This is a genomic window from Streptomyces sp. AHU1 (genome assembly GCF_045343905.1).
Classification (GTDB): domain Bacteria; phylum Actinomycetota; class Actinomycetes; order Streptomycetales; family Streptomycetaceae; genus Streptomyces; species Streptomyces triticiradicis.
Window position 1 is genome coordinate 790730 of sequence record NZ_CP174283.1, and the last position, 56609, is coordinate 847338.

A 56609-nucleotide genomic window follows, 5' to 3' on the forward strand; every position below is an offset into this window, starting at 1 on the left:
ATATCCGTACGGCGCGACGCGAGGGAATCACCTGCTCACGAGGCGTGACGAGGCGGGGCCGCTGTCCGTCGCCGTGGAGTCGGCCGCGTTCTCACGGGCTGCGGCGATACTGGAAGGTCCCGGCGGTGGTTGTCCCCTTTTCAGGCCGTGGGAAGAGGACGCATCGGGGGTAGGAGGTCCCTCGTCACCGTCCGGCGGTCGTCCTGCCGTCTGCGAGAGGGTTTCGGGAGCGAACTTGTGGCAAGGGTGGGAGAGCCGTCCGAGGTCGTGCCCGGGGGACGGCTGGCGGCTTTGCGCGAGACGGGACTGTCGGCCGCGGCGGATCCGGGGATGGACCGGTTCGCCCGGCTCGTGGCCGACGTGCTCGGCGTGCCCATGTCGCTGGTGTGCCTGGTGGAGTCCTCGCGTCAGGTGTTCCCCGGCATGGTGGGACTCGCCGAACCGTGGGCGGACGCCCGCCGGACACCGTTGACGCACTCGTTGTGCCGGCATGTCGTGTCCACCGGCCGGCCGCTCGTCCTGCCCGACGCCCGCCGGAACCCGCTGACCTCCGCGAGTCCGGCCATCCCCGACCTCGGCATCATCGGCTACGCGGGGATGCCGCTGGACGACGGAGCCGGACACGTACTGGGGTCGCTGTGCGCGATCGACACCCGTCCGCGGGAGTGGACCGCCCGCGAGCTGGACCTGCTCCAGGACCTGGCGGCGGCGTGCAGCGCGGAACTGCGGCTGCGGATCGTCTCGCGCCACCGCGAGCAGGCCCGTGCCGACGAGGCGCGGGCGCGGGCCGAGGCGGACGACGCGACGAGGCGGCACCGCGCCGCGCTGGATCGTTCCCAGCTGCTGTTGCGGGCGGCGGACGCGCTGGCCGACACCACCGGCCTGGCGGACGTCCGGGAGCAGGTGCGGGACCTGGTCGGCAGCGACCTCAAGCCCGCGTACGTGGGGCTGGTGCTGGTGGAGGGGGGCACCGCGCGGCGGCTGCGGCGCATGGTCGACATGATGGGCGACACGCCCATGGGGCGCACCCACGAGACCTACTCGCTCGACGCCGCCTGGCCGACCGCGCGGGCGGTCAGGGAGAACCGGACGATCACCGTCACGGACACGGCGCGACTCGAGCGCGACTACGCGCCCGAGGTGGCCGAGACGTTCACGGCCCTGGGGCTGCGGACCGCGGTGTGCGTGCCGCTGCCGGGAACGGTCCTCCCGCTCGGCGCGCTGGTGCTGGGCTGGGACCATCCGCACGAGATCGACATCGTGGAGCAGGCGGTGCTCGCCTCGCTGGCCGGGTACACCGCGCGGGCGGTGGAACGGGCGCTGTTCGTGGACAACCGCGTGGACGCGGCCCGCGAGATGCAGGAGTCCCTGCTCACCGACGTGCCCTCGGTGCCGCGTCTGGACCTGGCCGCGCTGTACCGGGCGGCCGCGCGCACGGATCTGGTCGGCGGTGACTGGTACGACGCCTACCCTCTGCCCACCGCGGCCCAGGGCGGGGAGGACTCCGCCGCCCCGGCCGTGCTGGCCCTGTCCGTCGGCGACATCACGGGCCACGACATGCGGGCGGCCACCTTGATGGGACAGGTCCGCAGCATGCTCCGCCAGGCCGACCTCGACCACGCGGGCGCCGGACCCGCGCCGGCGGTCAGCGCGCTGGAACACGCCAACGCCGCCCTGGGCCTCGACGCCAGCGGCACCCTCGTCCACGCCCATCTGCGCCCCTGCCGCCGGCCCGGGGAGGGAAGCTGGGAGCTGACCTGGACCAACGCCGGGCACCCGCCCCCGCTCCTCGTACGGCCCGACGGTGCCGTCGACCGGCTGGACCGGCACGACATCATGCTCTTCCCGGGTCTGAACACACTGCCCCGGAACGAGCACCGGCTGCTCCTGCCGCCCGGCAGCCTGCTCCTGCTCTACACCGACGGGCTGGTCGAACGCCCCGGCGGGGACATGGACCTGGCCATCGACGCGGCCGGCCGCATGCTGGCCACTCACACCGGCCGCCCCCTGGACGCCCTGCTGGACGAGATCACGGACCGGATCGCCGGTCCCGACCCCAGGGACGACATCGCCCTGCTCGCGTTGCGCGTCCCCGCCGGGCCGGGGACCTCCCGGGCGTCCGGGGGAGGCGTTTGACACCGGTTGTTCCGGATACGCGTGTGCCGACGCTCCGGGCGGGTCGGTACGTGACGGTGTCGACGCGAGAGGCGGCGGCCCGCGTCGCGGAGGCCGTGGGACGCACGCCGACCCGCGCGGAGCCCTCCATTCCTAACGAGAGGAGAGCGACCGTCATGCGCATCGCATTCCTGGTGGCGCCCGAAGGCGTCGAGCAGATCGAACTGACCGCTCCGTGGAAGGCCGTGACGGAGACCGGGGACATCCCGGTCCTGGTCTCCACCGAGCCGGGCCGGATCCAGGCCTTCGACCACCTGGACAAGGCGGACACCTTCCCCGTCGACGCGGTCGTCGGTGACGTGACGGCACGGGACTTCGGCGCCCTGGTGCTGCCCGGCGGAGTCGCCAACCCCGACAACCTGCGGATGAACGACACCGCCGTGGCCTTCGTGAAGGAGTTCTTCGAGCAGGGACTTCCGGTCGCGGCGATCTGCCACGCGCCCTGGACCCTGGTCGAGGCGGACGTGCTGCGCGGACGCACCCTGACGTCCTGGCCGAGCCTGCGCACCGACATCCGGAACGCCGGCGGCACCCACGTCGACGAGCCGGTGCGGGTCTGCGACGCGGGCCCCAACGTGCTGATCACCAGCCGCAAGCCGGACGACCTCCCCGAGTTCTGCGACGCCTTCGTCACCGAGTTCGCGAAGACCGGGGCCGTGGCCTCGTAGGGCCCGAGAAGACTGGGGCCGTGGCCTCGTAGGGCCCGAGGGGACTCGTGGGGCCCGGGGAGAGCCGGGCGGCCCCGACCGCGTAACACCAACGCACCTCCGCGGTTGACGGCCGCCGCGCCCGCGGCGACGGTGGAAAGGTGGAGCCCCGCCGCGGCGGGGCTGAACCGCCTACTGCCGCGGGGTGAGTTCCCTGGACGGGGTGGCGACGCGGCGGTACGCGGACCATGCCCCGCCGCGCGCTCCCCGCTGCCGCACGACGCGGTCTCGCGCCCCGAGTTCAAGGGAGCACCGCACATGAGTGAGGCCCGGCACGACCGCCCCGGACCGGACCGGCATTCCGCTTCCCGCCCGGAGGCCTCGGTGCCGCGCCACTCGGACAGCCGTCCGGCGGCCCGGCCCGGTCCGGTCACCGACCTCCGCCGGGTCGGCATCTCCCCCGACCACTGGTATCCGGTGGCGACCTCCCGGAAGGTGCGGCGCAACCGGACGTTCGCGGCCGTCTTCGCCGGTGAGCGGATCGTGCTGTACCGGGGACGCGGCGGTGTCGTCCACGCGCTGGAGGACCGCTGCGCGCACCGTCAGGTACCGCTGAGCATGGGCGTGGTCGAGGGTGACGTCCTGCGCTGCTGCTACCACGCGTGGGCCTACCGGGGCGACGGACGCGTCTCGCAGATCCCGTACCTGCCCAAGGGCTGCGAGCGGCCGCCGCGCGGGGTGCGCTCGTATCCGGTCCGGGAGGCCTACGGCCTGGTCTTCGTGTTCCCCGGTGACCCGGCGCTGGCCGAGGAGGCGCCGTTCCCCTTCCTGCCCGAGTACCACTCCGCCGGCCACCGCACCATGACGTTCTCCCGCACCGTGCGCTGCCACTACTCGTTCATGCACGAGAACCTGCTCGACATGAACCACCAGTTCCTGCACCGGAGCGTGCTCGGCCGGATCCGGCCGGAACTGCTCGGGTACGACACCGGGCCCCGGCACGTCGAGGCCCGGTACCTCTTCGTCCCCGCCGGGGGCCGCAAGGACCGGGGCGCGGGCCTGCTGTCCGCGGAGGGGTTCGGGGGCCAGGACCGGCCCGACGTCATCACGATCCGCACCGAGTACCCGTACCAGACCCTCAGGGACGTCCCCGAGGGCAGCGAGCTCCCGGTGTTCTCGCTCTGGGCCGCCTACGTGCCGGAGGACGCCGAGCAGCGGGTCAACCACGCCTACGGTCTGCTCACGATCGCGAAACCGTCGGTCCCCGGGGCGCTCCACCTCGCCTGGCCGCTCATCCGCCGGTTCACCGAGCGGGTCTTCGCCCAGGACCGGATGGCGGTCGAGGCCGAACAGCGCGCCTGGGACGAGCAGGGCGAGGACCACAACCACGAGGTGTTCCCGCTCATCCTCGACCTGCGCGACGTACTGCGCGACAACGGCGTACCGCTGCGTCCGGAGCAGGCGTCCGGATGCGCGCCGTGCGGGATGGCCGCCCCGGCCCACCGCGCCGCCGCCGTCACGGGCGACGCCGGCGCGGCGGACCGGTCCTGACCGGTCAGTCCGCGGCAGGGACCGGCGTCTCCTGCCCGGTCACCGGCGAGGCCTGGGTGATCACCTCGGAGGGCCGCCGGCCCCGGTCCATGACACCGCCCGTGAAGGCGAGGCCCAGACCGGCCAGGGCGAGGACCGCGCCGACCAGGTTGGGCGAGGCCCAGCCCCAGCCCGCCGAGATGACCAGGCCGCCCAGCCAGGCGCCACCGGCGTTGGCCAGGTTGAAGGCCGAGTGGTTGGAGGCCGCCGCCATCGTCGGGGCGTTCTTCGCCTTGGCCATGAGCAGCATCTGGACCGGAGTGGTGATGAGGGAGCCCATCGCGCCGATGAACGTGATCGTCACCAGGGCGGGCACGGTGCTGTGGACCGCGAAGTAGAACACCACCAGCGCGGCGGCGAGCAGGACGAGCCCCCAGTACAGCGTCGGACGCAGCGCGCGGTCCGTGAGCGGTCCGGCGACCAGGGTGCCGAGGGTCATGCCGACGCCGTAGAGGGCGAGGACCCAGGTGACCGACGCGTCGGGGACCCCGGTCAGGTGCGTGAGCATCGGTACGAGGTAGCTGTAGACGGCGAAGAAACCGCCGAAGCCCACGACGGCCGTGGCCAGGCCGATGGCGACCTGCTTGTTGCCCATGGCCCGCAGCTCGTGCCGGATCCCGGACTGCTCCCCGCGCGGCTGGTGCGGGACGAAGGCGGCCAGCGCGGCCAGCGCGACGAGGCCGATGACGGCGACCGCGCCGTAGGCGGACCGCCAGCCCAGCTGCTGTCCCAGGGCCGTGGCGGCCGGAACCCCGACGATGTTGGCGATGGTGAGACCGAGGAACATCTTCGAGACGGCGCGCGCGGCCCGGTCCGGGGCCACCAGTCGCGAGGCGACGACGGCGCCCACGCCGAACAGCGCGCCGTGCGGCAGACCGGCCAGGAAGCGGGCGGCGAAGAGCGTGCCGAAGCCGGGGGCGAGCGCGGACGCCGTGTTGCCGATCACGAACAGCCCGGTCAGGAGCAGCAGCAGCCGCTTGTGCGGAACGCGCGCGCATATGCCCGTCAGCAGCGGCGCGCCGACGACGACACCGAGCGCGTAGGCCGACACGACGTTGCCGGCGTGGGGCACGGACACACCGATCCCGTCGGCGATCTGGGGCAGCAGCCCCATCGTGGCGAACTCGGTCGTGCCTATGCCGAACGCGACGACGGCGAGGGCCAGCAGAGCCAAGGGCATGGTGCAGGAGAACCTTTCGAAGACGACGGGCCGGGGACCAGGGGGCGGGGCGGTGCGGGACCGCCCGTGGTTCCTCGTCCCGTCGCACCGGGCGTCGTGGCCCGGAGCGCCCCGGGAAGAGGGTGGGTCCCCGGGAGTGCAGCAATGAGGCGGGCGCGTCCATTCCAAGATCGCCCGGCGTTCGCGGCGTCGGGGCGAGCCCGGTCCCCCTGGCTGCGGTGATCGGCCCCGGCCGGTGAGCAAGGATAGCCGCCCGGTCAGGTCAGCGTTCCCGGTGGGGCCGGTCGACCCGGCTCTTGACGGAGGTGACGATCGGGTCGAGGTCCTTGAACCGCCCGGTGTAGGGACCCACCTCGATCCCCCTCACCTTCCGGGACCGGGCGAGCTGCTGGAACGCGGTGGTCCGGGACGCCGTGGTGAGGATCCGGATCGCGCTGCGCTGCAGGTCGCCCAGACGCATCGTGTAGGCGTCGGCGGCGCGATGGTCGCCGGTCAGGGTGACGGTGTAGGAGGAGACGGGGCTCGCGCCGTCCCCGGCGGTGACGTGCCGCACGTCCGAGACCCTGATCGCCGCCTTCCGGGCGGCGGTCAGCGCGGAGGAGGCGAGCAGGTCCCGGACGGCCCGGTAGGCGTCGTCGACCGAGGTGTACGCGGGGCGGGCGGTGTAGGTCTGATTGTTGAACGCGTCGACGGTGATGGTTCCGGACAGCGGGGTCCCCGTCAGGTCGGTCGAGGAGTCCACGGTGGTGGAGACGGTGGTGGTGCCGTCGGCCGCCAGGACGAGTCCGCCCAGCTGGAAGGCGTAGCGGACGGAGCCGGTGCTCCTGACGGTCTTCGTGCGGGCGGGCAGGCCGTCGACGTCGATCGTGGGATCGGTCCTGACGGTCGCGTCGACGATGTCGGAGGGCCTGCCGCCGGGCTCGATGAGGTCGTTGCCGGAGTACATGGTGGCGGTGGCGCCGTGGGCGCCGCCCCAGTCGGTCATCACGGTGCCCTCGAATCCCCACTCGCCGCGCAGCACGTCGGTGAGCAGGTCGTAGTCGCCGGAGGCGTAGGTGCCGTTGATCTTGTTGTACGAGCTCATGACGGCCATGGGCTGGGCGGACCTGACGGCGATCTCGAAGCCCTTGAGCTCGATCTCGCGCAGCGCCCGCTCGCTCACGACGACGTTGCCGGAGGTGCGGGAGGTCTCCTGGTTGTTGCCGGCGAGGTGCTTGACGGTCACGCCGACGCCGGGGTTGCCCTGGACGCCCAGGGTGGTGGCGGCCGCGGTGAGCCCGGAGACGAGGGGGTCCTCCGAGTAGTACTCGAAGTTGCGTCCGTTGAGCGGGTCGCGGTGGATGTTCATGCCCGGCGCCAGCCACAGGGAGACGCCGAAGGCGTTCATCTCCTTGCCGACGGCCGTGCCGACCCGGGTGACGAGGTCGCGGTCCCAGGTCTGGGCGAGGAGGGTGCCGATGGGCCAGGCGGTGGCGTACCGGCGGGCGGCGGGGGTGGTGGGCGGCTGCGGGCCGAGGCGCAGTCCGGCGGGGCCGTCGGACAGGGTCATGCTCGGGATGCCGAGGTCCTCGTGGGCGCCGGTGGTGTATCCGGCCGCTCCCACGGTCGACGCGGCGGTGCCGGGGACGCCGGAGCCTTCCACCACGTCGGCCAGTTGTCTCACGGAGAGCCCGGCGACGAACCGCTCGATCGTGGTCCTGCCCTTGGCGACGTCGTAGAGCGTGCTGCCGGGGTCGGTGCGGACGTGGCGGACGTTCTCGCCGGTCCTGGGCGTGTAGGGGGCGCCGGTTCCCTCCCAGTCCTTCTCGTCGCGATCGAGGTAGACGGTGGTGGAGGAGATCGTCGGACCGTCGAGGGCGTGGTACGGGGAGCCCGCGTCGACGGTGACGTCCTGCTCGTGGGCGGAGGCCGCGTCCCGGGTACGGAAGGAGCGGGGGTCGAGGGTGATCCTGCGGGCGGCGGCGATCTCCTTCCTCTCCCCGGGGTAGGTGTAGAAGTCCGCCGGTGTGCTGGTGAGTTCGGCCGGGGGCTTCTGGTCGTCCAGTTCGTTGTGGACCCGCTCCGTGACCACGGCCTCGGCCAGGTTCAGCTTCGCGGCGACGTGGGTGTCGCGGGAGGAGTTGCCGACGCGGATCACGTAGTCACCGGCGTCGAGGACCCACGCGGCGCGCGATGCGCTGTAGGAGGCCTGCGAGGAGGTGTCGAAGGCGATGGTCACCGTCTGCGAGGCGCCGGGGGCCAGGTCGTCCGTCTTCGCGTACCCGGCCAGCTGCTGGTAGGGCTTGTCGGCGCCGGTCTGCGGTGCGGAGACGTAGACCTGCACGGTCTCCTTGCCGCCGTAGCGGTGCCCGGTGTTGGTGACCTGGGCGGTGACCGTGACCCGCTCGGCGTTCGCGGTCACCTTCCGGACCCGGATGCCGAAGCCGGTGTAGGAACCGCCGTAGCCGAAGGGGTAGTCGACGACGGACGCGGGGTCGGCCTCGTCGATCGAGCGGTAGAAGGAGTCGAAGTAGCGGTACCCGACGTAGACGCCCTCGCTGTAGGTCTCCGTCGCGGAGTTTCCGTCGTTGCCGGCGAAGGTCGCCGAGGCGGGGTAGGCCGAGTAGTCGGCCGCCCAGGTGTCGGTGAGCTTCCCGGAGGGGGTGGTGGTCCCGTCCAGGACGTCGGCCAGCGCGTTCCCGCTCTCCTGTCCGGCCTGGCTCATCAGCAGCATCGCGTCCAGGGCCCGGCCGCCGTCGGGGTCCTTCTCGGCGGCGTTGATCTGCCGGTAGAAGCCGGTGTCGAGGATGCCGCCGGAGTTGATGACCACGACGACGTGCCGGTAGGTACGGCCCAGCAGTTCGAGGTTGGCCCGCTCGGTGTCGCCGAGGAGGTAGTCGCCCTTGCCCGGGGAACGGTCGAAGCCCTCGCCGGAGTTGCGGGCGATGACGTAGACGGCGGTGCCGGTCCTGGCGGTCGGCTTCACGGTGTCCGCCGTCAACGGCTGTTCCACGGAGGCGTAGTCGACCGCCGGGGCGAGCAGGGAGGAGGCGACGCCGCCGTACTTGGTGTCGTAGGCGCGGGTCATGGCCGACCAGTAGGCGTCGCCGGTGGTGACCTTGTGACCGGCGTTCTCCAGGCCCTGGCGGACGGTGACGGTGTACCGGTTGTTCACGTCGCCGGAGCCGGTGCCTCCCTTGACGGTCCGGTAGGCGCCGACGCCGTAGAGGGCGATGTCGCCGGACGGGGCGACGGGCAGTGCCCGGTCGTGGTTCTCCATGAGGACCATGCCCTGTTCGGCCGCTTGGCGGGACAGGGTGGCGTAGGTCTGCTCCAGGGTGGAGGACCGGAGGTCGGTGCTCTCCGCCCGGGCGGGGATCCATCCGTCGAACATCAGGGCCGCCGCCACGACCAAGGACCCCACGGCCACGACCACCGGTCTGGTCCGGGAGTGTCGCGGAAGGAAGGTCATCGACGGCGTCCTCTCAGTCCGAGCCCGACCGGGAGCCGGACGCAAGAGGAGCGTATGGAGCACCTTTTGCTCCGTCAATAACTGAAAACCGCCCGCGTTTCTCGGATTTCGCGATAACCCTGCGGAACGAATTCGCCAATGATTGGCGCAATGCCGGACGGCCGCTACCCTCGGGGCGCATGGATGTGACCTCCGATCGTTCCTCACCGCGCAACAGGACCCGGGAAGAGATCTTCCGCGTCATGCAGGGCGGCGGGGCGCTCACCCGCGCACACCTCGTCGAGGCCACCGGCCTGTCCCGCAGCACGGTCAACCACGCCGTCACGCGGCTCATAGCCGAGGGACGCGTGACGGAGGGCGATCCGGCGGTCAAGGGGCCGGGCAGCGGGAGCGGGCGCCCCGCCGGCCTCCTGCGGTGCGTCCCCCGCCGCACCAACTCCGCCGCGCTCGACTTCGGGCACACCCACGTCAAGGCCGCCGTCGTCGACGGCTCCGGCCACATGATCGCCCAGCGACGCGCCGACCTGGACGTCGACCTGGGCGCGGCCGACGCCATGGACGCCGCCGCGGACATGCTCGGAACGCTTCGCCGTGACCACGACGTCGACGCCCTCTCCACCGTCGTCGTCGGCATTCCCGGCCCGCTGGACTCCGCCTCGGGCCTGGTCCGTTCGCCCACGATCCTCTCGAGCTGGGTCGGCCTCGATCCACGACGGGAACTGGAGAAGCGGCTGGGCCTGCGGGTCCACATCGAGAACGACGCCGTCCTGGGCGCCTACGGGGAACTGCGGCGGGGCGCCGGCCAGGGGTACACGGACTTCCTGTACGTGAAGGTCTCCCACGGCATCGGCGCGGGCATGGTGCTGGGCGGCGAGCCCTACCGGGGTTCCCTCGGCTTCGCCGGGGAGATCGGCCACACGCCGCTGCCCGGATACACGGAGCTGTGCCGGTGCGGCAGACGCGGCTGTCTGGAGGCGGTCGTCTCCGTCTCCTCGGTCATGGCCCAGGTCGCCCACACCCATCCCGGCCTCGGTCCCGGGGCCTCACCGCGGGACCAACCGGACGACCCCACCACCCGGCGCATCCTGAACGACGCCGGCCACATGCTCGGAGGAGTCCTGTCCGTCCTGAGCAACCTCCTCAATCCGGCCGCGCTCATCATCGGGGGCGAGCTCGGCTCCAGGGGCGGTCCGCTCCTGGAGGGCATCGCGTCGGCGGTGCGACGCGATGCCCAGCCCGCGATCGCCGCGTCCCTGGACATCGTTCCCGCCCGGCTCGGGGAGAACGCGGAACTCGTCGGCGCGGCGGCACTCGCCGGCACGATGGCCCTGCGCCCCGGCGGGGCGGCGCGACGCTGAGGACGCGGCGCGACGCCGGGAGAGCGGTGTGACGCCGAGGGGGCGGGTGTTCCTCACCAGGGCGCCGGGGCCGGTGGCGGGACCACCGGCGGCCGGTCGTCGCAGGCCCGGCAAGCCGCACGGCGACAAGGGAACTACGACCAGGCCGCCCCGAGCCTCTGGAGCTGCCGCGGACGGGCCGCTGGTCGGGGCGACCGGTGCCGTGATCGGACTCATGGTCGAGCCTGTGGTCAGGGTGTACCGCCGGAGCAGTGGAAGCGACAGCTGACGCCCGGCCCGGGTGTGCGGGATTCGCCGGGGCGCGGATCGTACAGGGCACGGCCGCCGGGCCGCCATGACAACTCGGTGGGCAGGGCCACGCCGTCGTCGACGTCCTCGGTCCGTCACCCGTGGATGTCCAGCAGCAGGCCGTCCAGGTCGGCAACGGCCAAAGTCGACACGGTCTGCGCACCCGACGCCGTCGTCAGGGCCGGACTGGCCCTTCCCGACGGGGCTTGGCCGCCGACAGGCCCTTCCCCCGGTTGATCCGGGAGAAAGGAGTCACTTCTCGCGGCCGGTATCCAGTCGTCGGGCGAGGTCGTGGGCGGTGGCGCTGGTGAGGTCCCTGACGGAGCCCCCGACGATTTCGAGACGGCCGCCGGTGATGGAGGAGGTCACGGCGGGGGTGTCCCAGAGCTTGCCGTCGATGACGACGGCGAATTCGTTGCGCGGGAACGGGGCCGTGGCGAGGGAACCGGTGAGGGCGGCGAAACGGGCCCGGTCGGCGGAGTCGAGGCTCACCTCGACGTTCCAGGCGCCGTCGACGGAGCTTCTGCCGGCCTTGGCGGAGGCGACACGGATGTCGGTCATGCCCCTGGCCCCGTCAGTGCGGATGCAGAACGTCGGATGGCTCGCGCCCGCGGGCACGGTGTAGCCGCCGCTGCCATGGGCGCAGGCGTGCTCCGTGGACGAAACGACCGGCAGGATGGACATCAGGGCCACCTCCTCGGTGTTCCCGGTACCTCCTACGGCGGGCTGAACCACGTGCTCGTGCCGGGGCGCACCGTCCGCGACAGCTGTCCAGGCGGTGCCGACCACGGCGGCGGCGGCGATGCCGATCCCGGCGCGGGCCAACCGCTGCCGTCGCCGGGCGACTTGCAACGCGCCGTCGGCCAGGCCGACCAGATAAGGACCGGCAGCATCACCACTCTTACGGACGTGGGTGTGCAAGGCATCGTGCAGCAAGGTTTCGTGCAGCGGGTTTTCGGTCGAGTCGTTCATGCGATGACGCCCCTTCCGGAGGCAGTGGAAGAGGCGGCAGTCGATGGCCCCGCCTCGGTCAGGGTGGTGCGAAGAGAGAGGAGGGCCTTACGGGTCTGGCTGCGGACGGTCCCCTGGGCGACGCCCAGAATCGCGGCGATCTCGGCGTCCGGCTGGTCCTCGAAGTAGCGCAGCACGATCACCGCCCGCTGCCGCTTGGGGAGTCGCCGCAGCGCGGCCATGATGTCCTGCCGCTGGACCACGGTGTCGGTCCAGTCGGTGTCATGCGCGGCCGGCTGGTCCGGCGGGGTGTCGGTAACCGTCTCCCGTCCCCAGCTGAGCAGTCGGAAGCGGTCCACCTGGGCGTGGTAAAGCGCCCGGCGTACGTAGACCTCCGGCTGCTGCCGGTCGCGCAGCTGCGACCAGCGCCGAGCAGTGGAGGCAAGCACGCTCTGAAGCAGGTCACGGCCCTGTTCCCAGTCTCCGGTGAGCAGGTAGGCCGTGTGCAGCAGCGATCTCGACCGCGCCGCCACGAACTCGCGGAACTGGCGTTCCTCGTCGGCGTTCAATGCGCCCTCCCTCGTTCCCCCGTAAAGACGGGTACGGAAGGAGATTCGACTGCCTCGCCGACCAGACTTTCTCGACCACGATGCCTTTCACCGGTCGTACCGAGCAGGTGACGCGGTGCTCGCACCCCTTTGCTGACCGGAGGCGCGGCGATTTCACTCGGTTGATCCTGCTGCTCTAGGCCGTACCGCCGGTGCGGGGCGTCCGCGGCCGACACCGTCGTCGCCCCGGACATGCGCCGGGCGTTCTTCGCCCAGCGCCTGATGTCGGTGCCCATGTGGGCAGACGGATGCTACTGCCCCGCGAAGAGGTCCTGTCCGCCTCCGCTGTGCGCCATCGGGACGATCACAGCGACGACGGGGGCCGTGACAGTCCGGAAGGAACGCTGGGCGTTCTCCGCCAGCGAGCGGATCATCACGTCCCGGTCGAAGCGAGGCCACCATCTGCCGTCGCGTTCTTCCAGTCCGGCCGCCCTGCGGTGGCAACCACACTCCCTGGTGGGGGAGTTGACCGGCATGCGGGGCCGCTGCGCGGGTAGGCGGAAGGCTCCGTGCGTCGCTCGCAGGACGTGGATCAGTGGAAATGACGTCGAGGGAGGGAGGCCGTCCGTGGAGAAGCTCTCCAATGTCTTGGCCCGTCATTTGTGGCTCCAGGTCGCCCTGTCGTGGGCGGCGGCCACCGCCATCGTCCTGCTGATCTATCCGGGGCGCTCGGCGCTGGGGGTGCTGGCGCGTATCGCGGTGACCTCTGTGGGTGCGGTCTGGGTCGCTGTGCGCATCCGGTCCAGGGAGAAGCGGACGACCGGCGGCTCGACAGCCGGATTGGTGGCACTCGACCAGCATCTGCGCACCGGCGAAGCACCCACCGGTCCGGAACGGCGCGAGGCCATGCGCGAGCTGGTGAAGCGGCGATTGCACCGCACACGGCACCATAAGGCGGCTCTGGCCCTGCTCGCTGTTCTGTTCAGCGCCGTGGTGGCGCTGACGGCGCTGACCGCCGGCGTCCGCCAGACCGTCGGATTCGCTCTGCTCACCGTGGCGTTCTTGATCTGGGCCGCCGTCAGCGGCAACCGCCAGCGGCGGCGGCTGCTGCACATGCAGAACCTCCTGGCAGCAGCCCCCGACCGCGAGCCGCACAACCGTCCCGGCCGGCAACCGCAGACACACTGACAGCGGCCATCAGTGGCCCGCTCAGCCGAAACCCGGGTCTCGGGGCAGACAAGGGCGTTCGCCCCCTGCCGACGACGGCCCTGGGGCAGCTACGACGACGCTTGGCCGGTCGGGTGTTCTGCCGCTCGGCGGATTCCGCGAGCGGTGATGCCCCTGGTGTCGCCCGGCTGTCCTTCAGTGCGGGCGCAGAGTCCGTCGGGGTCGCGTCTACGCTCTCTCGGACAGCGCCTGGATTCGGTACTGCTTGGGTGTGAGGCCGTATGCGGCTCGGAAGGTTCGGGTGAAGTCGGCTGCGCGGGGGAAGTTCCAGCGGGCGGCAAGGGTGTGAATCGGTGTGGTGCCCAGGGCCGGGTCAGCCAGGTCACGGCGGACACCTTCCAGTCTTTGGCCGCGTATCCAGGCGGCGACTGTTTCGCCCTGCGTCTGCTGCTGGAAGAGGCGGTGCAGGTAGCTGACGGAGATGTGGTGTGCGGCGGCTATCGCGGAGGGCGTCAGTTCGGGGTCGTGAAGGTTCTGCCGGACGAACGCGCGGATACGTTCTGCCAGGGCCGTCCGGCGGGTCTCGGACGACAGGGCGGTGTCCGCGTCGAGCAGTTGGCCGATCCAGGCCGCCAGCAGGTCCACGACGACCCTGCCCATGTGGGACGCCTCGGAGGGCCGGAGGGTGTCGGCCTGTCGGTCCAGCCCGGCGAGGAAGTCCGTCAGCAGGGCGCCGATCCCCTCATGCCCCGACAGGCGCCGGTTCAGCAACTCCCTTACTGATCATTTCAGAATGAGTTGAGCTGCAGGTCTTGCACTTAGTGATCTTGGTCGGCAGGGTGTCCGGAGTGCGTTCTGATCTTGTTCCTGACGATTTGTGGGAGCGGGTGGCTCCGCTGCTGCCGCCCGCTCCCGAGCGGCGCCACCGCCATCCGGGGCGGTTGCGCGTTCCTGACCGAATTGCACTCGCCGGCGTCCTGTATGTGCTGCGGACCGGTGTCGCCTGGCGTGACGTCCCCGCGGAGACTGTGGGCTGCTCCGGGGTGACGGCCTGGCGCCGACTGCGGGACTGGACCGAGGCCGGCGTCTGGCCACGCCTGCACGCCACCCTGCTGACCGAACTGCGCCGCGCCGACCTGCTGGCCCTGGACGACTGCTCCGTGGACGGATCGCACGTCCGGGCCCTCAAAGGGGGGATCACGTCGGCCCATCGCCCGTCGATCGAGCCCGCGCCGGCTCCAAGCACCACTTGATCGTCGACCGTCACGGAACCCCACTCGCCGTCACGCTCACCGGCGGCAACCGCCACGATGTCACCCAGCTCCTGCCCTTGTTGGACGCGGTCCCATCCATCCGGAGTCTGCGGGGACGCCCCCGTCGCAAGCCACGGCGACTGTACGCGGACAGAGGCTACGACTTCGCCAAGTACCGCCGCCTGCTGTGGAAGCGTGGCATCAAACCCGTGATCGCCCGACGCGGTGTCGCCCACGGCTCCGGCCTGGGCAAGGTCCGGTGGGTGGTCGAGCGCACCTTCGCCTGGCTCCACCAGTTCAAACGACTCCGAGCCCGCTACGAGCGACGCGCCGACCTCCATCAAGGCATGCTCGAACTCGCCTGCGGGATCATCTGCCTCCGACGGCTTCTGAAGGCTGTCAACGTGCAGCAGTAGGCTCCTGACGCGTGACCTCTTCTCCCCACGGCGCACCTACGCCACTCCGCCATGAGCCCAGCCCGGAGACCAGGCAAGAGGCGGACGACGACGCGTTGATCAAAGCTCTGCAGGCTCGCGCATGGGATCCGGGCCTGCGATTCGACCGCGCGGACGTCCCTGTCGCGTGGATCATCGAGCGCTACGGAAAGCCCCGGTTGGAGCGGATACGAGACGACATAGTTTCGTATGGCAGTGACGGGACGGTTGAGCTCAAGGCCGGGGCCGAGGAGGTGACCGACCACTACGCCGACGCCCCTCGTGAGCCGCTGTTCCCTCCGATCCCCCTGTCAGACATCGAAAATGCAGAGCACAGAATCGGACGCCGCCTTCCCGAACTGCTTCGACGCCTCTACGCCGAGGTCGCCAACGGAGGATTCGGACCCGATGGCGGACTTGCCTCCCTGACCGACGGCAACCGGGCCCCAGGGCACGTGCGCGACTGGCCGTGCGCGGCCAGCGTCCACGAACGCAACCTGTCAGAGGGCATGCCGCCATCGTGGCTCTTTCTCACCTACGGCGGCTGCACGATGGAATGGCATGTCTCATTGAGCGCAGTCGACAACCCAGTGCTTCTCTACGACGCCGACGGTTACACCTTCGGGGAAGGCCCTCACGACGGCCTTCGCCATGCGACCGCCTCACTACGAAAATGGCTGTGGACCTGGGCTGACGGCGGCGACATCTGGGATGAAGTCCTGTGACTGCTCTTACGCGCAGGTGTGATGTCGCATCGCACGTCCAGCTCATTCTGAAACGGTCAGTTACTCGGTGCTGCGGCAGGGGCAGCAGCGCCTTGGGGACGTCCACGCCGACTCCTCTGACGACCCGGCGTTCCCGGTCGTACGCCGGCCGGAAGTCGTAGGGGTGCGAGCTGTCGGCCAGGTGCAGGTCATGGGAGTTGAACGTGGTGGTCCGCCCGGCGTGGTCGAGAGCCATCCCTTCGTCGAGCATCAGCGTCAGGTGATACAGCTCGCGGTCACACTGGCGCACCATTCTCGGGCTCCGCCGGAACCGTGTGGGCAGGAAGGACGTATGCATCACGGTCGTCGGTCCCAGCTCCAACAAACGCACCTCTCCCCAGAATTCGGCAGAGTGGGCGCTGGTGAAATCGTTCGAGCGCGTCTGGGCGATCAGTTCCCGCCAGTAGTCGAACCTGTCTGACTCAGGCACATCCTCGCTCCGGAACACCGTCCCGATCATCCCATCCCCCACCGGTTACCCGCCGGACACTTACGTCATCATCTTTAACATGCACGACGGAATCCAGGTGGTTCTCCGACACCACCTTTCCGGATTCAGGGTGCCTGCTCCCGGGGCCGTCGAGGCCGCATGGCCGGGTACGCGCGTCTGGTTGTCAGGGGGCAGGGACGCTTCGACGGGCTCGCTGAAGGCTCATCCCATCGGAGTCCTGCTCCTGCACCGCCCGCGTCAGAAGTGTCAGGGGACCGAGCCTGTGTAGACGCATGGCCAACGGAGCGTGCACGGATTACCAATGACCGCCGGACGGCGCGTGCGTCATTCTCGATCACGTGCAGGACCAAGATTCAGGTCGTGCAGTCCCGCCCGCTCCGTCTTCGCGGAACAGGAATCAGGAGGAAGCACCCCATGCTTTTCAATGCTCTGCGTCCCAAGGCCCTGCTGGTGGCTGCTGTAGCGGCCGGCACCCTCGCCGCCACCAGCGCGCCGGCCAGTGCCGCCCAGAACTGGCAGGCCGTGAGCACCAACTCCAACTGGACCTGCAGCGCGTACAAGCAGCACAAGGTGTCCAACAACGTCAACTTCAAGGTCTGCATCGTCGTCAACAGCAATCTCGACGCCCAGGCCGTGCTGGTCGTGCAGAACAACGCCAGCGTGGCAGTTTCGATCGGGGGCGAAGTCACCAGCAACTTCGGGAGCGACGTGGACTGTGCGGCCACGACTCTCAACCCCGGCTTCACCCGCGGGTGTTTCGCCCCCACCGTTGGTGTCGGAGCAGGCCAGATCCTGGGAACAGACGGACGGCTGCGGCTCAACGGCGTCGACGAGTGGTGGACCGCGTCCTGAGCCTCAATCGGGTCAACCGAGGTCAACCGAAAAGTTGATCCTGGTCGTGAGTGATCACGCCCTATGGGGCTTGGACGTCTGACGACCACCAGGTGGCTCGGACCACCAGGTGGCTCGGCTGGAGCTTGCCGCAGGGCATCAGTGTCTTCCGGTGGCAGTACGCCTCCGACTGTCCGCCGCGGATGTGGGTGTCGACGACCGCACTGCGGAGACGCTTTCCTGGCGCAGAAGGCGCCCGGAGGAGCCAATGGGCCTGGCGTGGAGGACCGTGGGCAGCCAGGCCGGCCGGTACCGGCTACGGCGCGCCGTAGCCGGTACCGCTCAGGAGACGCGTAGCGGGGTGGTGTCGGTGCGCGGATCGTGTCGGGTCTGAACTCGGCGCGGATGCGGTCGCTGACGTCTTCGGCGATCAGGCGGGCCTCGCGGGCTTGGTCGAGGGTGATCCGTTCGGCGACCTGGGCGGCGGGGACGAGGTCCTCGGCCTTCAGGGGGATGCCGGTGATCCGACCGCGTCGATGAGCCGGTAGGCCGTCGTGCGCAGGTCGTCGTCGTGCGCGGAGGGCTCGGTGAGCCGACGGGTCTTGTCCCAGGAGGTGCCTCCGGCGAAACGCAGGGTCAGGCCGCGGGCCGCCCGGCCGCGCCGGCGCAGTCGGTGGGCGAGGGTGACGACGAGGTCGAGGAGGGCGGCGCCCTCCAGGGCATGGCGCGGGAAGGCGCGGTGGATGCTCGCGGCGGCAGGCAGGGTGCGAGGGGTGACGGGCCAGGGGTCGATGCCGCGGGCCCGGTCGGCGGCCTGCCGTCCTGCCCTGCCGCCCAGGAGGCGCTGGACGGTGCGGGCGGAGCGTGGCGAGCAGGCCGACGCGGTGGACGCCGTAGTCGCGCGGGGTCTGGACCTGGTGGGAGCCGATGCCGCTCAGGGCCTCGACGGAGAGTGACCCGAGCCATCGGGTGACATCGTCGGGTGCGAGGGTGAGGACGGTGGCCGCGACGGTGACGGACGAACTGACGCCGATCGGGAGGTCGACGCCCAGCCTGGAGACGGTCCGGATCCGCAGGGTCTCTCCCCCCAGCCAGGCAGCGTCCACGCCCTGGTGGCGCAGCGCCCCCTTCAGCCCGGCGAGGGCCGCGGTCGGCGGCAGCGCCTGGACGGCCGGTGACAGCTCCTGGACGACCGGTGACAGCTCGGCCATCCGCTCGAGGACCTGCCGGTACCCGTCCTCCCCCAGGCGGTCCCGGCAGCGCACATGCATCACGCTCGCCACCTGCCGGGTGCCGTCACTGTCTCCACAGCACCCACCTCCCCACCCACGTCATCGAACTAGAATTCGAACACGCGAGACGGTGAACCCGGCATCGGCTCCGACCGGGTGCCCGATCTCGTGGACCACCTGTACATGTCCGTCACGAACTCCACCACCTCCAGCCCCATCGATACGATGCCGCTGTCCGCACGCGCGAAGTTGCTGATGAGCGTTCAAAGCATCGCCGCGCTCCTGACCCCCTGCTGGTCATCGCCTGTGCCGTCAGCGTCCTGCACTGAGCGGCCGACCGGCCGGTCAAGGACCGGGAGAGAGGGCACTCGTGTCACAGGAACCGCCGTCGATGACACCTGGCGAGGCACAGGGGCGGTCATGAAGAACCCTAGGATCGACGGACCGCACGGCATCGCGACGCACACGGCTGGGAGTGCACTCATGGGCGAGCACCGGAGACCGGACGACTCCAGCCGACCCCGCACGGCAGAAGGACACGAAGACCGGACCGACACCCTGTTCGGTCTGGAAGACCTGAGATCCGGGCCGATTCGTTCACCGGCCGGGAACCCCGGTTCGCCTGTGGGTCCGCTGTTCCGCGACTCCCCCGCCGCCCGGCGTCTGCTGTCCGTGCGGGAGATCCACGCCGAGCCCGCGGCTGCGGCATCACCCCGTGGGCAGGAGATCATCGCCCGCTTCCCCCGCGCTCGGATCATCGACGTGGACTCGCACTGGCGCATCCCGCAACTCCACGGCAACGCGGGAAACCTCGAACGCTGGGTCCGTATCAAGAGCGAGGTTTTGGTCCTGGGCGAGAAGAAGACCCTGGCCACACGTCCGAACGGCAGATCGGCCGACTGGATCGCTGCAGGTCCGGCCAACGGCTGTGCGATGGCCTGCGCCTACTGCTACGTGCCGCGCCGCAAGGGCTACGCCAACCCGATCACGGTCTTCACCAACATCGAGGCGATCATCGCCCACCTGGCCCGCCACGTCGCGCGCCAAGGTCCCAAGCAGGAAGCCAACCAGTGCGACCCGAAGGCCTGGGTCTACGACATCGGCGAGAACAGCGACTGCTCGGTGGATGCGCTCATCAGCGGAAACGTCGCCGACCTCGTGAACGCCTTCGCCCACTGGCCCACAGCGAAGGCGTCGTTCGCCACGAAATTCGTCAACCCCGATCTGCTGCTCCTGGACCCGCGCGGCCGTACCAGGATCCGGTTCTCCGTGATGCCGCCGCAAGACTCCCGGTTGCTCGACCTCCGCACCAGTCCCGTTCAAGAGCGCATCGCAGCGGCCGCGGATTTCCTGGAGGCCGGGTACGAGGTCCACTTCAACCTCTCGCCCGTCGTCGTCCGGCCCGGGTGGGAGGCGGACTGGGGCCTCCTCCTGGAACACATGGACGACGTCCTTCCGCGGGCGGTGAAGGACCAGGCCGCGGCGGAAGTGATCACGCTCACGCACAACAGGGACCTCCACGAGCTGAACCTGGCCTGGCATCCGCGGGCGGAGGACGTCCTTTGGCGTCCCGATCTGCAGCAGGCCAAACGCTCCGAGAACGGCAGCTGGAACGTCCGGTACCGCACTTCCGAGAAGGCCGAAGCCGTGGGCTCCCTCCAACGTCTGATCGCAGCCCACGCGCCCTGGCTGCGCGTCCGATACGCCTTTTGACGGGCCCGGGCGCCCCGGACTCCTCGTGCCGGCATCCGATGAGGAAGACCGGTGTCGGCCACCCACGACCCCGACAGACCTGGCGGGGTATCCGCGACAGGACGAAGTGCCCCGGATACGGGCCTTGAGCCGCTTGCGTTCCGGCATGAGGACGACTCCGGCAGCAAGGAACCGTCGGGTGCGCTCGTCCTCGCCCCCTGACCGGCAGACAGACCACTGAACACGGTCGGCGGAGCGCGGTCTCCCTCGTGCGGCAGCGCGGAGTCCCAGAGCGTCCGCGCCGCCGGTCGCAGTCGTCGTCCCGTGCCGGTCGCCGCCCTCGTACTGGCGTGGCCACCCATGGTTCCTGGCGCAGGTCGCGCCACTGGGTCGGTGTCCCACTCAGCCCGATGTCAGCCGTCGAGCGCCGCCAACCCCTCCCGCCAACGGGCCTCTCGCTCCGCCGCGCCCTGCTCCCACCAAGGCACGCCCCTCTCTCCCAGCGCCACCTTCGCCCTGTGCACCCGTTCCCGCGCGGCACGCTCCGCCTCCTTGTCCTGCGCACGCCGCGCAACGCCGACCTCCCGACGGGCCGCCATCAGATGAACGCGCAGCCGAGCGCTCACGTCGGACGGAACGGCCGGATCAGTGGCACGCCAACGCCGGCCCTTGAGGACGACGTAGTGCTTGTCGGAGGTCATGGGCGGTCGCGCGTTCCCTGTCACCGGGACCGAGTGCCCGCGTTGGGACACGCCATTCGATCAGAGCCGGACGCGCATCCCGTGCGTGCCGGCTGCCGAGCGTTTTCGAGGTCGTCGGTGGTGCGGTACGGGGAAACGGCGTGGACGTCTACGAGGTCGCGGATCATCCTCTGCTGGAACAAGATCTTCTCAGTTAGGCGATGGATCGTCACCAGCGAAGGGCGGAACAGGCCCGGCTGCAACCGGCCTGTCGCGGCATGGCCAGGCAAGCGGTATCGGTTGCGACCCTGGAGCACATGTACCTCGCCCATGCCCATCCGGCTCTGCCCCGGGTGAACAACTGCCTTTGGACATCAGGGCCGTGGTGCGCTCTGCGATCACAGTCGGTGACCGCGTCGAACATGTCGCCGTACACCCACGTTCCGCGTTGGTGCTGACGCTCGGCCCCTACGTCCTGGCGGGTGTACTCGAGGAGGCCGAGGAGCGGGCGGTTCGGGTCTGAGGCCGACTTCTTCGTGACGTACAGCAGTTGGCCACGGCGCGGCCGACCGGAGCCGGGGTGCCGTTGATGCCGCCGGCCTTCGTACCGCGGCCGGTGGACCGAGGCGGCCCGTGTGGACGCATGAGTCCAAGGCCGCTTCCGTCCGTCTGTGAACTCTTCTCACAGGCCTGGGCCGCGACGAAGCTATTGATCACCGGCCGGCCGGAGCGTCACCGCGGGACGCGAGGCAGACCGGACAGCGCATTTCGCCTCCGGAAGGAACGGAAAACAGCCATGCTTCGCAGCCGTATCGCCCAGGCCGCCGCGGTCGCCTCCGTCGTCATCGCGGCCTCTCTCACCACCCCGGCCGTCGCGTTCATGTCCGAGGCCGACGCGGCTGCGACCTCCTCCGTTCTTGCCAGTGACGCGGGCTGGCAGGTCGCCCCGACGGACGCCGGCCGGCAGTAGCCCTCTCACAGCCGGTCGCCCGTCCCGACGACCGTCGTCCACCCGCGAAGCCGCCAGTGGCTGATCGGTTACATCCTCTCTCCGCCGTTTTCCGGCCATGCCACGTCCACCGTCCGACGCCTGCCTCACCGCCAGCATCCCAGGGGGAACAAGAAGTGAAGAACATCCGCAAAGTCAGCCGCAGACTCGCAAGCCTGCTGGCCGTCGGCACTCTGGGCATCGGACTCCTCGCGGTGAATACTCCGACCGCCGAAGCGGCCACCACCTGCTCGGGCGGCGTCAACATCTACGGCGTGCTCGACGACGGCAGGCTCACGTTCAGCCAGATCAACCCGGCCACCGGAGACCTCGCCAAGGTGCTCGTCGGGCCCGACCTCGGCTTCGAGCCGAAAGCCATGGCGACCCTCAACTTCAACACCATCCTCGTGACGTCGACCACGGGTGCCCTCTACCGCATCGACATCAAGACCAACAACACCAGCCTCGCCCTGCTGAACGCACCGGTGAAGATCGCCGACAGCGGCTGGACCCACGACAAGCTCACCTACGACGGCCACGGCCACCTGTACGGCACCACTGCCGCCGGTCTGCTGCTGCGCTACAACGTGACCGAGGACAAGCCGGCGGGCTCCCAGCACATCGGCGCCCGCACCGAGATCGACACCGGATTCGTCCTGAAGACCCTCACCGCCACCGGCGACGACCGGCTCGGCGCCACCACCGAGGACGGACGGCTGCTCGACTACTCCGTCGCGGGCGCCGGCTCCTGGAAGGGCAACACTCTCAAGTCTTCCGGCTGGTCCGGCTTCAACCAGCTCGTCTCGCCCGGCGCGGGCCTGTACTACGGCCGCCTGTCCAGCGGCGCCATGTACTGGTACAAGGACGCCAACCCGACCGACGGCTCCGGGTCCGACATCTCGTACCACCTCGACGACCCGGTCAACACCAGCGGCTGGACGCAGAAGCTGCTCTCCGCCCAGCCGGGCACCTACACCTGCACCACCCCCGCGGGGGCGGTCGACCGCGACAACATCACCGAGGTCAAGGCCGCCGGTCGGCAGCTGATGAACAGTAAGGACGCCTCTTGGGCCACCTCCGCGCAGTGGGCCTGCCTGGAGACGCTCTGGGACCATGAGAGCGGCTGGCGCTGGAACGCGACGAACTCCTCCTCCGGTGCCTACGGCATCCCGCAGGCGCTGCCCGCCACCAAGATGGACGTCGCGGGCGACGACTGGAGGGAGAACCCCCTCACCCAGATCAAGTGGGGTCTGAGTTACATCGACGGCCGTTACGGCTCCCCGTGCGGCGCGTGGAACTTCTGGCAGGCGAACACCTGGTACTGACATCACCGGGCCGAAAAGGGCGGCGCCCCCTCGCTTCGAGGGGGCGCCGCCCTTTTCGGCGGATGCTCGGGGTGGTCGGGCCCGCCTGGACCCTCGATGGGCGGGAGGCCGTCCCCGCCCGCTCGAAAAGCATCGACGAGGGACGCGCCGTGGCGACGGCCACCACCCGCCTCGCCGGGCTCGGCCGCCCCCGCCGGCTGGAGGCGGACGCCCCTCGTGATGGCAGCGTGAGCGGCCTGCCCCGGTGTTCTGCGTGGTCACATGTCACATCTCGTAACCCAGTTCCTCGGCCCCGATGTGCCAGAAGGAGTTCTCGTCGGCGACCGCTTCGGCGTCAAGCGCTCCGAATCGTTCGAGCAACGCTTCGGTGAGCGCGTCACCGGCCTTCTCGACCAGGTCCACGGTCTCGTCCTCACTGAGGCCGTCGGCGGGCCACTCGTACGCGTCGGCCTCGGCAGCGGCCTCCTCATAAGCGCGGTTGAAGGCGACGAACGCCTCCACACTGGAGTTGACCAGCAGGGGGCCGCCGACCTCCGGCAGAAACCACAGCGAGCCGTCGTCACGCCGTAGGACGAGCTCACTCAACCCCGGGTCGACCGCGACCATGGCACACCGAACATTGCCGACCGCACGTTCGGCGAAAGGTGAGGGCTGCCACGCTCCGTGGTACGGGCAACGGACGCATCCGACCAGGAGTGAGGCGACTTCAGCATCGTTCATGCCGAGAACACAACCCGCCCCGCCGACTCTTCACGGAGCCGGTGAACCTGTGCGGTCGCAGCGCCGGACCTCCTGGTCCTGTGCCCGCATCCCCCGTAGGTCGAGGCCGGCCGGAACGTGAGAGGGCCCTGCCGGGATCGGCAGGGCCCTCGGAGCATCAGGCGGATCGTCAGGCGATCTTGTCGTAGCGCAGCGCGACGTACGACGAAGCCGGGTGGCTGTCGATGGTGCCGCTGTAGACGTTCGCGGTCGAGTAGTTCATGTCCGTGGAGGGGCTTCCCTCGGAGTAGTAGTAGAACGTACCCGCGTCCTGGTCCTTCCAGCCCGCGAAGAGGACCACGTGCTCGGCGCTGTAGTTCAGCGCGTCACCCGGCCTGAGGTCGGACTTGGAGATCTGTGTGCTCGCGCCGGGAAGGGTCTGGGTCGTCAGCGAGGTGGTGAGGTGCCAGGCCATGGAGACGAAGCCGGAGCAGTCGGTGCGGTAGGTGTGGTCGCCGTCGACGTCGGAGGCGTAGGCGCTCTGGCTGTACTGGACATTGCGGGTGTACCAGTTCTTGGCCCGGGCGATGACCTCGTTGCGGGAGATGGTGCCTCCCTGTACGGACTGGGGCGGTGTCGGCACCACGTAGGAGCAGTTGTTCGCGTAGGCCGACAGCAGGCTCTGGGTCCAGCCCGAGGCGTCCACCGGGTCGTCGGAGTGGTACGCGATGTCGCTGCCGTCACCGTCGGTCGGGTCCGCGTCGGAGTACCAGTACAGGCCGCCGTTGGTACGGCCGTAGTAGAGGCCGCCGCCCGGCGAGGAGAGCGAGTCCACCGCCGACCAGCCACTCGACTTCAGGACCGTGCGGTCCCAGTCGCCCACTCCGTTGATCTTGTAGCTGAGCAGCCGGCCGTCCGCGGTGGAGGCGACGATGCGGTCGTCGCCCGCGGCGGCGAGCGTCTTGAGGACGAAACCGGAGTCGATCACGACGTGCTGGCCTATGTGGGCCGACCCCGCGGGCTTGGCCTGCGACACCAGGTACTGGTGGAGCTGGCCGTCGACCGTCCCGTAGAGGTGGCCGGCGCCGTCGTAGACCAGCTTGTCGAAGGTCCAGCCGCCGTCCCAGATCTTGGTGACGCCCGCGACCCCGAGCGACGTGTTGTTCGTCTGCACGTCGACCCGGTAGAGGTCGCCGGTGGTCGACGTGACCAGGACCGTGTTGAAGTTGAGCGTCGCCATCGCCTTGGGCGTGAAACCCAGGTTCGGGCCGATGAGCGTCTTGACCCGGTCTCCGGTGTTCGGCGCGACCTGCGAATACGTCAGCCGTCCGTCCGACAGCGTGCCGTAGATCGACACGTCACCCGTGCACGACGCCACAGCGTGCGCGGCTTCCCCGGTGATCACGACCAGGCCGAGGGACATCGCGCCGACGGCGGCCACGGCAGCGGTACGGCGGAGGGCATGGCTCAGCTTCATGTTGGCTCCTGCGGTGAGTGGATCGAGCGCGTAAAGGCACCTCCCTGGCCCAAACAGCTGCCCTGCAGGTGCAGCCGTGAAGGTTGTCTCGGGTGTGGCGCCCGGTGGCAAGAACTACTTTCGCCGCAGGTCACGCGGGGTGGAAGGGATGACGAATGGACGCAAACGTCCTTGGCCTGTTACGTCCTGACCGGGCGTTGGCGCACCTCGGCTGCACCTCGTCACGAGTGACGTGACCGTGCGCTTGTCGAACTCCGGGAGGAAGGCGACCGGGCAGGCCTCGAACGGGCGAGATCCGACCGGTTCGAAGGGGGCTCACTTCGCGGCCGACGGAAACCGTTTCCGGTGACCGTGGCGACCGCGCGAACATGTCGGAGTACGTGGGCGTGCTTGGAGTCCTGGGGCGGCGAGCAGGTGGGGAGAGCGTTGTGGGGACCATGCTCAAAGGCATGTGGCGCGTTCCGTGGCACGAGTTGACGCATGCTTACGGAACTGCGGAGGGCGTTCCGGGCCGGCTCTCCCGAGTGGCGTGGGGGGGACGCCGCGACGAGCAGTGACGCGTTGAGTGATCTCGGTCTGTGGCTCGGCGAGTTGGCCGTCTTCGATGCGACCGTGGCGGCGGTTCCCTTCCTGTGGGATCTCGCGGCGACCGACACGGTGACCTGCCGGTCCGAAGTGGTCGAACTGATCCAGGCCGTGCTCGAGCGCAGTGCCGCTCGGATCGAGGTCCAGTCGGCTGCTCACCTTGCCGTGCTGGCCGGCGTGAATACGCTCCACGTGTTGACCGAGGACGGAGATCCTGGAGTGCGGACAGCGGCGAGAGAACTGATGGCAGCAATCGACAGTCACGTGTGTGACGCGTGTCGTCGGACCTGAGGGCGAGTTCGCCATCGCCCACCGGGCCGCACCGCACCTCGCCGGCATCCTCACGGTCCGCAGGAGTCGGCGAGGCCCCTGTTGCCGTCTGCGTGGGTGCGCCCGCGAGGCGGCGGGGTCGCCGCCATCGATGACGAGGCGGTCTTTGCCGCGATCGTCCACGTGCTCGTGAGTGGTTGCGCCTGGCGGGCCTCGCCACCGTGTTTCGGGGCGTCGATCCGGTGCTCGCGCGCTCTGCCCGGATGGCGTCCGGGCCGTCGGAGACGGTCAGGGGTTCGATGCGGGTGCCCGCACCAGGTCGAGTGCCGCCTCGCTGAAGGCGCGAACGCGGGCTGTCGCACCGTCGGCGGGCCACACCAGACCCCAGTCCACTGACGCGGCATCCTCGAAGGGGACATAGACGACGTCGGGGCGGGCGAAGTAACGCCTTGTGTGGGCGCCGACGGCGAAGACTCCCTCCCCGGCGCCCACGAGTGTCAGCGTCTCGTTGAACGTCATGGCCGACGGTCCGAGTGCGATCGGTCTCCCGGAGGGAGTCCGGCGCGGCGCCCGGTCCTCGCGCAGGGATTCCGGCAGCGTCTCGGGAATCTGCAGCACGGTCACGCGAGCCAGATCTTCGACGGAGACGGTCGTGCGGCGGGCGAACGGATGCCCTGTCGGCACAGCGAGCATGCGTGCCTCCCGCACCAGGACCGGCCCCATGACGATGCCCTCTTCGTGGATCGGACGGCAGGTCAGCGCGATGTCCACCTCGCCGCTGCGCAGCCACGGCAGGACTTCCGGCAGGTGCGCCTCTTTGATCCGGGCGTCGCAGTCGGGGTGCCGGTTGCGGAACTCCTGTGCGGCCCCGACCAGCAGCTGGCCGGCCGCCGGCCCGGTGAAGGCGACCCTCAGCAGCCCGGTCAGGCCCCGCCCCACGTCGACGGCCCGCTCGAACGCACCGGTGATCCGGGACCAGGCGGGGCGCGTCTCTTCATACAACCGCCGTCCCACCGGGGACAGCTCCACCCGGCGGCTGGTGCGGTTGAACAACGGGACGCCGATGCGGCGCTCCAGTTTGGCGATGGTCTGGCTGACCCGTGCCGTGGAGACGTGCAGCCGCTCGGCGGAGCGGCCGAAGTGCAACTCCTCGGCGAGCGTCAGGAACGCCTCCAGCTCGTGCCGCTCCAGCATCCCCGCACCCTCCCGTCGTTAATCGAGGCTTCACGGTCGTTGCGCAGGTGCGCATTGATGCCCTGCCAGGACCCCAGCAGGATCAGAGGTGTTGAAAGACCACCTCACCCGTACAGGAGAACATCATGTACGTCACCGGCGACCGCGCCCTGAGCGCCCCCGCGCACGACACCGCCACGGCCGTCGCGGAACTCAGGGACCGGGCGGAGATCACCGACGCGCTCCACCGCTTCGGCCTGGGCCAGGACCTCAAGGACAAGGAGCTGTTCGCCTCGGCCTTCGCCGCCGACGCCGAGCTGGACTTCCGCCCGGCCGCCTCCAAGTGGGGCTCCGAGCCGCCGCCGATGTCCGGGCGCGACACCATCGTCACCACCGTTTTGGCCATGTTCACCGGCCGGGTGGACACCACACACCAGATCGCCAACACGCGGATCACGATCGATGGCGACGCCGCCCGGCTCACCGCCCTGGTGGAAGCCCAGCACGTGCTCATCGCCGACCCCGCCACACACGCGCTGCTGAAGAACCCCTACGACGTCGACCTGGTCCGCGACGGCGACCGCTGGGTCATCCGTCGGCTTCGCATCGACAACACCTGGTACACCGGCGAACCCACCGTGATCTTCGGTTGACACCCGCCCCGCAGAACCCCACGAGGGCCTCCCTGATCTGAGCAGACACCATCCCCGGCAGCGCAGGGTGCTGCGGCGCGACGCCGGGGAGGGCGGTGTGACGCCGGGGGCGGGTGTTCCTCACCAGGGCGCCGGGGCCGGTGGCGGGACCACCGGCGGCCGGTCGTCGCAGGTGATGGTGTTCGGCAGCTCCCAGGGCGCGAGCCAGGGACCGGTCGTGCCGCCTCCGTCGTTGCCGCCGAGGTCGTTCACCGTGAACTCGGAGCCGGAGGCGGGGAAGTTGAAGGATCCGCAGTTGTCGATCCCGACCGCACCGACGTTGCGGGCGTCCACGTTCTCGAAGGACGCCGATCCGGCGGAGCGGGCGCTGAGCACGGAGGTTCCGGTGCCGTCCACGCGGATGTCCTCGAAGCGGACGCCCCGGATCGCGTACTCGTCCTTCACCGGGAAGTCGGAGACGAGCATGACCGCGTTGTAGGTGTTGTCGAGGAAGTGGTCGCCGGTGACCTCGATGTCGGCGTCGATGTCCCGCTCCAGGGCGTAGAACCAGATGGCTCCGAGGCCGATCCTCCAGTTGAGCTCGAAGGGCCCTGAGCGGACCGTGGTGTTGTCCGTGATCCACAGGTGTCCGCCGAACGGCTCGGCCCCGAACCGGGAGCCGACCTGGATGGCGCTGCCCTCACGGACGGGGTCGGCGACGAGGTTGCCGGTGACCGTGTTGTCGGTGCCGCCGTACAGGGCGATGCCGTTGGCGAGGACCGGGCTCTGGACGGTGTTGTGGGCGAAGACGTTGCGCGCGTCGCCCGTCCTCTCCGACCACATGGCCAGGCCGTCGTCGCCGGTGTTGCGGACGAAGGTGTCCGAGACGCTCGAACCGGTCACGCCGGTGTGGAAGTTGATGCCGTCGGCGATCTGGTCGGCGATCACGGTACGGGTGATGCGCAGACGGTTCATCGGGCCGTCGAACCACATGCCGACCTTGGTGTGGTGCAGGTAGAGGCCGTCGATCGTCGAGTCGCCGAGCGCCCCGCCGATGGCGTTGACCTGGTCGGTGTCGACGCGTTCGCGGACGTCCCCCTCGACGGTGAAGCCCGACAGGTGGACGTCGTGACTGCCGCCGTCGGCCGCGTCCTTGCCGTAGAAGCCCACACCGGTGTGGACCGATCCGTCGGGGGCGGGGGTGTCGAGGGTGACCTGGTGGCCCTTGACGATCGTGTACCAGCTGCCCGCCCCGACGATCGTCACGTCGTCGACGACGATGTGACGGTTCACCTGGTACGTGCCCGGCGGCAGGTACACCTTGAGGTGCCGCTTCTTGGCGTGGGCGACGGCCCGGTCGAAGGCGTCGCCCGCGTCGCGTCGGCCGGTGGGATCGGCCCCGAACGCGAGGACGTTCGCGGCGTGCTCCTCGACGTGGGGGGCGCCGACGAGTTGCGTGTCGAGCAGGTCGATGACGGTCCAGGCCGCGGCGGTGTTCTCGGGCGCGGTGAGGCGGACGGTGTCACCGGCGGCGTACTTCTTGCCGAGGAGCAGCCGCTGCTCGTCGTAGAAGTGGCTGGGCCGGAACGGCTTGTCGATGGCGGGCACCGGGGTGGTGGCCGCGGGGACGCAGCCGCATTCGGTGATCCACCAGTCGGGGTGCAGCAGGTCGCCCCGGGGGTCGTTGCTGAAGGGGTACTGGTTGTAGAGCCAGGAGTACCGCGAGGTCAGGGTCATCGTGGTGCGGTGCCGGCCGTCGACGGAGACGTCGAGGGGCGCGGTGATGCCGCCGCCCCCGGGGGCGTCGGGGATGCTGTAGCGCACGGTGAGCGCGTCGGCGGCGCGCGGCAGGGTGAACTCGACGTGCTGACCCGGCCTCAGGCGCACCGCCGCGCGGCCGGAAGCCTCGGAGGGCAGGGTGTAGGCGGCGCGGTCGGGGCCGATGACGGTGCCGTCCGTCGACGCGTTCTCCGCCTCCTGTTCGGCGAAGTCCACCGCGGCGCCGCGCCCCGCGACGAGGGCGGGATCGAGCGCGGCCCGGGTCACCACCGGGGCACCTCCGTCGCCACCGTGCGCGGAGGCCGCCGGGGCCGGAGCGCCGAGCACCAGCACGAGCCCGGCGGCGACGGCGGTCACCGCCGCGGCCGTCCGGGCCGGCCTCCGTACGCGACCGCGGACCCGTTCCGCGGCCGCGCGAGGGGTGTACCGCGCCATCGGGTTCTCGTTTCTCTCGGAACGGAGGGCACCGAGGGCCGCTCGGTGCGCGGCGGAACGGAGGGAACGGACCGTGCCGCTGCGTACCGGGACATTAGGGCGCGACGACCACCCGTACAAGACGTCGAACACGTCTTTCCATTCAGAAGTATGAATCCTGCAAGCTGCAGTCGACTTCTTGCGCAGGGATCCTCGCCTTCCGGACCGCGCCGCCGCCCCGACGCCAGGACGTCACCACAAAAAGAACAATGATTCTGTTAGCATCCCTCGCAAGCAGAACGAGTATTCTTTTTGTGGGGGGTGCGGTGCCTCGGCTCACCGACGCGCGCAAGGAACTCCGGCGTACCCAGATCGCCGAGGCCGCCGTCCGCTGTTTCAGCCGCAACGGCCTGGAGCGGACCTCGATCGCCGACATCACCGCCGAGTCCGGCCTCTCGGCCGGCTCGATCTACGCGCACTACCGGAACAAGGCCGACCTGGTCCAGGCCTCCGCCAGGGAGATGCTCGACAAGCGCGCCGGCACCATCGGCGAGTACGCCGCGGCCGACGCCCCGCCCGACCCCGACGAACTGCTCTCCCGCCTGGTCACCGCGATCGACCCCGCCGAGGCCCGGGTCGGCGTGCAGACCTGGGGCGGAGCGACCACCGACCCGGCCATCCGCGACATCATCGTCGACGCGACCGACCGGATGCGCGCGATGCTGCACGACTGCGTCACGGCCTGGCTGATCAAGGTCGAGCACCACGATCCGGCCGAGGCCCGGGAGCGCGCCGCCCCGATCGCCCACCGGGTCATGGCGCTCTACCAGGCCGAACTGCTGTACACCGCCTTGCGATCACCGACCGAGGAGACAGCTTCATGACCACCGCGACCGCTCCGTTAGCCACCCGCACCGTTTTCCGCATCGGCTACGGCGCCTTGCAGCTCGAGCGCCTGCGCGACCGCCGCGACGAGGCCGTCGCGCTGGTGCGCCGCGCGGTCGAGCTGGGCGTCGACCACGTGGACACCGCCGAGTTCTACGGCTTCGGGTTCGCCAACGACGTGATCCGCGAAGCACTGCGCCCCGAGGACGACGTCCTGGTCGTCACGAAGGTGGGGGCCGACCCCGACCCCGGCGGGCACCTGCCGCTGCGTCTGGCGCAGCGGCCCGAGCAGCTGCGCGCCAGCGTCGAGGACAACCTGCGCAGCCTGGGCGTCGACCGGCTCGCGGTCGTCAACCTGCGCCGTCTGGACGCCGGCCCCGGGCTGCGCCCCGAGGGGGACCAGATCGTCGACCTCGACGACCAGCTCGCGGTGATGACCGCCCTGCGCGACGAGGGCAAGATCGGTGCGATCGGCCTGAGCTGCGTCACCCTCGACGGTCTGCGCCGAGCCCTGCCCATCGGCGTCGCCTGCGTCCAGAACGCCTACAGTGTCGTCTCCCGCGACGACGAGGACATGCTGCGGCTGTGCGCGGCCGAGGGCATCGCCTGGGTGCCGTTCTTCCCGCTCGGCGGGGCCTTCCCCGGCCTGCCCAAAGCGACCGACGAGCCGGCCGTGCACGCCGTGGCCGAGTCCCTGGGCGTGACGCCCTCCCAGGTCGGCCTGGCCTGGCTGCTGCACCACGCCCCGAACGTGCTGCTCATCCCCGGCACCGCCGACGCCACTCATCTGGAGGCCAACCTGGCGGTCGGCGGGATCACCTTCGACACCGCGGCCCTCGCCACCCTCGACGGCATCGAGTCCCGCTCCAGCGAAGTCCCCATCGGCTGACCGGAACCAGCGCGGTCCGACTCACGACCGCGCCCCGAGCCGGACCCCTGACCGACCGCCGCGCCGCGCCGGGACATCCCGCGCCATCGATCACCAAGGACGGATCATGAAGGCCATCATCTACCACGACAACGGCGCCCCCGACGTTCTCCGGTTCGTCGACCGTGACCTGCCCGAGCCCGGCCCCGGCGAGGTTCGCGTACGGGTCGCCGTGTCCGGGGTCAACCCGACCGACTGGCAGGCACGCTCCGGCGCCGGTCACCCCAAGCGCTTCTCCGAGATCACCCCGCACCTCGACGGCGCCGGCACGATCGACGCCGTCGGTGAGGGTGTCGACCGGAGCCGGGTCGGTGAGCGCGTCTGGCTGTTCATGGCCGCCGCGGGGCGGCCCACCGGCACCGCCGCCGAGTTCACCGTCGTACCCGCCGAACAGGCCGTGCCGCTGCCCGACGAGGCCGGTTTCGACGTCGGCGCCTCACTCGGCGTCCCCGCGCTGACCGCGCACCGCGCGCTCACCGTCGCCGAGGACGGGCCGCACCGGCTGCGGCCCGGGGCGCTCGACGGGAAGGTGGTGCTCGCCGCGGGCGGGGCCGGAGCGGTCGGGCACGCGGTGATCCAGCTCGCCCGCTGGGCCGGCGCCACCGTGATCAGCACGGTCAGCGGCCCGGAGAAAGCCCGGCTGGCCGGCGCCGCCGGAGCCCACCACGTGATCGACTACCGCGGGGGCGACCCGGCCGCCGACATCCGCGAGATCACCCCGGACGGCGTCGACATCATCGCCGAGGTGGCGCTCGGCACGAACCTCGCCCTGGACCTCGCCGTACTGCGAACGCGCGGCACGATCTCGACCTACGCCAACGACGGCGGAGTGCCGGTCGAACTGGACGTACCGCGGAACATGGTGCTCAACGCACGCTTCCAGTTCCTGATCCTCTACCTGGCCGGCCCGGAGGCACGCGCCGCGGCCGCCCAGGACGTCGCCGCCGCGGTGCGCGACGGCGCGCTGCCGGTCGGCGAGGAACACGGCCTGCCGCTGACCCGCTTCCCCCTCGACCGCACCGCCGACGCGCACCGAGCGGTCGAGAGCCGTACGGTCGGCAAGGTCCTGGTGGACGTCGGCTCCTGACGTCCAGTCACCCAGTCGTCCGCCCCCGGCGCCGCCGTGGATTCGCCGGGGGCGGACCGGCACCCGGGAGGCGCGGGAGGTGTGTACTCCTCGCGGGGTGGTGACCGTGATCAGGACGCGGCCCGACGTGCCTGGCCGTCATCGGAGAGGAGCTCGTCGAAGAGCGCGCGATAGTGCGCCATCGCGCCGCGCAGCTCCTCGGTCGTCGCCCGGTGACGGGTGCTGAGGTGCTCCGCCTGGTGCGCGGCCCGGTAGCGCTGGAGGGTCCGGCCGTGGTCGGCCGAAAGGTCCCGTACCTGCTGGTCGAACCCCTCCGTCGGGTACCCGCGATCCCGCATGAGGGCCGTCACCAGTCGGTCCGCGCTGCGCACGCCGTCCTCCGGCCGGTCCACGAACTCGTTCTGGACTGCGGTCCACTCCCGCGTGTAGCGGTCACGCGCGACGTCGGACAAGGGGCGGACGTCCAACGCGTCGTGCCGGCGCCGACGCTCCCGGAGTTCGCGTTCGGCGGCATGCCGGCCGTCGGCTCGCTCGACGGTCCGGTCGTGCTCCGGGCCGAAACGCTCCCGCGAGCGACGGCGCCGCACCGAGGAAACAGCCGCCACGACCAGGGCGATCACCACGACGATCAGAGCGATGACGGCCGGCAGGGTCCCCGTCGACATGGTTCCACGCTCCTCGCGGGACGATTCTGCCCATTCCTCCCATGGGGCGGGTCCCCGTACTGCCGCGTTTCACTCACTCCCGCCACCGGTCGGGCGACGCGCCCCTCATGAGCTTCACCGCCGGATACGGGCTGTCCGCGTCGATCGAGCCCGCCCGGAGGCGAGTCGGGGACGGCTCACCTCATGAGGCGGCCGAAGCGGCTCATCCGTGATCGACCGACAGGGCGGAGGTGACGGCGACTTCCTCGGACCGGCCCCCGGTCCGCCGGCGAGGCGTCCGCCGCCCGGCGAGACGGCAGCCGAGGCAGTCCGCGTGACCGTCCCGGGCGGCGAGGTCTTTGACGCGCCAGTCCCACTGGGTGACCGGGCGCGGACCGCTCGGCTTGCCCCAGCCCGCCAAGTGCAGCATCCACGTGGTCGACAGCGCCAGGACCAGCACCCCCGCTCCCCCGAGCGCGAGAAGCCCCGAGGCTTTGACCATGGCGAGCCCGCACAGCCCGAAACCCAGCACCGCGATGCCCGCACCGCTCCAGCCGGCGACAGTGTGGCCCAGGTCGTGGTCGTCGTCACCGTGGATGAACATGATCGTGCTCCTCGAGCTGTGAAGATGGTGGGGCCAACCCGTCGCGAGATCCCTTATCTCGCGAGCTAATTATCTTAGATACTAAGAGGATTCGTGAGTGATCACAAGGCGCGCCCGGCCGCGACGGCGGGCGAGGCCCTCTACGCCATGGACCGGATGATCGCCACCGCCCAGTTCGGGCAGCAGGACATCGCCCGCCGGATGGGCCTGAACGTCACGGACCTCACTTGTCTGGGCTTCCTCATCGAGGCGTCCACGGCGGGCGATTCGCTGGTCGCGGGCGATCTCGCGGAACGGGCCAGGCTGACCACAGGAGCGGTCACCGGCGTGCTGAACCGCCTGGAGAAGGCCGGCTACATCCGGCGCACCGCGGACCCGGAGGACCGTCGACGCGTGTACGTGGTCATGGAGGAGACCGCCCAGGGACGCGTCCTCGAGATCTACGGCCCCGTCTACCAGCGGCTGGCATCCCTCTTCGGTGACTACGAACCGGAGGAGATCGCCGTACTGGCGGACTGGTTCACCCGTGCCCGCGCCCTGTTCGACGAGGCGTTGCACGAGATCCGGGAGGGGACATCGGCCTCGTCGCAGACCGGATCGCAGACCGAGGGAACTCGATCCCGTCAAGGTTGACCCCTCCCCTCTCGAAGGAGGGGAGGGGTCCGGCGAGGTCGTCGTGAGCACCGCGGAGCGCCCGGACGGGAGCCTCGAACGCCTCGCGGGATGTCCGAAGCGAATTCCCGGCTCAGGACATCAGGGGCAGTACACGTCCCCGTCGGGTCGTTTCCCGGTGGCCAGGAAGCGGGAGACGGTGCGGTCGCCGCAGGCGTTGCCGTTGGCGAGGTAGGCGTTGTGGCCGGTGGAGTCGACGGTGACCATGACGGCGCGTGCGCCGAGGGCCCGGCGGAGCCTCAGGGCGCCGCTGAGCGGAGTGGCCACATCACGGGCGTTCTGCACGAGCAGGATGTCGGACGGGCCCTGGCCGGTGATCCGTACCGGGGACCGTCGCGGCGGGTAGGGCCAGGCGGCGCAGACCATCGCGTTGCGGGGCATGCCCGCGGTGAGTGGATGCAGGCGGCGGCTGTCGGCGACGGCCTCGCGGTAGTCGGCCGTCGACGTCGGCCAGGCCACGTCGTTGCAGATCGTGCCGATGCCGACCGCGACGAGGTTCTGCAGCGCATGGTCCGGCGGCGGTGTCGGCGCGGGAGGCACCGTGCCGCGCCGGGCGGCCAGCATCAGCTCGGCCAGGACGGGGAAGCGGCTGGGCGCGTAGAGGCTGTCCAGCATGGTCTGGCGCAGCACGTTGCCGTTCAGCTCCGGGGGGTTGGCGCCCGGCCAGGGGAGCGGTGCCCGGTCCAGGCGGGCGGCGAGGCGCAGGAACAGCGGCCGTACCTCCTCGGCGGTCGTCGCCACCCGGTCCGGATTGCCGGCGGTCGCGGCCCACCGGGCGAACTCCGGGAAGGTGTCCTCCACCCCGCGCTCGTACGCGTGCAGCCAGCCGCGCTCGACCAGGTCGGGATCCGGATCGTCGTTGCTGTCCAGCACGATGCGGTCGGTGTGCTGCGGGAACAACTGGCTGTAGACGGCGCCCACGTACGTGCCGTACGAGACACCCCAGGCGGCGAGCCGGTGCTCGCCGAGCGCGGCGCGGATGCGGTCGATGTCGTGGACCTCGTCAAGGGTGCTGATGTGCCGGATCAGCTCGCCCCCGTTGCGCGCGCAGGCCCCCGACAACCGGCGGGCGGTGGCCAGGTTCCCGGTGATCGAACCGTCCGGGGCCGGCCAGGGACGCAAGGTCGAGGTGGCGAGGTCGGCGTGCCGGAGGGCGCAGCTGACGGTGGTGGACGGTGCGAGGCCACGGGGTGCGAAGCCGATCAGGTCGTACTGGTCCCGCACGGCCTGCGGCAGTTTCCGGCCCTTCCCGGAGGGGTCGGTGAGGCTCGTGTTGCCCGGCCCGCCCGGAATCAGCAGCAGCGCCCCGCGCCGGGCGGCCGGTTTCTCGGCGGGAATCCGGGAAACGGCGACGTCGATCGTGCGGCCGCCGGGGGCGGCGTAGTCCATCGGCACCTTCAGCGAGGCGCACTGCTGACGCGCGTCGAGCCCGTCGCCCGCGCACCGGGTCCAGTGGAGGGCGGGCGACGAGGGTGCCGCTGTCGCGGGAGGGGAGACGCTCAGCGGAGTGGCGAGGCCGAGGAGCGCCGCGGAGACGGTGAGCCAGGCTGCCCGTAAACTTCTGCTCTGCTTCATGCGGACGAGCCTCACGGATTCGGCGGGCCCCTCACATCCGGTGAACCCCCGTATCGGTAAGGGGGGTTGCCCGTCTGCCGGGAGGCCGCCACGAAGTCCGTCCGCCACTCTCGGCAACGGGAGAAACGGGGGCCGACCTCCGTCCGCGCGCCCGGCGGGATCAGCCGATCAGACCGCGGGCGGCATCCCGCCCCTTCTGGTCGAGCTCCCCGCTGATCTCCAATGCGTCCTTTACCTCGTCCTGCTGCTCGGGCGACAGGCCCTCGCATTCGCCGGGCACGCCGCCGTCCGGGTTCGCGAGGATCGCGACGACGCACTGGCCGGCGGGGTCGGCGTGCCCCGGGTCCGCCTCGCCCTGGTCATCCGACCCGTCCGGCACGTCGGAAGTTCCCCCACCCTCGGTCGCATCGGACGAGCCGGGCAGTCCCGAACCGGCCGAGACGCCCGGCGCCTGCCGCCCGTCGGTACCGGAGGAATTTCCCGTGTCATCGCCGGAGCAGCCGGTGATGAGCGCGAGGGCTGCCAGCGCGAGGGCGGCCGGGAACGTACGGTGGTGCACAGGGTCTCCCCGAAGTCCAGAAATATGATCAGGTGTCACGCTGGCACACCCTCCCGGCAGGCATGCCGGTCATGACAATTCCGTGACAATGAGGAATCGATCCGGGGCAGAGAGTCACTTGCCGCTTGGGCGAAGCCTCGGGGAACAGAACCCGCAGGGGCTCGCCGCGGACCTTGCGGCGCACCAGGTCCAGGTCGGCTACGGGGATCCGACCGTGCACGGGCAAGCGCGCCGCATCGCCACGCTTCTACCGGCGTCCGCCCTCGACTCGATCATCAAGCACCCGAGGTCGAGATACGCCGGCCGGGTTCAGGGAGTGCCGCAACTAGTGGCTCCGCCGGGGCAGGTGACGCTGTCGTTGGACGCCATGCCCACGATTCCCAGCACCAGGACGATGAGAGCCAGGATGATCACAGGTACGTTGTCCGCGGCCCAACTGCCCTGATCGCGTGGTGGTTTCGGAACGCCGGGCCGGGGGCTCGTGTTGTCGCGTGCGGCCTCGGCACCAGGCCCGTCAGATCCCTCTGTCACCATCACGTCCCCCGTCGTCGTCGCCCCTTTCACGATGACACGGCATCGGCCCTCACCCGTCAAGCCTCGCGCCGTACGGGCTCTGTCGGGATCCGCTCAGAGTGCGCCGGCTCCTTGTCGGTCGGACTGTGACTGTTCGAGATCACGGCGGGCGCCGTCCAGAACTCGCCGCCATGAGACGACGTCCGGCCTGCGGCGCAACAGCGCCCTGCGTTCGCGCTCGGTCATGCCGCCCCACACGCCGAACTCGATGCGGTGGTCGAGTGCTTCGGCCAGGCACTCGGTGCGGACCGGGCACCCCGAACAGACCGCCTTGGCCCTGTTCTGCCGGGCGCTTTCCCCGAACAACTCCTCAGGGTCGACGCTGTGGCAGGCCGCGCTCTCGCTCCAGTGGTCCCTCACGCTCGTCATGTGTCCCCTCCCCCGTCGCACGCGGCGACTGGTGCGAGCTTATTGCGCAGGTCAACACCGCTGTAGTGCGGGGTACGAGGACTTTCGGTTCTCGTGTGCTGACGACGGCGTGGTTCTCCAGGGACTGTGGTCACGCATTTCCCCGGGGCCCGGCGGGCTCAGACGTCGTCGAACGGTTCGTCACTCCATCTGAACCAGGCACGACCGTCACCGATGTGCAGGAGAAACTCCGCGACCGGGCCTGACGGGGCCACCAGCGACAAGGTGTCCGCGATCCGGTCGTAGGAGTCGTCGAACCGCTCGTACTCCTCCGCCTCCAGCAGAGCCAGCGACTCGTCGAACCAGGGTTTCACCTCTCCGAACATCGGCGTCGGAACGAAACGACCGTTCAGCCATGGGAAATCGGCCTCGTCGATCACGATCTCGCCGAGCAGGTCCTCCCGCCGCATCAGTCGCCAGACTTCGCCCTCGAAACCCATCCCGCCGGTTCTCCGTCCATGTCCTGGTGTCACCGGGCAGCCTCTCATCCGGCAAGGACAACGAGGAGGTTCCGGCGGTCCCGTGCCCCCAAGGCCGTCGGCCGGGAGGGGCCGTTCGCCATGGGACGGTGACGACGTCGAACGCCCTGTTCCACTACATCGGCGCCGCCGGCTGGGACGAGATCCGCGAGTCGGGCTTCATCGACACCACGTCCCGGGCGGCGGACCACATCGACGGTCAGGTCGAGCTCGTACTGCTCGCCCCTGACGCGGCACCGGCACCGCTCTCGTCCTGGACGACTATCTCCGATCGGTGGATGCGCTGCCGGTGGGAAACGGGCGTGCGCGACCATCGGCCGGTGTGGGTCCGCAGGGGCATGACGGCAGGTCACCGTCCCCTTGTCGGAGCCGCGTTGTCAGTGGTGGGAGATACGTTCGAGGTCTTGGAACCGCTGTTGCACGACAGGAGTGGACGATGACCGAGAGCAGTGTGCTGCCCGCGCTCAGGGTGGTGCTGACGGACGTCAACGAGCGTGTGGTGGAGGCGTGGCGCGCCGCGTTCGCCGACACCCCCGGTATCGAGATCCGCAAGGGCTCGATCCTCGACGAGGACGTCGACGCCTGGGTCACCCCCACGAACTCCCGGGGCCGGATGGACGGCGGGGTCGACGCCGTCATCAAGCGGTACCTGGGGTCCGGCATCCAGGTGCGCGTCCAGCGGGCGATCCGTGACCGGTTCGCCGGACCCATGCCGGTGGGCAGCGCGGTCTGCGTCCCGTCCGGCGCGACCGTCCCCCGGTACCTGATATCGACGCCGACGATGGTGCGGTCCTCGCAGAACGTGAGCGCCACGCTGAACGTGGCGCTGGCGTGCGCGGCCGCTTTCCAGGCCGTCCACCGGCAGAACCGGAAGAAGCCGGGCAGCATCCGGTCCGTGGCGCTGGTCGGGTTGGGGGCGCAGACCGGCCAGGTGCCGGCCCGGGTGTGCGCCAATCTGATGTGGACCGGCTACACGCTCTTCCACGACCACTGGTTCGAGGACGACGACGAGTTGCGCTCCACGATCGTCTCCCAGCTCCACGGGATCGAGAACGCGCCCGTCGACCAGCGGGTGCGCATCGTGCCGCCGGTGGCCGTCACGCCCGTCGCCCCCGCGCCGGTGTCGGCGCCGGCACCTGAAACTGCCGCTCCCGCTCCCTCCTCTCCTTCTGCCACGACGGCTGAAAGCGCCTCCGCCATGACCGGATCGACGACCGGCGCCCCGGCCCCGGACCAGCAGCCCCAGCCCGATGTGAACGACCCCCTCGCCCTGGCCGAGCTGTTCGACGGCGGTGGGGAGGCCTGGTTCCCGCTGCTGAAGCCGGTCATCGAGGCGCAGCCGGACGCCGCGCGGTTCATCGGGAAGGGCCGCAGCCCCGAGGTGGTCCCGGTCCGCGAGCTGACGTTCCAGGCGCTCAAGCCGAACCCGCCGCACAAGTGGAAGGTCGTGGTCTTCGGCCAGAACCCGTATCCGCGGCCGGAGAGCGCCACCGGCATCGCCATGTTCGACAACACCTTCAGCGACTGGAAGGACAGCCAGTTCGGCCGGGTCGTCAGCATCCGGTGCCTCATCAAGGCGGCGGCGATGTGGAAGTACGGCATCGCCAAGAAGACCCCGATCGCCGACGTGCGGGCGCTGCTGAAGGAGCGGGACACGGTCCAGCCGCCGGAGTGGTTCCAGGCGATGCTGACGCAGGGCGTGCTCCTGCTGAACGCGTCGCTGACCGCGAGCGGTGACGGGGCGATGGGGGCCGACCAGCACACGGCGTTCTGGCGGCCGGTGGCCGAGCGGATCGTCGAGGAGATCCTCAAGGCCAAGCAGGACGCGACCGGGGAGGACCGCGGGGTCGTGTTCGCGTGGTGGGGGGCGCACGCCCGCAGCCTGAAGCGGGTCGTACTGCGGCTCCAGCAGAAGTACCCGGACGTCGAGGTCCGGCACCTCGACCACGCGAACCCGGCGGCGCAGGGCGACATCTTCTGCGAGGGCGACCACTTCGCCCAGGTCAACGACGCTCTGGCCTCGCTGGGTGCCGACGGCGTCGACTGGCTGCCGAGCAAGGGGTGGAACGAGACGGCGGCCGGCGCGGGCGGTGCGGACGGGGGTGTCGCGGCGCGCATGGGCGCTTTCATCGAGTCGACGATGAACCTGCACCAGCTGTACCTGGAGCGCCTCACCAGCGTCAAGGACGAGGGTCTGGTCCTGCCCGCGATCACCGGGGTCTTCGACACCCCGCTGATGGACTTCCAGGAAGCCGTCGGCCCGGTCTCCGCGGCGCTGTCCGGTCTCGCCGGGCACATCCGGCGCTCCCGCGACTTCGGCAAGCTGCGTGCGGACCAGACGGCCGGTGGCGGCCTGTCCGCCGACGCGATCGCCGCGCTGCACCTCTACACCTGTGAGTCGGCCTTCTACCGCGAGATCAACAGCGTCCTACGCTCCCCCGACCGCACCAGGGTCACGCCCTACCTGCCGTACCTGCGGCTGCTGTTCTCGGCGGTCTCGAAGCTGCCGGCCTACACGCACCCGCTGTGGCGCGGGGTGTCGCTGGACCTTCGGGCGCAGTACCCGGTGGGCCGGACGGTGACCTGGTGGGGCGTCTCCTCGTGCACCTCCGAACTGAAGGTGGCCAGGGCGTTCCTGGGCAGTCGCGGCAAGCGGACCCTCTTCGAGGTGACGCCGGCCCGGGCGGTCGGGATCAAGAGCTTCTCCGCCTTCACCGGCGAGGAGGAGTACATCCTCACGCCGGGTACCCAGCTCAAGGTGACGGAGGTGAAGAGCGAGGCCCGCGGGCTGTGCACGGTCCGGCTGAGCGAGGTCACGGACGTCGCTCCCGTGGTGTCCTGAACCGCCGCCGTTCCACGGTCAGTGGCTGGGGTTAGGGTCCCCGATGTGAGTGACCACTACGATCTGTTCCTGGCCGTGGACCTGCCGCCGGACCTGCCCGAGCCGGTGCTTCTGGAACTGAGGTGGCTCCTGGGGGAGGCGGACATGCCACCCGAGTCGAAGGCGGCCGACTGGGAGTCATGGGGCGGTCCCTGGCAGGCATTCGACGGCGGCTCGGCGAGCCACTCGTTCGACGGGGCCGACGTCTCCCTGCTGGTCCGTGCCACGGACAGGCCGGACTCGGACGGCGGCGAACCGTGGGCCCTGACCGTCCGGACCTCCGTCCACGAGGACGACTTCGGGGTGATGATGGACGTCGTCGGGTGGCTTCTCCGATACGCGACCACGCAAGGGTGGGTCGGGTTCGTCCGTGAATCCGTCCTGGGTCGGGTTCAACATCTCGTGCGCCACGAGGACGGCTTCGATCTCGTCGATGTCCGCCCGGCCGGTCAGCCGAAACGTGTTCCCTGGTCATCGTGACGGCCCGCCTCCGGACGGGGCGGGCGGAACTCCTGGGCCTGGAGCGGAATTCTCTTCGCCGTCGGCCGTTTCCGGGCACTCCGGATGAGGGAAAGCACGAAAATGACACCCCGCGGACACAGAAGCCCCACACCCCGTAACCTGACGGGCATTCACATATCAAAAACAGCGCAAAAGAAGAATTAGCCGAAACGGGACACTCGCGCCAGGGCGTCCGGTACACGGAGATTAAGACATATGACGAGTCTTTTACCGGCTCAGCAGCGGACCACGTTCCGGATACCGGCTTCCGAGACCATGTCCCGGGGCCGTCTGACCGAGCAGTTCACCCGCTGCCCGTCGGGCCTGGTGGTCGCCCCGCCCGGCTTCGGCAAGACCGCGCTGCTGGCACAGGCGGCCAGGGCCCATCCGGGCCCGGTGACGTGGTATCAGGCCCGGCCCGGCGCCGATCCGCGGGAGTTGCTGACCACACTCGGGTACCCGCCGGACACGTCGGCGGAACTCGTCGGCGCGTCCGGCGCGATCCAGCAGATGCCGCGACGCCGGGACGCCGGGGGCGGCGGAACGGCCGGACGGCTGATCGTCATTGATGACATGCACCTGCTCTCGCCGGCCGCGCAGGCGCTCGCGGTCCGGCTCGGCCAGCTGGCACCGCCGCACCCGCTGGTCCTGATCGGAACGCGCCCCGCGACCGGGTTACCGGTGACCTCCATGGAGGCGTCGAGCGCGACGGTGGTGAACGCCGACGCGCTGCGTTTCCGCTCCTGGGAGGTCGAGCAGCTGTTCCCCCTTCTCCACGGCACGGCTCTGCGCCCTGGAATCGCGGTACCCCTGGTCCGGGCCACCGGCGGCCGGGCCGCGGTGCTGAGACTGTTCGGCAGAGCCGTGGCGGCCGACCCCGGCACGGGTCAGGAGCAGATCCTGACCGACGGGTCGTTCGGCCGCGAATACCTGGAGCGGGAGGTCCTCACCCCGCTCCCCGGCCGTCTCAGACGCTTCCTGACGGAGACCTGTCTGCTGAACCGGCTCACCGCCGACGCCTGCCACGCGCTGACCGGCCGGGCCGACAGCGCCGAGATGCTGTACTCCCTGGCTCACGAGCACGGGGTCCTGCGCGCCGCCCCGGACGGACGCACCTACGTCGCCGAACCCCTGCTCCGCGCATGTCTACGCGCGCGGCTCACCCAGGCGCTGACCGACGTCGAACTCGCGCGGCTGCGCGGCCTGGCCGGTGCCGGTGCCGGCGGTCAGCAGGACCTGCCGTCCTCGGCGGTGCGCCGTCGCCCCGGGACCGCCGACTGGGCCGACCCGCTGCGCGCCGTCCTCGCGGGCACTCCGGACGTGTTCCCCGGCCGCTCCGGCGGGCGCGTCACCGCGGCCGGCTCCGGCAGCTCCGCCGCCTTCCTCGTCCAGGGCGTCGCCGCCGCCCTGTCCGGTGACGGGACGGCCGGTGACACCGTGCGCCGGGCCTTGGCGGAGGCGACGGAAGACGCCCTGGTCGCACTGTCCGGGCAGTTGGTACGGGTGGTGCTGGCCGTGCTGGCCGGAGGCCCGGCCGGGCCGGTCCCCTACCCGGAGCTCCAGCGGATCGCGTACGACGCCGAACGGCTGGACCTGCTGTGGCTGAGCCGTGCCGCCCGGTGCCTGCTGGGCCTGGGGCCTCACTCCGAGGATGCCGGGCAGCCGGCCGTCGTGCTGGACGAGTGCGTTCGCCTCGGTGACGCCGAAGGGGCGGCGCTCGCCGCATCGGCCGTGTGCCTGCGCTCGGTGTGGCGGGGGCGCCCCGCCATCGGCGAACTGGAAGAGGCCGTGCGGCGCTTCCGGGCACTGGGCTGGGGCACGCTGGAGGCGTGGGGCCGGGCCGCCCTCGCCGTCGTGGAGGCCGCGCACGACCTGCCGGACGCGGAACAGCGTGCCGCCCAGGCGGAGGCGTTCGCCCGGTCGGCGGGCGTACCCGGCGCACGTGCGCTGGCCATCGGCGCGATGGCCGTGGCGACGCCCGACGCGGCGAACCGGGCCGAGCTGCAGGAAGCCGCCTGGTCGACGGCCCGGTCCGCGCGACTGCCGGTGTCCGGGCTGCGCTCCTGGCTCACCGCCCTCGCGTCCCCCGCCGACCCGGCCGGGGACGGCGCGGCGGCGACCGGAAGAACCAGAAGCGGCGGGCACCACACCACCGCGTCCCCACGCTCCCACGAAGCGCCGCCGGTACCGGGGCTGACGGTGCGTTGCCTCGGCGGCTTCGAGTTCACCCTGGCCGGGCGCGCGCACGACTGGGCCAAGCTGCGCCCCAGGGCACAGGCGCTGCTGCGGCTCCTCGCCGTACGCGCCGGGCAGGCGGTCCACCGTGACCATCTGCTGATCGCGTTCTGGGACGGAGTGGCGACCCCGTCCACCCTGCACAACCTCCAGGTGACGATCTCCAGTCTGCGTTCCTTCCTGGAACCGGAACGCCCCAGGGGCGGTTCGCGGCTCATCGCGCGGCAGGGCGACTCCTACCGGCTGGTGCTGGCGCCCGGCGATGTGAGCGATGTCGCGGCGTTCGAGCGTGCGGTGCGCGACGGCCGAAGATCCCGGGCGCAGAAGCGGCCGGAGGAGGCGGCCGACGCGTTCCGCACCGCTCTGGAGCACTACGCGGGTGAGCTGCTGCCCGGGGACGGACAGGCCGAGTGGGTGGTCGCCGACCGGGAACGGCTGCGCCGGGAAGCGGCCGGCGCGGCCGTGGCTCTGGCCGAGATACGGCTCGGCCAGAACCGGCCCGTCGAAGCGGCGGACGCGGCCGAACGCTGCCTCGAGATCGACGGGCACCGCGACGCCGCGTGGCGGGTGCTGATCCAGGCGTGCGACGCCGCCGGGCTCGCGGCCGACAGCGCGCGGGCCCGCAGCGGCTACTCGGCGATGCTGGCCTCCCTGGGCATCCCGCCGTCCGGCGTGCTCCCCCATCCGATGTAGCGGCGGGCGCAGGGGCCTGCGGCCGAACCCCTGCTCCGCCGCGCGTCGTGGGCCGGACGCCGTCACGAGGGGACACCTCGATGACGGGCGTCCCGTACCCATGTCATCGCAGTCCGAAGAACTCGACCTCCAGGATCGCCGTGTGCCGGTTCTTCGCCTCGGCTCCGTAACCGGACCGGACGACGAACCGCACCGAGCTGACGTCCTTGCCTTCGAGGTCCAGCGTCTGCGGCCCCGGCTTGTCCTCCAGGTCGAGCCGCTTCTTCGTGACGTGGCCGCCCGGGTCGCCCAGCTCGACGTCGAGGACGGACGGCCTGGCCTGCTTGAGGAACTCGTCCTTGTTGACCGACACACCGGTGTGGATGATGAGCTGCTCGAGCGTGACGGGCTGTTCGAAGCGTGCCTCCAGTTCCTCCCCCGTGCCCGCACCGGCCGACGCGGGTGCCCAGTAGGTGTTGTTCGCCCCGTCGAAGGCAAGGTTCGGCCCGTGGTTCTTGAGGTGGCTGGACGCCTTCGCGAACTTCGGGTTGACGGGGGTGGGTTCGGCCGTCTTGTTCCGGAGGCTGTCGATGAGGCCGCTCAGGTGGGGCCGGGCGAGGTAGCCGCCGCCGAGCAGGAGGGCCAGTGTGACCGGGATCGCCAGGCTCGGCCGTCGCCATGCCCGGACCCGGGGACGCTGCCCGGCCGTGAGCGGGCGCGGCGGGCGGCGGCGCAGCCGCCGCAGCAGTCGCGCCCACCACGAGAGCCGCTCCTCCTCCACCACGGCCGCGTCGAGAACGGCGCCGCAGCGAAGGCACAGGGTGCGGGTACGCGGATTGGCCCGGTCGCAGGCCGGACAGACCAGGTCGTGGGCCGGGGGCGCGGTCGCGGTGGCGTCCGGCGTGGCCGGCGGCACGGGCAGGTCGTCCGGGTCCGCCGACCGCTCACCGGGCCGCCGTACGGTCCCGGAGGCCCCGCGTTCGGTGGGCGTCCGGGGCCGGACCGGTTCGGCCGGTCCCGCGGGGACGGACGGGACCGCCGGACCCGGGACGGCCTGCTCCGGTGCGGAACCGGGCGGTGGTGTCCGGGGCCGCGGGGGAACGGGTGCCGGGGTCTCCGGCCGGGACGGGACGGGATCGGTCCGGGTGGCCGTCGGCTCCGGCGCGGAACGGCCGGCCGACGCCGTCCGGACGGACGGCACGGAACCGTTCACGTCCGGTGCCACCGGAGCGGGCCCCGTCGGTCCGGCGACCGCGGGCTCCGCGACGGCCGCGCGGGGCGCCGCCGCCGGAGCCTGGCCGCCCTCGGCGGAGCCGGCGCCGTCCTGCTCCCACTCGAGGAAGGCGTTGCAGGACACGCAGAACGCCGCGTCCGGCGCGTTGTGGTGGCCGCAGTCCGGGCAGACCGGGCCGGCGGGGCCGCTCATGACGCCTCCTTGAGGGGCAGCAGTTCCGTGTCGTACCCGACGTGCGCCGGTACCTCACCGGCCACCAGCCGCCGCAGCCGTTCCGCGCCCGCCGCGTCCGGCTCGGCCACCCGCACCCGTACGGTGACCCGGGGCGCGGCACCGGCCGCCCCGGGCAAGGGGCTGTGCGCCGTCTCGGACCACGACGTCCCGCCCGTCTCCTCGATCTCCGCCTCCGTGCCGAACTCCAGCCGTACGGCTTCGGCGAGTCCGCCTCGCGTTCCCCGTCTGCGGTGCCGTTCCATCGCTCCGAGGACCGCGGCCCGGCGCTGTCCGGCCGACTGACCGGGGGCCGGGTCGGCGGCCACCCACGCGCCCGTCCACTCCAGGAAGTCCTCCGGGGCGGTTCGCGGGTCCAGATGGGCGGAGAGGTTGTCGATGGTCAGCAGCACCGGCGCGAGCACGTCGTCCAGCGCCCCGAGGAACCGCTGGACGAAGTCCTCCCCCAGGTACACGGCGGGGAGCTGGTAGATGAGTGGGTGGGGCGTGGGCAGTCCCTCGACTGATCCGCGCATTCAGGCCTCCCGCATTCGGAGTTGGTGCTCGTAGGAGAAGACGAGGGCGTGCGGGTCGAGCACGAGCCTGGTGACCGGTTCGGCGCGCTGTCCGGTCAGCGGGTCGGCCGGGAAGAGCCTGACGTCCTCGACGAGGTCGACGCCCGGCACCCGTTGCAGGACGGCGTACACCTCACCGGCGTGGACCGGCCGCCCGAACGGCCAGCCCTGCCCGCTCGGGCCTCCGGTGACCGGGTTGAAGTACCCGTACAGGGCGGCCAGCGCCGCGGTGCGGACCGGTTCCGCCGCCGCGCCGCGGGCCGCCAGGACGGACGCCACGACGGTGACGCCCTGGTAGTAGGGCGGCTCGACCACCAGCCGGGTGCCGACGGGACGGCGCTGGTCCAGGTAGTCGGCGAGGCCTCGCAGCGTCTCCCGGGGCGGCACCAGGTCGTCGAAGCGCAGCCGCCCCTGGGCGTCGCCCTGCACGGCCGGCACCAGCAGCAGCCGTACCCCGCCCTCCTCGCCCTCCCCCGCGGGTACGCAGGCGACCCGCGCCGCGTCCGGGGCGACCTCCCGCGCCAGCACCTCGTAGTCGCGCGGGACGACCGCCCGGTGCAGGGTGCTCAGGGTCATGGGGCCGCGGACCTTGGCGCTCTCCACGCTCTCCCCGTCGACCCCGCCGACGGCGGCCCTCCGGTTCTCGGCACGCGCGACGAACGGCAGCGAGGTGCGCAGCATCCGCAGCGACCCCTTGGCGACGTTGCCCCGGCTGCCGCCGCCGGTCCGGTAGGCGCGGATCCGTACCGGGGCGCCCTTGGCCGGCACGGCACCGTAGTGACGGACCGTCCCGTCCTGTTCGCGGACGGCCGGACCGAAGTCGACCCGGCCGGAGCTCGGGTCCAGCGTCAGGTGCCGGTCGCCGGGCCCCGAGTGGGCGAAGTCGTCGACGAGCTGCCACCGCGACCAGTCGGAGCCGTCCGCCACCTCCACGACGAACGGTTCGTCGCCCGGGACGACGGGGGGCCTGGCGACCTGGAAGGACTGGCCGGGCACTCCCTCGGACAGGCCCAGGACCTCGTCCGTCACCGTTTCCGCGTGCACGGCCTCGACCGTGGCGCCGATGGTGAAGGCCTCGGCCGCACGGACGGTCGGCGACTGCAGGTAGGTGGGCTGGTCCGGCTCGGCGGGGATCAGCCGGCAGCGCACCCAGCCCGCGGTCTGGCGCGCGATCGTGGACTCCGCGTGGTCGCCCGGCAGGTGCAGGACCACCTGGCCGGGGCGGTTGAAGCCGCCGGTGCTGTCCTCCTCCACGTCGCAGCGCGCCCAGGCCGTGCCGTCCCACGCCTCCCAGCGCAGCGGCGGGCGCCGCGGGTCGACGCCGACGCCGTCGACCCGGCAGTCCAGACGCAGCACGACGACCCCGGCCGGAACGGGGTTGGTGAGGCCGACGTACAGGGCGTCGCCGGGGACGGGCTCCTCGTCGAAGCAGGGCACGTCACGGCCGAGGGCGAGTTCCTGCGTACGGTCGTCGGCTCCGCCTCCGGCGGGGCAGGTGGCCAGCCGGGCCAGCTCGCACGGCACGACCGGCAGGTCGCGGACGGTGGTGAACACCACCGCCTCCTCGGTCTCGGTGCGCACGGTGGCGACCTCGGTGCCGGCCTTGATCCGGACGGTCTCGGGCTGCGGCGCGGACAGCCAGAACGTGACGTCCGTACGGGCGGCGGTGGGCGGGTGCAGCCGGACGCCGATCAGGTCGAGGAAGGCCAGGTAGTTCTTCTCCGGTACGCGGTTGAGGCGGTAGAGGAGCTGGTCGACCATCGTGGCGAAGGCCTCGATCAGGGTCACGCCCGGATCGGAGACGTTGTGGTCGGACCACTCGGGGCAACGCTGCTGGACGAACCGCTTGGCGTCGTCGACGAGCCCCTGGAACCGCCGGTCGTCGAGATGGGGGCTGGGCAGCGTCACGGGCCCGTACCTTCCTCGTGCGCGGGAATCACATAGAACGGGAACACGAGGTTGCGGGGGTCGTTGGTGCCCCGCACGGTGTAGCTGATGTCGATGTACAGCACGCCGTCCTCCACCGCGTCGAACCGGACGTCGATGCCCACGACCTCGATCCGCGGCTCCCAGCGGTCCAGGGCGAGCCGGATCTCGTAGGCGACCTGGCCCGCGGTGCCGGCGTCGGCGGGGGCGAACACGTAGTCGTGGATGGCGCAGCCGAACTCCGGCCGCATGGGGCGCTCCCCGGGGGAGGTGGCGAGCACGAGCCGGATCGACTCCTCGATCTCCCGCTCGCCGCGCACCAGGGCGATGCTCCCGGTGGCGTCGGTGCGCGGCGGGAACGCCCAGCCCGCGCCGACGAACTGCTGTCCCATCAGCCGCTCACCCGCCGATCAGGACGGTCGGGCAGCCCGCGACGATCGGAGCCCCGCAGGCGGCGGTGTCACCCATGCGGGCGGCGGGCTTGCCGTTGATCAGGACGGTGGGGCACCCCGGCGGGATGATCACGGACGGCGGGTGCACGGCGGGCGGCGGGAAGGCGCAGACGTGGGTGGTGCCCACGGTGGCGGCGGGCATGCCGCCGATGAGGACGGTGGGGGCGCCGGGCGGGCCCACCGTCCCCGGGTGGCCGGTGGGATCGCCGACGCGAGCGGCGGGTGGCATGGAAAGGGCTCCTTTTCGTCGGCTGTCCGTCGTGACCGGGACCGGTCGTGGGGTGGGGGTCGATTCGTGGATGGGGAGTCGTGGGGCCGGTCGCCGTCGTGCCGGGTGCCGTACCCGCCGCGTGCCGCCCCGTCAGTTGATCCGGACCAGGCCCGCGTTGATCGTGCAGGTCGCCCCGCCCTTGATCTCCGTGCGCGTGGTGCCGTTCACCGCGACCTGGCCGCCCTTCACCTCCACTCTCCCGCTGGTCGCGAGTCCGACCTGGCCGCTGCCGCCGTCCACCTGCACGCCGGTCTGCGCGGTCACCTTCACCGACTTGCCGGTCAGTTCGAGGGTGCCGTTGCCCGCGTCCATGAGCGCGCCGTTGCCCGCCTTGACGGTGACCTTGTCCTTGGCGTCGATCTCCACCGTGCCGTCGCTGTGCACGACGATCTTGGTGCCCTTGCGGTCGAGGTCGATGGTGAGCTTGCCGTCGCCGGTGACCATCCGTACGCCCTGCGGGCCGGAGGCGTTGTCGAGCAGTTCGAGCTGGTTGCCGCTGCGGGAGGAGAACGTCCGCCGGTTGACGGCGCCGCTGGTCCCGTCGATCAGCTCGCCGCTCGCCGTGGACGGCTTGTCCTGCCCGTTGAAGAGGCAGCCGAGCACGTACGGGCGGTCGAGCCGGCCCTGTTCGAACCCGACCAGCACCTCGTCGCCCACCTCCGGGACGAACGCGGAGGTCCCCTTGCCGTTCTTGCCGCCTCCTCCGGAGGTCTGCGCGCAACGGGCCCAGTCGCTGACGTAGTCGTCGGACAGCCAGGGGAACTTCACCTTGACGCGGCTGAGTTTGTCCGGGTCCTTGGTGTCGGAGACGACGCCGATGACGACGCCGTCCATCTCGGGGAGCCGGCCCGCCCGGCCGGCGCCGCCGCCGGCCAGCGCCGACAGGGAGCGTTCCTGCTGGCCGGAGACGGTCACCCAGGTCTCGTAGCCGCGGTGCGCGTCGAAGACGTGCCGGGAGGAGGTGACGGTGTACCGGCCCTCGAACGGGGCGCCGACCCCGGACAGCGCGACCGCGCCGCCGGCCCGGACCTCGGGGTTGCCCTGGATGGCAGCCTCCATCTCGGCGAACGACCCGGCGATCCGCTGCGCCAGCGCCTTGGCGACCTGCTCGACCCGGGCCTGCGCGCCGTAGGTGTTGTCGGTGACGAGGAAGTCGGCCTTGCCGAAGGGGCTCGTCGCGTCCGCCGGGGAGGCACCCAGCTGGAAGGTGTCCGCCCGACCCGCGTCCGCCGTGGCGACCAGGGCCTGCTTGGTCCTGGTGTCCCAGCCGCGCACCTGGACCTGGGAGACCTGGTCGGCCGCGGTCACCCCGGCGCGGCAGCGCAGCAGGTTCTTCCCGAGCTCCAGCACCAGCGGGTCGCGGTCGGCGCGGGCCGAGGAGCCGGGCGCGCCGGACGCCGCGGTGGGGCCGGTGACGTGCAGGGCGCCGTCGATCACGTACACCTGCGCTCCGGCGTCCTCGGCCAGGCCGCGGAGGAACTCCCAGTCGGAGAGGTTCGCCTGGGCGACGTGTTCGAGGACCGGTCCGGAGACGTCGACCCTCCCCGTGGAGAGCCCGGCGCGCTGGGCGACGCGGCGGCAGATGTCCGCGACGGTCATGTTCTGGTAGGCGGCGACCCGTCGGCCCCGGAAGAGCCGGTGCGCCTTGTCCATGCCGCGGACCACGGTGAACGTGCCGGTCTCGTCGAAGTCCAGCTCCAGCGCGGTCACCTCGCCCTTGAGCAGCGGTTTCGGCGAGCCGCCCGCTCCGGACGAGGCCAGCAGCCGCGCCTCGGAGCCGATCTTGATGCCGGCCTTGTCGATCAGCACCCGGCTGGGGTCGCGGAACCGCAGCACGAACGTGTCGGGCAGCGTCCGGCTGTCGTCGACGTAGCCGTCCACCAGGGTGTTGGCGAGGTCGGCGGGGAGCCGGGTCCCGCCGATCTCCACGACCAGGCTCTTGGCGACGGTGTCGTGGGCCATCAGACGCCCTTCCGTCCGCCGGACGCCCCGGACCCGTACGCGAGGGGCTCCGTCGCCCCGCCCGGTACCGCGTCCAGTTCGTCGGCCGCGGGGAGCAGCAGTTCCCGCCCCTCGGCCAGCCGCATCGGATCGTCGATGCCATTGGCCTCGGCGATGGCCCGCCAGGCCCCCGCGTCGCCGTACTCGGCCCAGGCGAGGCCCTGCAGCGTGTCGCCCGCGCGGAGCCGGTGGACACGGCGGGCGGTCAACGCCCCCGAGGTCGGGTTCTGGCCGGCCGTCTCTCCGCTGATCTCCTCCATCGTCACCTGGCACACCGCGCGGATCGGCACCCCGGACGTGGTGAACAGCGTGTACTTGACCTGCACCTGGCTGACGTAGCCGGGGAAGCCGGTGATGCCGCCCCAGTGGAAGACCACCCAGGGCGGCGACGACCGCTGCGCCTGCCGGGTCTCGTTGGTCGGCACGCAGCAGGCGAACAGGCTCTCCACCGCCTTGACGACACTGGTGTCCTGGGTGTCGCTGGCATCGAAGAACATCTCGACGGTGAGCTTGCTGGGCTGCGGCCCCTGGTACTCCGGCGGGCCCGCGCTCTTGGCGCCCTTGGCGGGAGTGCGTTTCCAGGACGCCGACTTGCCCAGGCTGAGTTCCTTGGGGTTGAACTGGAAGTCGATCCGGCCGCAGGGGCCTCCGGGGGTGAGGCTGCCGCCCGAGGGCGGGGTGCGCAGTTCGAGGTAGGCGTGCTCCAGCTTGGGCCGCGCGTTGCCGCCCGCGGCCGACGCGGACTTCGCGCCGCCGCCCGCCGCGCTGAACGCCACGGGCCCGCTCATGCCCCGGGCTCCATCATGTAGCCGTGGTGCGCGATCTCGATGGTCTCGGTGGCGACCCTGGGCGACTCGGGATTGAACGTCGGTCCGGTCCAGCGCACCGGCACCACCTCCAGCAGGCCCCAGCGGGCGACCATCACGCCGTCGCCGGTGCGCGCCTCGATGTGCGCGGTCTTGCGGGCGAACCCGGTGGTCATGCTGGCGAACCACTTGGCCACCTTCTGGGTGTCCCGGGTCAGCGGCCGGGAGAGCTTGACGTTGGAGTACTTCAGGCGTGTCGGCAACTGCCAGACGTGGCCGTTGTTCCCGCCCTCCTCACGGGGTTCGAGCACCACCTCGCAGCCCAGCCCCTCGCAGCTGTTGAACGACCCCAGCTCGATCCCGTCGATCGTGACGACGAAACAGACCGAGACCGCCGGGTCCTGGGTGATGGACATCCGATGCCCTGCCTTCCTGTCGGTACCGGGTGCTCTGTCAGTGCCGGATGTTCATCAAGGAGCCGGTGCGTTCACGTTCGATGCGCAGCTCCACCCTGAGCAGTCTGCTGAGAGGGGCCACCAGGGCCCGGACCAGTTCGTCCGTGACCTTGGGGGCGCCGCCCCCGCCGGTCTCCCCCGAGGTGCCGGCCGGGGCCGTCGTCCCCGGCGGCGGCTCCGCCACCGGTGGACCGGCCGGCTCGGGCCGCTCCGGCGGGTCGGCCGGCGGCTCGGTGGCCGCCACGCCCTCCTCGGCGCGTTGCACGGCGGGCGCGGTGAACTCCACGGATCCGTCCGGCATCCACCGGGCCACCCCGGCGGCGACCGCCGCGGCTCCCGCGCTGACGCCGGGCGGCGTGGAGAGTGACGGCTCCTGCCCCTGGAGGGGCGGGGACGGGGGCGTCGGCGGGACGGAGCGGCGCCCGAGCGGCGGAGCGGCACCGGGCACCGGCGCGAGCCGTTGCAGCGGGACCGCGGGGCCGAGGGCCTCCCGGCCCTGAGACGGGGCGGACGGCTGGAGGGCGCCGCCGGGGAGAGGGGCACCGGTGTCCGGGACGCCGGGGAACTCCGCGGGTCCGGGGAACCCGGGGCGGCCGGAAAGCCCGGGGACGGCGTCTCGCCGGCTCCGGGCGGGGAGGGCGCCATCGGCGAGGGCCCCCGCGCCGGGGCCCACGGACCGCTGTACGACGCCGCCCGTACCGCCGGGGGCCGCGTCGGAGTACGCGCTGCCGCCGCCGGTCGCGGTGTGCCCACCGCCGGGGCCGCCGTGGTCGTCGGAGCCGCCCGAGCCGCCCGCAGCGGCGTCGGCGGACCGGGCACGGCCTCCGGAACCGCCGGTCCCCGAAGCGGACGCCCCGCCCCCGGCCGGCTCCCACCGGACCGGGACCACGGCCGGGGGCCCGTCGGTGACCGGTGCCCCGGCGGACGGTGGCGGCACCGTGTAGAGAGGCAGCGACCGCTGTGCCACCAGCGGGAACACCGGGCCACTGCCCCGTGCCACCGTCCCGGCACCGCCCTCCGCCCCGGCCACCGGACCGGGGAGGGCGGCCTCGTCCACGGCGTCCAGCCGCCGCAGCGGCAGGGGAGCCGAGGCCGTCACCATCTCTCCCGGACCGGGCGCCTCGGACACCACCGGGTCGCTCACCGCGAGCGGGCCGGCGTCCCCGAGCAGCGGTGCCCGGCCGCCCTCCGCGGGCGCGGGCGTCACGTCGGCCGACGGAGCCGTGCGGAACGGGCTCGCGGTGACGTCCAACCGCTGCAGCGCGACCGGCCCCGACGGCGCGGTGCCACCCGTACCGGTGAACGGGCCGAAGACGTCGTCCGGTCCCGGACCGGGGCCGAGGTCCGGCCGGGGGCCGGGCGGCGAACCGGCCTCCACGGCGTCGGCACCGACGCCGGTCACCGTCCCGGGCGGTGACGCCGTGCCGAGGTCCGCCCGGTCCGTGGTCAACGGGGGTGTGTCGCCGAGCAACGGCGCGGTGCCCTCGTCCCCGGGCGACGGCGCTCCGGGCCCGGCCGGACCCGCGACGGCGTCCGGCACCGCCGGTGGCCGCGGGACGCCCAGGGGCTGCGGGATCCGGGACACCACGGGCTCCTCCACGGTCCGGGAGACGTACGGCCCGGACGGGGCGGAAGGGGACGCGGCGGACCCGGCCGGGGGCGCCGCCGGGCCCGGGAGCGGCAGGGCGGTGGGCGGCAGCGCGGGGAGCGGCTCGCCGAGACCCCGGTGACGCGGACGCGGCGGGGCCGTGACATCACGCTGCACGGCGGGCCGCACGACGGGCCCGGTGCCGTCCGCTCCGCCGACGAGCGGAGCGGTGGCGGTGCCCGGTCCCCGGTCGGCGGCCGTGCCGGTGCGCGGCACGGTGAGCGGAAGCGGGAGCGGGGCGGTGTCCCCCGGCGTCGACGGCCGGGCGGTGTCCGCCGCCCCGGTCCGCTGGACGACGCCGTCCTCCCCGTCCCGCTCCGTGGGCGTGCCGGGCGTGGCGAGCAGATCGGCGACGGGCTCGGCCGGTGCGTCCGGGGCCAGGGGACCGGGGCGTTCGTCCGGCTCGGCCGGAGCGACGGCCGCGAGTTCCCGCGCCGGTACGCCCGGCGGTTCCGCGACGGTCAGGGGGCGGGCGGGAGCGGGGGCCGCCGGGGAGGACGGCACGCGCATGACCATCACCGGAGCGGGCGGCACCGGGCCGGCCGGGGCGACGGTCGCCCGCTGGAGCGGCACAAGAGGAAGCGGCGCCGGTCCGGGAGGGGACGAGACCGGGATCGGGGCCGGCGTCGGTATCGGGACCGGGGCCGGGCTCTGCGCGTGGCCCGGGTCACGCGCCGTGCTCCCGGCCGGGGACACCGACCGGAAGACGACCGGGCCACCCGCGCCGTGCGGGTCACCCGACCGGTCCGCGGACCCTCCGTGATCACCCTGGCGGTCACCGGCCCCGGGGGCGACGGCCGAAGCGGCGCCGGACTCGCCCGCCCACGCCGACACCGGGTCCTGCACGGCCCGCGGTGCGCCGAGGGCGGGCGCCTGGGGCCGTACGCCCGTACGCTGCACCGGCGGCGTGGGCTGCGCCAGCCCGTGGGCGACGCCGGACGGCGCCTGTGCGCTGACGAGATGGCCGAGCGGTCCGGTGACCGTCGGGTCCTGCCAGGTACCCAGCCGTCCGCCGAACCCGCCGGGGTCGGTGACCAGCCCCATGGGCGCGCCCAGCGTCCGTTGCACGGGGGGCGTGGACCGCCAGCCGGCCGTGGCCGGTACGCCCGTCACCGCGTCCGGTCCGGCAGGGGTCGTCCCGGCGTCGACGCCGGCTCGCACCGTGGGCTCCGTGGCGCCCCGCGAGCCTTTGTCACTCCTCGTCAGCCAGGACAGCAGTCCCATCTCGGTGTCCTCTCACCGCCCGTTGAGACGGGCGATCTGCTCGACGTACCGCTGCCGTTCGGGGTGTTCCAGATCGAGCAGCTCGTCCAGTGGCCAGTGGAAGTGGTAGGCCAGGTACGCGATCTCCTCGTAGAGGCGCTCGACCGCGTACGTCACGATTCCCCCAGGCGGCCCCCGGCGAGGTCCACGGCGAAGTGTTCCTGGCAGGAGGGGCAGGTGACCGCGGCGCGGGTGTGGCCCTCCGCGTTGATCCGCCGGTAGAAGTCCTGGAGGAAGGCGAGGTCCGAGGCGAACAGGTCTTCCACGATGCCCGCGTGGACGTCCTCGACGGTGCCGAGCCGGGTGATCACCCGGGCGATCAGCACCACCGACAGGTACGCGGAGTTCTCCCGCACCCGGTCGTCCCGCAGCGGGATGAGCTCGTCCCGGGCGGTGGCCAGCCGCATCACACCGTGCCGGTGCACGGTGCCGGACTCGTCCACGTACCCCCGGGGCAGTTCGAAGGCGAACTCGGTGCGGAGCGTGTCACGCCCCGCACCGCCCGGGCCCTCGCCCGGTCCCTGGACGTGGTCCTGCCCCGGTGCGTCCGGGAACTGCTGTGCCGCAGGCCGCGCCTGGGCGGGCATCGCCCTGCGCATCACTCGACTTCCATGCTCTCGTACGTGATCGAGAGCTTCTCGGTGAGGACGGAGGTGTCGCCCGCCTTGAGGGTGCCGATCTCCAGCGACTTCGGCCAGGCGTTGACCAGCTGGTACCGCTTGATCGCGCTGCCCTCGTAGTCGTAGACGATGATCGCGCCGTTCTTGCGGGCGTCGCTCATCTTCCCGAACCGGGACGACTTGATCCATTTCTCGAAGCTGTTGTCCTCGGTCAGACCGCGGGTGACGGTGACCTCGCCGGCCTTGGGGCGGCCCGGCAGCTTCTTGACGGCGTACTTGCCGTCGGCGGTGTTCTGTTTGAGCTCGATGACGTCCTGTTCCATCTTCAGGCCGCTGACCTCGGTGATCTGCTTGATCACCACGCCGTCGAACTCCAGCCCGAAGGAATGGCCGACAGAGCTGTCAAGTTCG

The 56609-nt window shown here is 71.4% G+C and carries 51 protein-coding genes and 2 pseudogenes (1 of these 53 cut by a window edge); 23 read left to right on the plus strand and 30 right to left on the minus strand.

The features are described 5' to 3' along the window. The first annotated feature begins 237 nt into the window (after positions 1 to 237). The 3 genes from ACICHK_RS03745 (at position 238) to ACICHK_RS03755 (ending at position 4373) form a co-directional block, all read left to right on the plus strand. Complete coding sequence (locus ACICHK_RS03745; RefSeq protein ID WP_406835658.1) at positions 238 to 2136, plus strand: GAF domain-containing SpoIIE family protein phosphatase; 1899 nt, start codon at positions 238 to 240, stop codon at positions 2134 to 2136. A gap of 155 nt (positions 2137 to 2291) precedes the next feature. Beyond that, positions 2292 to 2843: a type 1 glutamine amidotransferase domain-containing protein gene (locus tag ACICHK_RS03750; RefSeq protein WP_406835659.1), complete on the plus strand. Its 552-nt coding sequence runs from the start codon at positions 2292 to 2294 to the stop codon at positions 2841 to 2843. 297 nt (positions 2844 to 3140) lie between these two features. Beyond that, positions 3141 to 4373, plus strand: coding sequence for a Rieske 2Fe-2S domain-containing protein (locus ACICHK_RS03755; RefSeq protein WP_406835660.1), 1233 nt, complete (start codon positions 3141 to 3143; stop codon positions 4371 to 4373). A gap of 4 nt (positions 4374 to 4377) precedes the next feature. Here ACICHK_RS03755 and ACICHK_RS03760 read toward each other — a convergent pair whose 3' ends face one another. Both ACICHK_RS03760 and ACICHK_RS03765 read right to left on the minus strand, forming a co-directional pair. Then, positions 4378 to 5592 (minus strand): MFS transporter, encoded by a 1215-nt coding sequence (locus tag ACICHK_RS03760; protein ID WP_406835661.1) that lies wholly within the window; start codon positions 5590 to 5592, stop codon positions 4378 to 4380. A 262-nt stretch (positions 5593 to 5854) separates the two neighbouring features. After that, complete coding sequence (locus ACICHK_RS03765) at positions 5855 to 9043, minus strand: glycoside hydrolase family 3 protein (RefSeq protein ID WP_406835662.1); 3189 nt, start codon at positions 9041 to 9043, stop codon at positions 5855 to 5857. Positions 9044 to 9222: 179 nt separating this feature from the next. On the opposite strand from ACICHK_RS03765, the gene ACICHK_RS03770 reads away from it, so the two are divergent. Next, positions 9223 to 10401 carry an ROK family protein gene (locus tag ACICHK_RS03770; protein WP_406835663.1) on the plus strand — a complete coding sequence of 393 codons (1179 nt, stop codon included), beginning with the start codon at positions 9223 to 9225 and terminating at the stop codon, positions 10399 to 10401. A 230-nt stretch (positions 10402 to 10631) separates the two neighbouring features. On the opposite strand, the pseudogene ACICHK_RS03775 reads toward ACICHK_RS03770, so the two are convergent. From ACICHK_RS03775 to ACICHK_RS03785, 3 genes and pseudogenes are all read right to left on the minus strand, one after another. Continuing rightward, positions 10632 to 10823, minus strand: a pseudogene (locus ACICHK_RS03775) (hypothetical protein); the annotation flags it as partial. A gap of 118 nt (positions 10824 to 10941) precedes the next feature. Further along, complete coding sequence (locus ACICHK_RS03780) at positions 10942 to 11661, minus strand: SecDF P1 head subdomain-containing protein (RefSeq protein ID WP_406835664.1); 720 nt, start codon at positions 11659 to 11661, stop codon at positions 10942 to 10944. Then, complete coding sequence (locus ACICHK_RS03785) at positions 11658 to 12209, minus strand: SigE family RNA polymerase sigma factor (protein ID WP_406835665.1); 552 nt, start codon at positions 12207 to 12209, stop codon at positions 11658 to 11660. The genes ACICHK_RS03780 and ACICHK_RS03785 overlap by 4 nt, the downstream gene beginning before the upstream one ends. 606 nt (positions 12210 to 12815) lie before the next feature. Between ACICHK_RS03785 and ACICHK_RS03790 the strand changes: the two genes are divergently transcribed. Continuing rightward, a complete protein-coding gene (locus tag ACICHK_RS03790) occupies positions 12816 to 13376 on the plus strand; it encodes a hypothetical protein (protein WP_406835666.1) in 561 nt (186 codons plus the stop codon). 207 nt (positions 13377 to 13583) lie between these two features. Here the strand turns inward: ACICHK_RS03790 and ACICHK_RS03795 are convergent. Beyond that, positions 13584 to 14135, minus strand: a pseudogene (locus ACICHK_RS03795) (helix-turn-helix transcriptional regulator); the annotation flags it as partial. Positions 14136 to 14203: 68 nt separating this feature from the next. Between ACICHK_RS03795 and ACICHK_RS03800 the strand changes: the two are divergent. From ACICHK_RS03800 to ACICHK_RS03810, 3 genes are all read left to right on the plus strand, one after another. Continuing rightward, positions 14204 to 15024, plus strand: a protein-coding gene (locus tag ACICHK_RS03800; protein WP_406835667.1) for an IS5 family transposase whose coding sequence is annotated in 2 segments (ribosomal slippage) — positions 14204 to 14543 and positions 14543 to 15024 — 822 coding nt in all. Because the reading frame shifts where the segments join, the coding sequence is not laid out codon by codon here. An 11-nt stretch (positions 15025 to 15035) separates the two neighbouring features. Further along, a complete protein-coding gene (locus ACICHK_RS03805; RefSeq protein ID WP_406835668.1) occupies positions 15036 to 15767 on the plus strand; it encodes a hypothetical protein in 732 nt (243 codons plus the stop codon). A gap of 904 nt (positions 15768 to 16671) precedes the next feature. Continuing rightward, on the plus strand, positions 16672 to 17109 hold the full coding sequence (locus ACICHK_RS03810; RefSeq protein WP_406835669.1) for a hypothetical protein: 438 nt from the start codon (positions 16672 to 16674) through the stop codon (positions 17107 to 17109). A 484-nt stretch (positions 17110 to 17593) separates the two neighbouring features. Here the strand turns inward: ACICHK_RS03810 and ACICHK_RS03815 are convergent, their stop codons facing one another. Then, positions 17594 to 17926 carry a hypothetical protein gene (locus tag ACICHK_RS03815; protein WP_406841155.1) on the minus strand — a complete coding sequence of 111 codons (333 nt, stop codon included), beginning with the start codon at positions 17924 to 17926 and terminating at the stop codon, positions 17594 to 17596. On the opposite strand from ACICHK_RS03815, the gene ACICHK_RS03820 reads away from it, so the two are divergent. Together ACICHK_RS03820 and ACICHK_RS03825 are read left to right on the plus strand one after the other, a co-directional pair. Beyond that, positions 17832 to 18044: a hypothetical protein gene (locus tag ACICHK_RS03820; protein ID WP_406835670.1), complete on the plus strand. Its 213-nt coding sequence runs from the start codon at positions 17832 to 17834 to the stop codon at positions 18042 to 18044. The genes ACICHK_RS03815 and ACICHK_RS03820 overlap by 95 nt on opposite strands. A gap of 759 nt (positions 18045 to 18803) precedes the next feature. Then, positions 18804 to 20033 carry a spore photoproduct lyase family protein gene (locus ACICHK_RS03825; RefSeq protein WP_406841156.1) on the plus strand — a complete coding sequence of 410 codons (1230 nt, stop codon included), beginning with the start codon at positions 18804 to 18806 and terminating at the stop codon, positions 20031 to 20033. Positions 20034 to 20425: 392 nt separating this feature from the next. Here the strand turns inward: ACICHK_RS03825 and ACICHK_RS03830 are convergent, their stop codons facing one another. Beyond that, a complete protein-coding gene (locus ACICHK_RS03830; RefSeq protein ID WP_406835671.1) occupies positions 20426 to 20713 on the minus strand; it encodes a hypothetical protein in 288 nt (95 codons plus the stop codon). 775 nt (positions 20714 to 21488) lie between these two features. On the opposite strand from ACICHK_RS03830, the gene ACICHK_RS03835 reads away from it, so the two are divergent. Beyond that, a complete protein-coding gene (locus tag ACICHK_RS03835; RefSeq protein ID WP_406835672.1) occupies positions 21489 to 21662 on the plus strand; it encodes a hypothetical protein in 174 nt (57 codons plus the stop codon). 155 nt (positions 21663 to 21817) lie between these two features. Further along, positions 21818 to 23005: a tachylectin-related carbohydrate-binding protein gene (locus ACICHK_RS03840; protein ID WP_406835673.1), complete on the plus strand. Its 1188-nt coding sequence runs from the start codon at positions 21818 to 21820 to the stop codon at positions 23003 to 23005. A gap of 264 nt (positions 23006 to 23269) precedes the next feature. On the opposite strand, the gene ACICHK_RS03845 is transcribed toward ACICHK_RS03840, so the two are convergent. Together ACICHK_RS03845 and ACICHK_RS03850 are read right to left on the minus strand one after the other, a co-directional pair. Next, entirely contained in the window at positions 23270 to 23611 is a 342-nt protein-coding gene (locus ACICHK_RS03845) for an SUKH-4 family immunity protein (RefSeq protein ID WP_406835674.1), read from the minus strand. Positions 23612 to 23894: 283 nt separating this feature from the next. Continuing rightward, positions 23895 to 25181, minus strand: a complete 1287-nt coding sequence (locus tag ACICHK_RS03850) for a hypothetical protein (RefSeq protein ID WP_406835675.1) — start codon at positions 25179 to 25181, stop codon at positions 23895 to 23897. A gap of 561 nt (positions 25182 to 25742) precedes the next feature. Between ACICHK_RS03850 and ACICHK_RS03855 the strand changes: the two genes are divergently transcribed. Both ACICHK_RS03855 and ACICHK_RS03860 read left to right on the plus strand, forming a co-directional pair. Continuing rightward, a complete protein-coding gene (locus tag ACICHK_RS03855; RefSeq protein ID WP_406835676.1) occupies positions 25743 to 26057 on the plus strand; it encodes a hypothetical protein in 315 nt (104 codons plus the stop codon). 78 nt (positions 26058 to 26135) lie between these two features. Beyond that, entirely contained in the window at positions 26136 to 26432 is a 297-nt protein-coding gene (locus tag ACICHK_RS03860; RefSeq protein WP_263974407.1) for a transposase, read from the plus strand. On the opposite strand, the gene ACICHK_RS03865 is transcribed toward ACICHK_RS03860, so the two are convergent. Then, complete coding sequence (locus ACICHK_RS03865; RefSeq protein ID WP_406835677.1) at positions 26325 to 27230, minus strand: LysR family transcriptional regulator; 906 nt, start codon at positions 27228 to 27230, stop codon at positions 26325 to 26327. The two genes, ACICHK_RS03860 and ACICHK_RS03865, sit on opposite strands and share 108 nt — an antisense overlap. A 125-nt stretch (positions 27231 to 27355) precedes the next feature. Between ACICHK_RS03865 and ACICHK_RS03870 the strand changes: the two genes are divergently transcribed. Further along, a complete protein-coding gene (locus ACICHK_RS03870; protein ID WP_406835678.1) occupies positions 27356 to 27862 on the plus strand; it encodes a nuclear transport factor 2 family protein in 507 nt (168 codons plus the stop codon). Between the two features lie 120 nt (positions 27863 to 27982). Here ACICHK_RS03870 and ACICHK_RS03875 read toward each other — a convergent pair whose 3' ends face one another. Further along, positions 27983 to 30055: a glycosyl hydrolase family 28-related protein gene (locus tag ACICHK_RS03875; protein ID WP_406835679.1), complete on the minus strand. Its 2073-nt coding sequence runs from the start codon at positions 30053 to 30055 to the stop codon at positions 27983 to 27985. A gap of 305 nt (positions 30056 to 30360) precedes the next feature. On the opposite strand from ACICHK_RS03875, the gene ACICHK_RS03880 reads away from it, so the two are divergent. The 3 genes from ACICHK_RS03880 (at position 30361) to ACICHK_RS03890 (ending at position 32934) form a co-directional block, all read left to right on the plus strand. Then, positions 30361 to 30918 (plus strand): TetR/AcrR family transcriptional regulator, encoded by a 558-nt coding sequence (locus ACICHK_RS03880; RefSeq protein WP_406835680.1) that lies wholly within the window; start codon positions 30361 to 30363, stop codon positions 30916 to 30918. Continuing rightward, positions 30915 to 31808 carry an aldo/keto reductase gene (locus tag ACICHK_RS03885; RefSeq protein WP_406835681.1) on the plus strand — a complete coding sequence of 298 codons (894 nt, stop codon included), beginning with the start codon at positions 30915 to 30917 and terminating at the stop codon, positions 31806 to 31808. Before ACICHK_RS03880 ends, ACICHK_RS03885 begins: the two co-directional genes overlap by 4 nt. Positions 31809 to 31914: 106 nt before the next feature. Beyond that, positions 31915 to 32934: an NADPH:quinone reductase gene (locus ACICHK_RS03890; RefSeq protein ID WP_406835682.1), complete on the plus strand. Its 1020-nt coding sequence runs from the start codon at positions 31915 to 31917 to the stop codon at positions 32932 to 32934. 110 nt (positions 32935 to 33044) lie between these two features. On the opposite strand, the gene ACICHK_RS03895 is transcribed toward ACICHK_RS03890, so the two are convergent. Beyond that, complete coding sequence (locus ACICHK_RS03895; protein WP_406835683.1) at positions 33045 to 33599, minus strand: hypothetical protein; 555 nt, start codon at positions 33597 to 33599, stop codon at positions 33045 to 33047. 202 nt (positions 33600 to 33801) lie between these two features. Continuing rightward, on the minus strand, positions 33802 to 34182 hold the full coding sequence (locus ACICHK_RS03900; RefSeq protein WP_406835684.1) for an HGxxPAAW family protein: 381 nt from the start codon (positions 34180 to 34182) through the stop codon (positions 33802 to 33804). Between the two features lie 147 nt (positions 34183 to 34329). On the opposite strand from ACICHK_RS03900, the gene ACICHK_RS03905 reads away from it, so the two are divergent. Further along, positions 34330 to 34815 carry a MarR family winged helix-turn-helix transcriptional regulator gene (locus ACICHK_RS03905; protein WP_406841157.1) on the plus strand — a complete coding sequence of 162 codons (486 nt, stop codon included), beginning with the start codon at positions 34330 to 34332 and terminating at the stop codon, positions 34813 to 34815. 120 nt (positions 34816 to 34935) lie between these two features. Here ACICHK_RS03905 and ACICHK_RS03910 read toward each other — a convergent pair whose 3' ends face one another. The 4 genes from ACICHK_RS03910 to ACICHK_RS03925 form a co-directional block, all read right to left on the minus strand. After that, positions 34936 to 36429 carry an alpha/beta hydrolase gene (locus tag ACICHK_RS03910; RefSeq protein WP_406835685.1) on the minus strand — a complete coding sequence of 498 codons (1494 nt, stop codon included), beginning with the start codon at positions 36427 to 36429 and terminating at the stop codon, positions 34936 to 34938. Between the two features lie 160 nt (positions 36430 to 36589). Further along, positions 36590 to 36988, minus strand: coding sequence for a hypothetical protein (locus ACICHK_RS03915; protein WP_406835686.1), 399 nt, complete (start codon positions 36986 to 36988; stop codon positions 36590 to 36592). A 627-nt stretch (positions 36989 to 37615) separates the two neighbouring features. Then, positions 37616 to 37930, minus strand: coding sequence for a WhiB family transcriptional regulator (locus ACICHK_RS03920; RefSeq protein ID WP_151473341.1), 315 nt, complete (start codon positions 37928 to 37930; stop codon positions 37616 to 37618). 158 nt (positions 37931 to 38088) lie between these two features. Next, positions 38089 to 38409: a hypothetical protein gene (locus tag ACICHK_RS03925; RefSeq protein ID WP_406835687.1), complete on the minus strand. Its 321-nt coding sequence runs from the start codon at positions 38407 to 38409 to the stop codon at positions 38089 to 38091. Between the two features lie 128 nt (positions 38410 to 38537). Here ACICHK_RS03925 and ACICHK_RS03930 point away from each other — a divergent pair, with 128 nt between their 5' ends. The 4 genes from ACICHK_RS03930 (at position 38538) to ACICHK_RS03945 (ending at position 44758) form a co-directional block, all read left to right on the plus strand. Next, positions 38538 to 38888, plus strand: coding sequence for a hypothetical protein (locus ACICHK_RS03930; RefSeq protein WP_406835688.1), 351 nt, complete (start codon positions 38538 to 38540; stop codon positions 38886 to 38888). Then, positions 38885 to 41290 carry an ADP-ribosyltransferase domain-containing protein gene (locus ACICHK_RS03935; RefSeq protein WP_406835689.1) on the plus strand — a complete coding sequence of 802 codons (2406 nt, stop codon included), beginning with the start codon at positions 38885 to 38887 and terminating at the stop codon, positions 41288 to 41290. Before ACICHK_RS03930 ends, ACICHK_RS03935 begins: the two co-directional genes overlap by 4 nt. Before the next feature lie 45 nt (positions 41291 to 41335). Next, positions 41336 to 41809 (plus strand): hypothetical protein, encoded by a 474-nt coding sequence (locus tag ACICHK_RS03940; RefSeq protein ID WP_406835690.1) that lies wholly within the window; start codon positions 41336 to 41338, stop codon positions 41807 to 41809. A 237-nt stretch (positions 41810 to 42046) separates the two neighbouring features. Then, on the plus strand, positions 42047 to 44758 hold the full coding sequence (locus ACICHK_RS03945) for a BTAD domain-containing putative transcriptional regulator (protein ID WP_406835691.1): 2712 nt from the start codon (positions 42047 to 42049) through the stop codon (positions 44756 to 44758). 103 nt (positions 44759 to 44861) lie between these two features. Here the strand turns inward: ACICHK_RS03945 and ACICHK_RS03950 are convergent, their stop codons facing one another. From ACICHK_RS03950 to ACICHK_RS04005, 12 genes are all read right to left on the minus strand, one after another. Continuing rightward, the gene (locus tag ACICHK_RS03950; protein WP_406835692.1) at positions 44862 to 46163 is read right to left on the minus strand and encodes an NADase-type glycan-binding domain-containing protein; all 1302 of its coding nucleotides are present in this window, start codon (positions 46161 to 46163) and stop codon (positions 44862 to 44864) included. Then, the gene (locus ACICHK_RS03955; protein WP_406835693.1) at positions 46160 to 46717 is read right to left on the minus strand and encodes a phage tail protein; all 558 of its coding nucleotides are present in this window, start codon (positions 46715 to 46717) and stop codon (positions 46160 to 46162) included. Before ACICHK_RS03955 ends, ACICHK_RS03950 begins: the two co-directional genes overlap by 4 nt. Then, the gene (locus ACICHK_RS03960) at positions 46718 to 48664 is read right to left on the minus strand and encodes a putative baseplate assembly protein (RefSeq protein ID WP_406835694.1); all 1947 of its coding nucleotides are present in this window, start codon (positions 48662 to 48664) and stop codon (positions 46718 to 46720) included. Further along, a complete protein-coding gene (locus ACICHK_RS03965) occupies positions 48661 to 49074 on the minus strand; it encodes a GPW/gp25 family protein (RefSeq protein ID WP_103553588.1) in 414 nt (137 codons plus the stop codon). Before ACICHK_RS03965 ends, ACICHK_RS03960 begins: the two co-directional genes overlap by 4 nt. Before the next feature lie 7 nt (positions 49075 to 49081). Continuing rightward, the gene (locus ACICHK_RS03970; RefSeq protein ID WP_103553587.1) at positions 49082 to 49363 is read right to left on the minus strand and encodes a PAAR domain-containing protein; all 282 of its coding nucleotides are present in this window, start codon (positions 49361 to 49363) and stop codon (positions 49082 to 49084) included. A gap of 132 nt (positions 49364 to 49495) precedes the next feature. Beyond that, on the minus strand, positions 49496 to 51367 hold the full coding sequence (locus ACICHK_RS03975) for a VgrG-related protein (protein ID WP_406835695.1): 1872 nt from the start codon (positions 51365 to 51367) through the stop codon (positions 49496 to 49498). Then, positions 51367 to 52194 carry a peptidase M23 gene (locus ACICHK_RS03980; RefSeq protein ID WP_406835696.1) on the minus strand — a complete coding sequence of 276 codons (828 nt, stop codon included), beginning with the start codon at positions 52192 to 52194 and terminating at the stop codon, positions 51367 to 51369. The genes ACICHK_RS03975 and ACICHK_RS03980 overlap by 1 nt, the downstream gene beginning before the upstream one ends. Next, the gene (locus ACICHK_RS03985) at positions 52191 to 52628 is read right to left on the minus strand and encodes a phage tail protein (protein WP_406835697.1); all 438 of its coding nucleotides are present in this window, start codon (positions 52626 to 52628) and stop codon (positions 52191 to 52193) included. Before ACICHK_RS03985 ends, ACICHK_RS03980 begins: the two co-directional genes overlap by 4 nt. A gap of 37 nt (positions 52629 to 52665) precedes the next feature. Beyond that, positions 52666 to 55539 carry a hypothetical protein gene (locus ACICHK_RS03990; RefSeq protein WP_406835698.1) on the minus strand — a complete coding sequence of 958 codons (2874 nt, stop codon included), beginning with the start codon at positions 55537 to 55539 and terminating at the stop codon, positions 52666 to 52668. Between the two features lie 12 nt (positions 55540 to 55551). Continuing rightward, positions 55552 to 55695: a DUF6760 family protein gene (locus ACICHK_RS03995; protein WP_167455655.1), complete on the minus strand. Its 144-nt coding sequence runs from the start codon at positions 55693 to 55695 to the stop codon at positions 55552 to 55554. Next, positions 55692 to 56177, minus strand: coding sequence for a hypothetical protein (locus ACICHK_RS04000; RefSeq protein ID WP_151473329.1), 486 nt, complete (start codon positions 56175 to 56177; stop codon positions 55692 to 55694). The genes ACICHK_RS03995 and ACICHK_RS04000 overlap by 4 nt, the downstream gene beginning before the upstream one ends. Beyond that, positions 56177 to 56609, minus strand: the 3' portion of a protein-coding gene (locus ACICHK_RS04005) for a phage tail protein (protein WP_151473328.1). Its footprint extends 11 nt past the window's final position; 433 of the gene's 444 nt are visible here — the last part of the coding sequence; its start codon lies beyond the right edge, outside the window; it ends in the stop codon at positions 56177 to 56179. Before ACICHK_RS04005 ends, ACICHK_RS04000 begins: the two co-directional genes overlap by 1 nt.

Coding starts and splice junctions, on each gene's coding strand:
- ACICHK_RS03830 (WP_406835671.1), bottom strand. CDS start 20,713: ATGACCTCCGACAAGCACTACGTCGTCCTCAAGGGCCGGCGTTGGCGT.
- ACICHK_RS04000 (WP_151473329.1), bottom strand. CDS start 56,177: ATGCGCAGGGCGATGCCCGCCCAGGCGCGGCCTGCGGCACAGCAGTTC.
- ACICHK_RS03980 (WP_406835696.1), bottom strand. CDS start 52,194: ATGAGCGGGCCCGTGGCGTTCAGCGCGGCGGGCGGCGGCGCGAAGTCC.
- ACICHK_RS03895 (WP_406835683.1), bottom strand. CDS start 33,599: ATGTCGACGGGGACCCTGCCGGCCGTCATCGCTCTGATCGTCGTGGTG.
- ACICHK_RS03890 (WP_406835682.1), top strand. CDS start 31,915: ATGAAGGCCATCATCTACCACGACAACGGCGCCCCCGACGTTCTCCGG.
- ACICHK_RS03905 (WP_406841157.1), top strand. CDS start 34,330: ATGGACCGGATGATCGCCACCGCCCAGTTCGGGCAGCAGGACATCGCC.
- ACICHK_RS03970 (WP_103553587.1), bottom strand. CDS start 49,363: ATGCCACCCGCCGCTCGCGTCGGCGATCCCACCGGCCACCCGGGGACG.
- ACICHK_RS03865 (WP_406835677.1), bottom strand. CDS start 27,230: ATGCTGGAGCGGCACGAGCTGGAGGCGTTCCTGACGCTCGCCGAGGAG.
- ACICHK_RS03750 (WP_406835659.1), top strand. CDS start 2,292: ATGCGCATCGCATTCCTGGTGGCGCCCGAAGGCGTCGAGCAGATCGAA.
- ACICHK_RS03870 (WP_406835678.1), top strand. CDS start 27,356: ATGTACGTCACCGGCGACCGCGCCCTGAGCGCCCCCGCGCACGACACC.
- ACICHK_RS03965 (WP_103553588.1), bottom strand. CDS start 49,074: ATGGGACAGCAGTTCGTCGGCGCGGGCTGGGCGTTCCCGCCGCGCACC.
- ACICHK_RS03920 (WP_151473341.1), bottom strand. CDS start 37,930: ATGACGAGCGTGAGGGACCACTGGAGCGAGAGCGCGGCCTGCCACAGC.
- ACICHK_RS03755 (WP_406835660.1), top strand. CDS start 3,141: ATGAGTGAGGCCCGGCACGACCGCCCCGGACCGGACCGGCATTCCGCT.
- ACICHK_RS03845 (WP_406835674.1), bottom strand. CDS start 23,611: ATGGTCGCGGTCGACCCGGGGTTGAGTGAGCTCGTCCTACGGCGTGAC.
- ACICHK_RS03885 (WP_406835681.1), top strand. CDS start 30,915: ATGACCACCGCGACCGCTCCGTTAGCCACCCGCACCGTTTTCCGCATC.
- ACICHK_RS03770 (WP_406835663.1), top strand. CDS start 9,223: ATGGATGTGACCTCCGATCGTTCCTCACCGCGCAACAGGACCCGGGAA.
- ACICHK_RS03985 (WP_406835697.1), bottom strand. CDS start 52,628: ATGTCCATCACCCAGGACCCGGCGGTCTCGGTCTGTTTCGTCGTCACG.
- ACICHK_RS03990 (WP_406835698.1), bottom strand. CDS start 55,539: ATGGGACTGCTGTCCTGGCTGACGAGGAGTGACAAAGGCTCGCGGGGC.
- ACICHK_RS03835 (WP_406835672.1), top strand. CDS start 21,489: ATGCTTCGCAGCCGTATCGCCCAGGCCGCCGCGGTCGCCTCCGTCGTC.
- ACICHK_RS03875 (WP_406835679.1), bottom strand. CDS start 30,055: ATGGCGCGGTACACCCCTCGCGCGGCCGCGGAACGGGTCCGCGGTCGC.
- ACICHK_RS03935 (WP_406835689.1), top strand. CDS start 38,885: ATGACCGAGAGCAGTGTGCTGCCCGCGCTCAGGGTGGTGCTGACGGAC.
- ACICHK_RS03850 (WP_406835675.1), bottom strand. CDS start 25,181: ATGAAGCTGAGCCATGCCCTCCGCCGTACCGCTGCCGTGGCCGCCGTC.
- ACICHK_RS03945 (WP_406835691.1), top strand. CDS start 42,047: ATGACGAGTCTTTTACCGGCTCAGCAGCGGACCACGTTCCGGATACCG.
- ACICHK_RS03910 (WP_406835685.1), bottom strand. CDS start 36,429: ATGAAGCAGAGCAGAAGTTTACGGGCAGCCTGGCTCACCGTCTCCGCG.
- ACICHK_RS03780 (WP_406835664.1), bottom strand. CDS start 11,661: ATGAACGACTCGACCGAAAACCCGCTGCACGAAACCTTGCTGCACGAT.
- ACICHK_RS03925 (WP_406835687.1), bottom strand. CDS start 38,409: ATGGGTTTCGAGGGCGAAGTCTGGCGACTGATGCGGCGGGAGGACCTG.
- ACICHK_RS03810 (WP_406835669.1), top strand. CDS start 16,672: ATGCTTTTCAATGCTCTGCGTCCCAAGGCCCTGCTGGTGGCTGCTGTA.
- ACICHK_RS03760 (WP_406835661.1), bottom strand. CDS start 5,592: ATGCCCTTGGCTCTGCTGGCCCTCGCCGTCGTCGCGTTCGGCATAGGC.
- ACICHK_RS03955 (WP_406835693.1), bottom strand. CDS start 46,717: ATGCGCGGATCAGTCGAGGGACTGCCCACGCCCCACCCACTCATCTAC.
- ACICHK_RS03950 (WP_406835692.1), bottom strand. CDS start 46,163: ATGAGCGGCCCCGCCGGCCCGGTCTGCCCGGACTGCGGCCACCACAAC.
- ACICHK_RS03900 (WP_406835684.1), bottom strand. CDS start 34,182: ATGTTCATCCACGGTGACGACGACCACGACCTGGGCCACACTGTCGCC.
- ACICHK_RS03975 (WP_406835695.1), bottom strand. CDS start 51,367: ATGGCCCACGACACCGTCGCCAAGAGCCTGGTCGTGGAGATCGGCGGG.
- ACICHK_RS03820 (WP_406835670.1), top strand. CDS start 17,832: ATGCTCGCGGCGGCAGGCAGGGTGCGAGGGGTGACGGGCCAGGGGTCG.
- ACICHK_RS03825 (WP_406841156.1), top strand. CDS start 18,804: ATGGGCGAGCACCGGAGACCGGACGACTCCAGCCGACCCCGCACGGCA.
- ACICHK_RS03765 (WP_406835662.1), bottom strand. CDS start 9,043: ATGACCTTCCTTCCGCGACACTCCCGGACCAGACCGGTGGTCGTGGCC.